Below are 48,648 nucleotides of genomic sequence, written 5' to 3' on the forward strand. Positions count from 1 at the left end.
TAAAAATAGAGTAGAGGAAATCTACTCTATTTTATTTTATGATATGATATAAAAGGAGGATAATATGACAAAAATACAAATAGAAAAACTAGTAATGGATATGGTAGATGAAAATTGTTATATAATTCATAGGCTGGGAAGGGCTATAATAGTTGATCCAGGAGCAGGATTTTATAAAATTAAAGATAAGGTAGAATCAAAATTTTTAAAAGTAGAGGCTATAATACTTACACATACACATTTTGATCATATAGTGAGTTTAGAGGAGACTAGGAGATATTTTGGAGTTCCAGTTTATGTTTCTAGCAAAGAAAATGAGTGGTTGAAATCACCAGAATTAAATTTATCTTCAAGTTTTGGGTTAAATAAAAGTATTCGAACTAACTTAGCAGAATTTGAATTTGAGAACTATAGAGAATATGAACTAGCAGGTATAAAATTTAAAGTATTACCAACACCTGGACATTCACCGGGAGGTTTGTCATTTGATTTTGGAGATTTTGTTATAGTTGGAGATGCTCTGTTTAGAAATGGTTATGGTAGATATGACTTACCAGGTTCTGATTTGAAAAAATTAAAAAATTCTCTGCATAATGTATTATTTAAGCTAAACGAAGAAAAAATTGTTTATCCTGGTCACGGAGATAAAACAACTATTGGAAGAGAAAAAGATTTAAATCTTATTTAGGTAGTATGTAAGTAGAATAGAGCATAGGAGACGCTAGTGCAGTACGAAATTAATTGTTATATTATTTTTTTAAAATTGATAAAACGAAATAAATATGATATTATTTAGTAATGAATTTTTATCTTGGAGGATAATATGTCAAAAATAACAAAAGAACAAGTTGAACACATTGCTCACCTATCTCGCCTTGAAGTTAAAGAAGAGGAGATGGAAGTATATACAGAACAATTAGAGAAAATTGTAACATTGGTAGAGAAGTTATCATCGGTGAATACTGATAATGTTGAACCAACATATCATGTTTTAGATTTAATGAATGTATTTAGAGAAGATATATCGCAAACAGGATTAGATAAAGAAAAAGTTTTGAAGAATGCTTATGAAAAAGAGGCAGGGCAATTTAAAGTACCTACAATTATTGAGTAATATTATAAAGGAGAATTTTAATGACTTTAATGTATGAATCAATTGAAAATTTAGAATTGAAATTAAAAAATAAAGAGATTAAGCCATCTGAACTAGCAATGGCTTCTTTTAAAAAGATTAAAACTACAGATGATAAGATAGGCTCTTTTATTTCTATAACTGAGGAAGTAGCTTTAGAAAAAGCAAAAGAACTTGATCTTAAACAAGAACAAGGGAAAAATACAGGGAAGCTTTTTGGTATCCCTATGGGAATAAAGGATAACATCATAACTAAAAATATAGATACAACGTGTGCATCAAAAATTTTAGAAGGATTTAATCCAATATATGATGCAACTGTTATGATAAAATTACATAAAGAAAATCCAATTATTGTTGGTAAATTAAATATGGATGAGTTTGCTATGGGTGGATCTACTGAAACATCTTATTATAAATTAACAAGAAACCCCCATGATTTAATTGCAGTTCCAGGAGGATCTTCTGGAGGGTCTGCTACCGCTGTTGCAGCCGGACAAGTTCCATTTACTTTAGGTAGTGATACTGGAGGATCTGTGAGGCAACCTGCTTCATATTGTGGAGTTATAGGTTTGAAACCAACTTATGGACGTGTATCACGATTTGGACTTGTTGCCTACGCATCTTCACTAGATCAAATAGGACCAATGACCAGAACAGTTAAAGATAATGCTAGAGTTTTAGAAATAATTTCGGGGCTAGACGAAAATGATATGACATCAGCACCAATAGATGTTCCAAAATTTAGCGAAATTATTACTGGAGATGTAGATGGTCTGCGCATAGCTCTTCCAAAAGAATATTTTGGTGATGGTATAGATGTAGAAGTTAAAGAATCGGTGAAAAAAGCAGTAAGATATTTAGAATCACAAGGAGCAATAGTAGAAGAAGTATCATTACCTAATACAATTAATACAATAGAAGCTTACTATATTATTGCATCAGCAGAGGCAAGTTCAAACCTTTCACGCTTTGATGGAATCAGATATGGGTACAGAAATGAAGAAGCATCAAATTTAGAAGAAGTTTATAAAAAAACTCGTGGAGAAGGGTTTGGATCAGAAGTAAAACGTCGTATTATGTTGGGAACTTATGTTTTATCATCAGGTTACTATGATGCATACTACAAGAAAGCCCAAAAAGTTCGTACATTAATTAAGAATGATTTCGATAAAGTATTTGAAAATTATGATGTGATTATCGGACCAACAACTCCAACAGTAGCATTTAATATAGGAGAAGAGATTTCTGATTCAGTAACTATGTTTGCTAATGATATTTTGACAACACCTATTAATATGGCTGGTCTGCCTGCTATAAGTATACCTTGTGGTTTTAAGGGTAAACGTCCAATAGGTATGCAAATCATAGGAAAACCGTTCGCAGAAACAACGATCTATGATGTAGCTTATAATTTTGAACAACATTACAACCTACATGATAAAAAAATAGAACTTTAATATCAGGAGAAAAAAATGCATTTTGAAACAGTAATTGGACTAGAAGTTCACGTAGAATTAAAAACACATTCAAAAATCTTTTCATCATCTCCGGCACATTTTGGTGCGGAACCCAATACAAACACAAGTGTAATCGATTTAGGTTATCCAGGGGTTTTGCCAGTAGTGAATAAACGTGCTGTGGAATGGGGAATGAAGACTGCTATGGCTCTTAATATGACTGTAGCTAAAGAATCAAAATTTGATAGAAAAAACTATTTTTATCCAGATAATCCAAAAGCATACCAAATTTCACAATTTGATCAACCGATTGGAGAAAATGGATGGATTGATATAGAAGTAGGCGGAAAAACTAAGAGAATAGGTATAACACGTGCCCATTTAGAAGAAGATGCTGGTAAATTAACTCATAAAAATGGATATTCATTAATTGACTTAAATAGACAAGGAACACCTTTAATTGAAATAGTATCTGAACCAGATATTCGTACTCCAGAAGAAGCATATGCATATTTAGAAAAACTACGTTCAATAATTCAATATATAGAAGTATCTGATGTTAAGATGGAAGAAGGCTCAATGCGATGTGACGCTAATATTTCTATTCGACCATATGGACAAGGTAAATTTGGAACTAAGACAGAGTTAAAAAATTTAAATTCATTTACTTTTGTAAAAAAGGGACTAGAATTTGAAAAAAAACGTCAAGAGCAAGTAATCTTATCAGGTGGTGAAATCAAACAGGAAACTCGTCGCTTTGATGAAACAACAGGGACTACTAAGCTAATGCGTGTTAAAGAAGGATCTGATGACTATAGATATTTCCCAGAACCAGATATAGTTCCTATGTTAATTTCTGATGATTGGATGGAAAAAGTAAGAGCAACAATACCAGAACTTCCAGATTCAAGAAGAAAGAGATATCAAGATGAATTAGGATTACCCGCTTATGATGCTCATGTTCTTACGTTAACAAAAGAAATGTCAGATATGTTTGAAGAAGCAGTAAGAAATGGAGCAGATGCTAAATTAGCATCTAATTATTTAATGGTTGATGTTAATGCATATTTAAATAAAGAACAAAAGGAATTGGCAGAAACAAAATTAACAGGTGAAAATTTAGCAGGGATGATAACGCTGATTACAGATGGAACTATTTCATCTAAAATAGCAAAAAAAGTATTTGCAGAGCTTATAGAAAATGGGGGTTCAGCAGAAGAAATAGTTAAGAGTAAAAATTTAGTACAGATTTCTGATATGGGGCAATTATTAATTTGGATAAATGAAGCTTTAAATGCTAATCCACAGTCAATTGAAGATTTCAAAAATGGAAAAGATAGAGCAATTGGATTTTTAGTAGGACAAATAATGAAAGCTTCGAAAGGTCAGGCAAATCCCCAGTTGATAAACAAAATGTTGCTAGAGGAAATAGCTAAAAGATAAAATATAATTTGGAAAAATTTAATTGTTTAGTGACTGTATATAGTAGTAATAATAAATCTAAGTAACAATATTAAAGTGAAAGTTTATTTGGAAAATTTGAATTTACATATGATTTATTGAATAAATAGACATTGTAAGTAGTTTTTAATTTTTATATTTTAAATTAAGAATTTTAAATACTTTTCTTGACATATATACTTATACATGTTAGAATATTCAAAGTGTAAAATAATAGCAGTGAAATATTTGTTATTGCCTCTATGTTATACGCTAATGCGTGGCAACTCGTAACCTATGCTGCTTGGTGAAGTTCCATTTTTATAACATATACAACAACAGTATTTATGCTTTTTGTTTTACCCAAAAACAAAAAGAAAAAGGAGGAGCATATAAATGGCTCGTTTTACAGGTTCAACTTGGAAGAAATCTCGTCGTTTAGGTATATCACTAAGCGGTACTGGTAAGGAGTTAGCAAAACGTCCTTACGCACCAGGACAGCATGGTCCAGGTCAAAGAAAAAAATTATCTGAATATGGATTACAATTACAAGAAAAACAAAAACTTCGTTACTTACACGGTATGAATGAAAAACAATTCCGCAAATTATTTGATAAAGCAGGAAAATTACAAGGTCTACACGGTACAAACTTTATGGCTCTATTAGCTACACGATTAGACTCAGTTGTTTATAGCTTAGGACTAGCTCGTACTAACAGACAGGCACGTCAATTAGTAAATCATGGTCATGTGTTAGTAGATGGTAAAAAAGTAGATATCGCATCTTATCAAGTAAAATCAGGTCAGGTTATATCTATTCGTGAAAAATCACGTGATTTAGAAATAATCAAAGAGGCAGTGGAAGTTAATAACTTCGTACCTGAATATTTAACTTTTGATGCAGATAAACTTGAAGGTTCATTAGTAAGACTTCCAGAAAGAAGTGAATTACATCAAGAAATTAATGAACAGTTAATAGTTGAGTACTATTCTCGTTAATAAAAAATCCACTATAAAACTAGTGTTTATAGTGGATTTTTTAACTATAAATATGGATCCTATATTTTAAAAATAATCTATGTACTATTACAATAATATACCATTTAAGATTAATATTTCAGTAATTGTGAATTTTATATGAATTTTTATAATCATTTGTTTTAAAAAAATATTTATTGTGTTAGAATAAGAATTGTAATAAAATGTTTTATTATTTTAAAATTTAATATTTATATAAAGGAGGTAGCGCAAAGTGGACTTATTATTACTTTCAAGGTTACAATTTGCTTCTACAACGATATTTCACTTTTTCTTTGTACCAATTACCATTGGAATGGTTTTTCTAGTAGCAGTTTTTGAGACAATGTATGTAAGAACTGGTGATGAGCACTACAAGAGAATTACGAAATTCTTTGGTCATTTATTTTTAATAAACTTTGCTGTAGGAGTTGTAACTGGTATATTACAAGAGTTTCAATTTGGTATGAACTGGTCGGAATATTCTTCTTTTGTTGGAGATGTTTTTGGACCTTCACTAGCAATTGAAGCCTTGTTAGCATTTTATCTTGAATCTACATTTATAGGTATTTGGATATTTTCATGGGATAAAATTAGTAAAAAACTACACGCAATGTGTATATGGTTAGTTTCAATAGGAACTATACTATCATCATTTTGGATTTTATCAGCAAATTCATTTATGCAAAGACCTGTAGGATATAAAATAGTTGAGAATCCAGTTATTGGCCAAAAGGCTGAAATGGTTGATTTCTTAGCAATTATTCAGAATCCATATCTATGGAATCAATTTCCACACGTAATGGCTGCATGTTTTGCTGTTGGTTCGTTTGTTATAGCGGGTATTTCTGCCTGGAAAATGGTTAGAGGACATGAAGTTGCTATGTTTAGAAAAGCATTTAGAATTTCTATAATCACAGCTTTAATATCATCGTTAGGTTTAGGAATTACGGGACATGCACAAATGCAGTATTTAGTCAGAGAATACCCTATGAAAGTTGCTGCCGCAGAAGCAATATATGAAGATACTCATGATCCGGCACCATTTACAGTTTTAGCAAAAATTGATGAAAAGCAACAGGTTGCTGAACCAATAATAGAAGTTCCTGGATTATTAAGCTTTTTAGCCTTTGATAAATTTGAAGGATCTTTAAAAGGAATGAAAACTCTGCAGGAAGAATTGGATGCTAAATATTATCCTATTTTAGGAGAGCATTTAAATTATATTCCAGATGTTACAATAATATTTTATGCATTCAGAGTAATGTCAGGTTCTTCGGTACTGTTAATTGGAGTGGCACTGCTAGGAACTATATTGTCATTTAGAAGAGAGGAACTTAAATATAAATGGTTTTTACACACAGTTCCTTGGATGATTTTGGTATCAGAATTGGCAACTGCAACAGGTTGGGTTTATGCTGAAATGGGAAGACAGCCTTTTATAATTTTTGGATTAATGCCAACATATAAAGGAGTTTCTCCAATATCAGCTGAATCAGTACTATTTTCACTTATAGTATTCTCTACATTGTATGCTATTTTAGGATTAGCCCAATTTATTATATTCAGATATATGATGAAGAAAAAAGAAGCGACAATAAGGGAGGTAGTTTAATATGGATACAGCTATTTTGTTATCAAATATATGGTATATATTAATCACGGTTTTATTCACTGGTTTTTTTATACTTGAAGGTTATGATTTTGGAGTAGGTGTTCTTTCCCAAATTTTAGGTAAAAATGATCTAGAAAAAAGAGTATACTTTAATACAATTGGCCCATTTTGGGATGCTAATGAAGTATGGTTATTAACTGGTGGTGGTGCTATGTTTGCTGCTTTTCCAATATGGTATGGAAAATTATTTAGTGGTTATTACATTGCATTTGTTTTAATGCTAGTAGCATTAATTCTTAGAGGGGTTTCATTTGAATTTCGCGGAAAATTAGGAAATAATAGAAAATGGATTACAACCTTTGATACAGCAATGCTAGTAGGAAGTTTTTTACCTCCTGTATTATGGGGAGTAGCCGTAGCGAATTTTATGACTGGTGCTAGATTAGATGAAAGTAAGAATATGGTGGATGGTTTTCTAGGACTATTATCACCATTCGCTTTATTAGGTGGACTAATGATGCTATTAATCATGTTGGTACACGGTGCACAATTTTTAGTTTTAAAAACTGTAGGTGATTTAAGAGAACGTGCACAAAAAGCATCTAGTTTATTATTCCCACTAGCAGCCATAGTCACACTGATATTTGCAGGCTGGGCCTTAGTTAAGACAGATATTTTAACTGGAAATTATTATATTGGTTTAATTTTTGCAATAATTGCCGTAATTTTCTTTGTAATATCATATATTCTAAATAAGAAAAATCAAGATTTAAAAGCTTTTCTTGCAACATCAGGAACTTTAGGATTTTTAACTTTGGCAGTATTTTCAGGTATGTTTCCTAGAGCCATAATTAATAGTGAAGATGTTTCTAAGTCGTTATTTATATATGATGCAGCGAGTAGTGAATACACTCTTAAATTAATGACAATAGTAGGGGTATTTATGATGCCGATAGTTATAGGGAACCAAGTCTGGGCCTATAAAATTTTCAAAAAACGTTTAAGAAAAGAAGATGAATTGGAGTATTAATGTATGTCAAAATATAGGAAGAGTAAAGTGAGTCTTCCTGTAAAAAAGAGCTTGTACATAATATTATTATTCTTATCAATAGTAGAGGCAGTTTGTATAATCTTACAGACTGCCTTTTTAGCTAAAACAATAGTTAGTTTATTTGAGAGCGAGTATAATATTTTTAATTATGTATTATTATTTTTTATAGGATATTTTTTCAGAACAGTATCTCTGCATTTACAACAATATTTTACAGAGAAAGAAGCAGAAAAGTTGGAGATTTCTTTACGTGAACAGTTAATATATTCATATTTTAAGAAAGGAGCAGAATTTACTAGCAAGGAAGGGACAGGGAAATTAATTACCTTATCAATTGAAGGTATAGCACAAGTAAAAAATTATTTTGAACTAAATGTATCCAAAAAATTACGTAGTGTTATAATACCTATATTAGTAGTATGGTTTACTTTTTACACAGATAAGGTTTCAGCTTTTATGATATCATCATTTATACCGGTAATAGTAATATTTATGATTCTTTTGGGTGTTACAGCAAGAGATATGGCAGACAGACAATATAAAAAATATAGAATTCTATCAAATAATTTTGTTGATACTATACGAGGTATTGAAAGTCTTAAATTTTTAGGAATAGCTAAAAATTATTTACCTATAATGGAAGAAAAGAATAGTGAGTATAGAAAAAGTACTATGCTCACACTAAGATATGCATTTTTAAATAGCTTTGCATTAGATATATTGACGACACTTGCGATTGCTTTTTTGGCTGTAAGGTTAGGAATACTTTTATTAGCAGGGGATACTAATTTATTACCAGCTTTAACAGTATTACTGATAGCTCCTGAATTTTTCTTACCCATGAAACAGGCTGCAACTGATTATCATGCGAGTCTAAACGGACAAGTAGCTTATGAAGAAATTATAAATATTATAAATACACAAGATAAGTCAAAAAATAATTATGAAAAAATTTGTAATTTTAAAAAATTAGAATTAAGAAATGTAAGTTTAATAAAAGAAGAAAAAGCTGTATTAGATAATATATCATTCACCATAAAAGAGGGAGATAGAATTTGTATTGTAGGTCAGAGTGGATCTGGAAAGACAAGTCTAATTTCTATTTTATCAGGGATATCAAATAACTCAAGTGGAGATATAAAAATAAATGAAAAAAATGTAGGGTTAAAAAACTCTAATTGGATTGAACACATTTCCTATATATCACAGTTTCCATATATTTTTCCAGCTTCAATCAGAAGTAATTTAGAGTTTTATTTAGATAAACCATCCAGTGCAGAAGAACTTGATAAAGTTACCGAACTTGTTGGTTTAGATACTTATGTTAAAGGTTTAGATAAAGGATATGATACTCTAATTGGTGAAGGTGGAAGAGAACTTAGTGGTGGACAAGCACAAAGGATAGCAATAGCAAGGGCACTTCTTAGTGATAGAAAAGTTGTAATATTAGATGAACCTACTAGTCATTTAGATATTGAAACTGAGTTTGAAATAAAAGAAAAATTACTGGCACTTTTTAAAGATAGAACAGTAATAATAGCAACACACAGATTACATTGGCTGAACGATATGGATTATGTTTTAAATATAGAATCAGGAAAAGTTAAGTATTTTGAAAAATTAGATAATTTTAGAGAAGACAATAAATATGAGGATCTAAAAAAGTCTTTAGTGGGAGAAAGATATGAATAAGACATCGATAATTAGAAATGAACTCAAAAATAATAAATTTAAAATTAATCTTATTGTTATCTTAGGTGTAATATCGGCTGTAAGTGGAATTGGTCTTATGTATATTTCAGGTTTTTTGATCAGTAAATCGGCATTAAAAATTGGAAATATTTTATTGCTACAGGTTCCTGCTGTTTTAACAAGAACTTTTTCGCTTACTCAATCTGTATTTTCATATCTACATAGGCTAATAGGCCATGATTTAGTTTTGAAATTGATAGAAAAAATGCGCAGTAAGGTCTATATTATTTTAGAACCTATGGCTTTAAGGTTAAAAAAAGAATATAAATCGGGAGATTTATTAGGTTTACTTTCGGAAGATATTGATCATTTACAAAATATATACTTGAAAACTATTTTTCCAGCTATCATATCATTAATTGTATATACAGTATTTATTGCTATAATGGTTCCGTTGGATTACTATTATTCATTATTGGCACTTACATTCGGTTTTTTTATAATATTTGTAGTTCCTTTTCTCTCATTATATTTAACAAAAAATAAACAAGTTATAGTAAAAAAAAGCAAACATAAATTATATACTAATCTTACGAGTGCAGTACTAGGAATAACGGATTTTATTTCGGCAAATAAGGTTGAAAATCTTGTACATGAGTACAAAACAAATGAAATTGAGATTATTAAGGCTGAAAAAAAAATAAAATCAATAGTTCACTTGAGAGAGATCACATTACAATTTTTAGCAACTTTAGTTGTAACCTTTATGATTTATTCTTGTATGAATATGTCAATTAATAATACTATTGAAAATGTATATATAGCATCTTTTTGTATGATAGCATTATCAGTTTTATCTGTAGTATTAATGACGGGAGAAGCTATATCGCATATACCAACATATAAAATCTCTATAGATAGAGTGAAAGAATTTTATTCTAATAAAGAAGAAGTGGACAATGTTGAGTATAATGAAACGAACTATAATAATATAATAGAAATTAAAAATTTAAAATTTGCTTATGATAATACTAAAATGATTTTAAATGACATATCTTTGAGTGTGAAAAAAGGCGAAAAAGTTGCTATACTTGGAAGAAGTGGAGTCGGTAAATCAACACTTATTAAATTAATAACGGGAACTTATAAAGATTATGAAGGTAGTATAAAAGTATTTGGAAACTTGCCAAGTGAGAATTTATTAGGTAAAAAAATATCTATGTTGAATCAAAAACCATATCTTTTCGATATGAGTATTAAAGATAATTTAGAATTATCTAATATAGATTCAAAAAATGTCATCTCTATCTCTCGGATAGAAGATAGTTTAGAGAAATCACAAATGAAACAAACAATAGATATGCTACCGGATGGTATATATACAAATGTATATGAATCTGGAACTAGATTTTCAGGGGGAGAGAGACAGCGTATTGCCTTGGCAAGAACTCTAATTCAAAATAATGAATTATTATTATTAGACGAACCTACTGTTGGATTAGATCCAAAAACGGAAACTGATTTACTTAACACTATTTTTAAAAATAATGATAATAAAACAATTATTTGGATAACACATCATTTAAACTCTATAGAATACATGGATAGAATAATATTCATTAATAATGGAAAAATAGAGATGGATGGCTCGCATGAAGAACTTTATGAAAGTAATTATAAATATAAGAATTTGTATGATATGGATAGAGGATATTAAAAATACAGGTATAGCAGGAATATTTCCTGCTATACCTGTATTTTTAATGTTAAATTGTTGATTTTTACCAAAATATAATATATAATAATTTAGGTTGAATTAGATTCAACTAAATAATACACACGATATTTGATTTAGTTATTTGGTGCTCATGTCTATAATTAATATGAAGATATCGGAGGAAAAACCAAGGAGGAAAATAACTATGCCAGTTATTTCAATGAAACAATTATTAGAAGCAGGAGTTCATTTCGGACATCAAACAAGAAGATGGAATCCTAAAATGGATAAATATATTTTCACAGAAAGAAATGGAATATATATTATCGACCTACAAAAAACTGTAAAAAAAGTAGATGAAGCATATGAATTTGTTAAATCAGTAGCTGATCAAGGTGGAAAGATGTTATTTGTAGGGACAAAGAAACAAGCACAAGATGCTATTAAAGAAGAAGCTGAGAGATCAGGTCAATACTACATTAACCATCGTTGGTTAGGTGGAACTTTAACTAACTATAAAACAATTAAAGGACGTATTGATAGGATTTCTGAAATTGAAAAAATGGAAGAAGATGGCCTATTTGAAGTTTTACCAAAAAAAGAAGTAATCGAATTGCGTAAAGAGTATGATAGATTAAATAAATTCTTAGGTGGAATTAGAGAAATGAAAAACATGCCAGATGCAATGTTCGTAGTTGATCCTAAAAAAGAACATAATGCCATAGCAGAAGCTAAAAAATTAGGAATTCCAGTAGTAGGTATTGTAGATACAAATTGTGATCCAGATGATGTCGATTATGTTATTCCAGCTAATGATGATGCAATTCGTGCTGTGAAATTATTAACGGCTAAAATGGCAGACGCCTTTGTTGCTTATAATGAAGGAAATGTTGAAGAAGTGGCTGCTGAAGAAGAATAATTTCTCGATAATGATTATAAATAGTGCGTCGAGTAATGCACTATTATAATCATCGTATTAACATTAAGGTTAAAGATATAATAATAAAAAATGGAGGAAATTAATTATGGCTATAACAGCTGCTCAAGTTAAAGAATTAAGAGAACGTACTGGTGCTGGTATGATGGATTGTAAAAAAGCGTTAATCGCTACTAATGGAGACATCGATGCAGCAATCGATTACTTAAGAGAAAATGGTATTGCGAAAGCTGCTAAAAAAGCAGATCGTATAGCTGCTGAGGGTATTACATATTTAGTGGAAGAAGGAAACAAAGCATTAGTTCTAGAAATTAACTCAGAAACTGATTTCGTTGCAAAAAATGAAAAATTTTTAGAATTAGTAAAAGAAGTAGGTAATGTAATTCTTAAAGCTGAACCAAAATCAATTGAAGAAGCACTAGCAGTATCTGTGGGTGATGAAACAATAGAAACACTTATAAATAATGGGATTGCAACAATTGGTGAAAAGTTATCATTAAGAAGATTTGAAGTAATAACTAAGACTGATGCAGACTCATTCGGAACATACTCTCATATGGGGGGGAGAATTGGTGTTCTTACATTAGTTGAAGGAACTACTGATGGAGAAGTTGCTAAAGATGTTGCGATGCACATTGCAGCTTTAAACCCTAAATATTTAGATGAGTCTCAAGTTCCTCAAGAAGAATTAGATCGTGAGAAAAAAGTTCTTTCTGAACAAGCATTAAACGAAGGTAAACCAGCAGCAATCGTTGAAAAAATGATTGTAGGTAGATTAAATAAATATTTAGAAGAAATCTGCGTTACAAAACAAAAATTTGTTAAAGATGACAGTATGACTGTTGAACAATTTGTAGCTTCTAAAGGTGGTAAGCTTACTAAGTTTGTTAGATATGAAGTTGGTGAAGGTATCGAGAAAAAAGAAGATAACTTTGCTGAAGAAGTAATGAACCAAGTAAGAGGTAACTAATATAAAAAGCATACACGATAGTAGTGTGTGCTTTTTTAAAAGAATGGAGGTATATAGTATGTCAAAAGCATATAAAAGAGTTCTTTTAAAACTAAGTGGAGAAGCATTAGCAGGAGATAAAGGTTTTGGAATAAATTCTGAAATTGTTAATAAGATGACAAATCAAATTGCTAAAGTTGTAAAACAAGGTGTAGAAGTAGCCATCGTAGTAGGTGGAGGTAATATTTGGAGAGGAAAAACTGGAGAAGAATTAGGTATGGAGCGAACAACAGCTGATTCAATGGGGATGCTTGCTACAGTCATGAATTCTTTAGCACTACAAGATTCATTAGAACAAAGAGGTGTAGATACTAGAGTATTAACATCTGTAGAAATGAAGGCTATGGCAGAACCCTATATTAGACGTAGAGCTATAAGACATTTAGAAAAAGGGAGAGTTGCAATTTTTGCAGCGGGAATAGGAAATCCATTCTTTTCAACAGATACCACTGCAGCTTTAAGAGCAAAAGAAATTGACGCAGATGTGATATTAATGGGTAAAAATGCAGTAGATGGTGTTTATTCAGCCGATCCTAAAGTAGAAAAAGACGCTACAAAATTCGATGATTTAACTCATATTGATGTGATTAGTAAAGGATTAGCAGTAATGGACTCTACAGCTATTTCATTCTGTATGGATAATAATTTACCGATAATAGTATTCTCTATTGATGAAGATGATAATATTATTAAAGTTATTAATGGAGAAAAAATGGGAACAATAATAACAAAATAATAGGAGAATAATAATGCCTGAACAAATAATTTCAATATTAGAAGAAAAAATGACTAAGGCTATTGCCAGTCTTACAAGAGAATTATCGTCGATTAGAGCAGGTAAAGCAAATGCTGCTATTCTTGATAGATTAAATGTAGAATATTATGGAGTAGCGACTCCTATTAATCAAGTTGCGGGAATTTCTGTACCTGAACCTAAAATGTTAGTTATTTCACCATATGAAAAATCATTATTAGGAGATATAGAAAAATCAATACAGGCGTCAGATTTAGGATTAAACCCCTCTAATGATGGTTCTGTAATAAGAATTGTATTTCCTTCTTTGACGGAAGAACGTAGAAAAGAACTTGCTAAACAGGTAGGGAAAGAATCAGAAAGCTCAAAAGTAGCAGTAAGAAATATTCGCCGTGATTCAATTGATTCTATGAAAAAATTAGAAAAATCATCTCAAATAACAGAAGATGATTTAAAATATTATTCAGACGAGATACAAAAAATTACAGATAAATTTATTACTGAAATAGATGTGGTAACAAAAGAAAAACAAAATGAATTAATGGGTGTGTAATTATGGAAATGTCTCAAATAATAGATAAGATTAATGAATTAAATGCAATAAAAAAAAAAGAGAATTAAGTTCAGCTGAAATAGAAGAACTTACTGAATTTAGAAAATTATATTTAAAAAATTTTAAAAGTAATATGCGTAATATCTTAGATAATACAAAAGTTATAAATAGCGATGGAGAAGATATAACTCCAAAGAAAGGAAATAAATAATGTCTACAGGAATAGTTATTTTAATAGCTACAGTAACTTTTTTACTAGGTTTAGTTGCTGGATTTTTTATAGCACGAAAAAACTTTATGAACTATATGGAAAATAATCCACAATTAAATGAAGATGTAATGATGAGTATGCTTTCTCAAATGGGACAAAAACCATCTAAGAAAAAAATTAATCAAATGATGAGTAATATGCAGAAAGCTCAAAAACAGGCTCTTAAAGGTAAAAAATAAGTAAAGTATGCACATCTAATAAAGATGTGCATTTTTTAAATATAATGGAGGGAATATGAAAAAAAAAATAATTCATTATCGAGAAAATAAGGATATTAGAATTGATAAATATTTAATGACAGAATTAACAGAAATATCTAGAACTGTAATTCAAAATTTAATAAACGAAAAATATATTTTAGTTAATAATCTACCAATAAAATCAAATTATAAGTTGAAAAAAAATGATGAAATAAATATAATCTTTAGACCAGAAGAAGAACTCGATATAAAAAAACAAGATATCCCTTTAAATATTGTGTATGAGGACGAGGATTTACTTATTGTAAATAAAGAAAAAGGAATGGTTGTGCATCCTGCAGTAGGTCATAGAGATGGAACGTTAGTAAACGCTTTAATGTTTCGTTCGGAAAAGTTATCAAGCATAAATGGAATTATTAGACCGGGGATAGTTCATAGAATAGATAAAGATACTTCTGGATTGCTAATAGTTGCCAAAAATGATAAAACACATGTGAAGCTATCAGAAATGATTTCAAAAAAAGAAATAAAAAGGAAATATTATGCTTTAGTTCATGGTGTTATCAAGCATGATTATGGAACTATAGATGCGCCAATAGCTAGAAACCCAAGAGAAAGAAAAGAAATGGCTATCATTGATGATGGAAAGTGCGCGATAACACATTTTAGAGTTATAAAAAGATATAATAAGTATACGTTAATTGAATGTGAATTAGAGACAGGGAGAACTCATCAAATTAGAGTACATATGAAATATATAAAATTTCCTTTAGTAGGCGATCTTGTATATGGACCAAAGAAAACATTAGATACATCTGGTCAGATGTTACATTCTAAATCATTGGAGTTTATGCACCCGATAAGTGGTAAAGCAATACATATTAATACAGAACTACCTAAATATTTTGAAGAAATATTGGATATACTTAGATAATATTTAATATTGATATTATTAAAATAGCGTGTTATAATATAGACATAAATGTTATTGATTAGGAGGATATTATAATGGCATTAGTATCTGCAAAAGATATGCTTGTAAAAGCAAAAACTGAAGGGTATGCGGTTGCACAATTTAATATTAACAACTTGGAGTGGACAAAAGCGGTCTTAGAAGCTTGTGAAGAAGCAAAAAGTCCTGTAATTTTAGGTGTTAGTGAGGGAGCTGCTAAATATATGACAGGATTTAAAACTGTTGCTGATATGGTTAAGGCAATGGTAGAATCATTAAATATTACAATTCCGGTGGCGTTACACTTAGACCATGGATCATATCAAGGAACGCAAGATGCTATTAAAGCTGGATTTTCTTCAGTAATGTTTGATGGTTCACATTATCCATTTGAAGAAAATGTTGCTAAATCTAAAGAAATGATTGAATTAGCTCATTCAAAAGGATTATCAATTGAATGTGAAGTTGGTTCAATTGGTGGAGAAGAAGATGGGGTTATCGGTTCTGGTGAGTTAGCTGATCCAAGAGAATGTCAAGCGATGGCTAACTTAGGTATTGATTTCTTAGCAGCAGGAATAGGAAATATTCATGGTAAATATCCAGAAAATTGGGCAGGACTAAGTTTTGAGACTTTAGAAGAAATCTCTAAAGTAACAAATGGATTACCATTAGTATTACACGGAGGTACAGGTATTCCTGCTGAACAAATTAAAAAAGCAATTTCTCTAGGAGTTTCAAAAATTAATGTAAATACTGAGTTACAATTAGTGTTTGCAGAAGCTACACGTAAATATATTGAAGATGGAAAAGATTTAGAGGGGAAAGGTTTTGACCCACGTAAATTATTAGCTCCAGGAGTCGCTGCTATTAAAGCAATGGTTAATGAAAAAATCGATATTTTTGGTTCAAGAAATAAAGCATAATAATAAAAAGAGATTAAGTATCACTTAATCTCTTTTTATTATTATATGTATTGAATTTGTTTACAATTAGTGAGATAATATAAATATATAATTTAAAATTTAAGGAGAATAGCTATGACAAAAATTTTAGCAATAAATTCAGGGAGTTCGTCATTAAAATTTCAATTATTTGAAATGCCTGAAGAAACAGTAATAGCAAAAGGGCTTGTAGAACGTATTGGTATTGGAAACGGAGTATTTACCATAGAATTTAATGGTGAAAAAATAAAAGATGAGTTGGATATTCCAAATCATAATTTTGCAATTGAAAGATTGTTAAATCAATTAACAGAATTAAAGATAGTGGAAAATGTTGAAGAGATAGAGGGAGTTGGACATAGAGTAGTTCATGGAGGAGAATTCTACGATTCGTCAGTATTAGTTACGCCTGAAGTCCTAGAAAAATTAGAATCTATTAAGGATTTAGCACCACTTCATAATCCAGCTAATATTATGGGAGTAGAAGCTTTTCAAAAAGTATTACCGAATGTACCGAATGTATTAACATTTGATACAGCTTTCCATCAAACTATGCCAGAATCTACATATATGTATGCTGTGCCGAGAAAGTTTTATGAAACACATGGTGTAAGAAAATATGGAGCTCACGGAACAAGTCATAGATATATTGCACAAATGACAGCGGAAGTTATGAATAGAAATATTAATGAATTAAAAATAATCTCATGTCATATAGGAAATGGGGCATCGATTTGTGCGATAAAAAATGGAAAATCATTTGATACATCTATGGGATTCACACCATTATCAGGATTAGTAATGGGAAGTAGAACTGGAGATATTGATCCAGCAACAATACCTTATATATCATTAAAAACAGGTTTAGATCTTAATGAAATCATTAGAATATTTAACAATGAATCAGGTTTAAAAGGATTATCTAATATATCGTCAGATTTACGTGATATTGAAGTTGTTAGATTTACTGACGCCAAGGCAGCTCAAGCAATAGATGTATACATTAATAGAATTAAGCAATACATTGGTTCTTACGCTGCTGCTATGAACGGAGTTGATGTTATTGTATTTACAGCTGGAGTTGGAGAAAATGCAACTTGGGTTCGACAAGAAGTATTAGAGGGATTAACTTTCTTAGGTATTGATTTTGACAATGAAGCAAATAATGTACGTGGAAAAGTTGCAGAAATTACTAAGGAAACATCAAAAGTAAAAGCATTTGTTATTCCTACAAATGAGGAACTTATAATTGCTAAAGATACTTTTGCAATAGCAAATAAATAGGTAAGTAAAAAGTAATTGAGAGTAGTTTCTCAGTTACTTTTTATGTACATTTTATGATATAATATAGTTGAAATATACATAAGGGGGAACAGTTGTGGCAAGAGAAAAAAAATCAAAAGAAAAAATAGAAATAAATAGTGATCGCCAATCTGCTTTAGAAAAGGCTATAAAGGATATTGAAAAAAGTTATGGTAAAGGAGCTATAATGGATTTAGATGGTGAAACCTCTGTTAAAGTAGAAGTAGTATCATCTGGTTCATTGGCAATTGATAAAGCACTTGGAGTAGGTGGTTATCCTAGAGGGAGAATAATTGAAGTTTATGGACCAGAATCTTCTGGAAAGACTACAGTTACACTTCATGCTATAGCAGAGGTTCAAAAGCAAGGTGGAGTTGCTGCATTTATAGATGCAGAGAATGCTTTAGATCCTGAATATGCCAAAGCGTTGGGTGTTGATTTTACAAAAGGGAGATTTTTCCTATCACAACCAGATACAGGTGAGCAAGCATTAGATATAACAGAAAAACTTGTACAATCTGGAGCAATTGATATAATTGTAATAGATTCAGTGGCAGCATTAGTTCCGAGAACTGAAATAGAGGGTGAGATGGGGGATTCCCATATAGGATTACAAGCTAGACTAATGTCACAAGCATTAAGGAAACTTACAGGTATTATTAATAGATCTAATGTTATAGCTATTTTTATTAACCAACTTCGTGAAAAAGTAGGAGTTATATATGGAAATCCAGAAGTTACAACTGGAGGACGTGCTCTAAAGTTTTATTCAACAATAAGGATGGAAGTGAGAAGAGGTGATCAGATAAAAGAAGGATCTGAAGTTTTAGGAAATAGAACAAAAATAAAAATAGTAAAAAATAAAGTCGCACCTCCATTTAAAGTTGCTGAAGTTGACATAATGTATGGAGAAGGTATATCTCCAGTTGGTGAAACCTTAGATATTGCAGCTGAATACGAGATTGTGAAGAAAGCTGGTGCTTGGTATTCGTATGAAGGTGAAAAATTAGGACAGGGAAGGGAAGCTGTAAAAAAACTTTTAAAAGAAAACCCAGATCTATATTGGGAAATATATGGTAAAGTTAGAAATGTATTTTTAAATAAAAATACATCTACTGAAAATGATATAAATGAGGATTTCGAAAAAATAGATGAATAAGAAAATATTTAAATTCATAATATGGTTAGTCATATTCGCGATAGTTATTAGTGGTATAGTAGCTAGTATGGCTCCATTTTTCATGTAAATATAAAAAGCCTAGATTAAATCTCTAGGCTTTGTTTTGTTATAAAGGAAAAAATATTAAAAATATGATAAAATAATACGAATCACATAATGGGAGTTAACAATGTTAGATATTATAAAAAATTTAAATGAACAACAAAAATTAGCAGTAGAAACAACAGAAGGACCTTTAATTGTTATTGCGGGAGCAGGGAGTGGAAAAACAAGTGTTTTGACAAGAAGAATAGCATATTTAATATCTGAAAAAAATATAAGTGAAAATAATATTTTAGCTATAACATTTACAAATAAGGCAGCTAAAGAAATGAAGGAAAGAATACACTCTTTGGTTGGTGAAACAGCAAAATATATATGGATTAGTACATTTCATTCAATGTGTGTAAGAATATTAAGGCAACATATAGAACTACTAAATTATAATAAAAATTTTACTATATTAGACCCTTCGGAACAAAAATTAATTATTAAAAATATTCTTAAGGAATTAAACTATTCAGAAGACGAGTATGAACCTAATGTAATACTAAATATAATATCCAAAAACAAAAATGAGAATGTCTCATCTACTAAATTATTACAAACTGTTAGATGGGGGTTCATGGAAAAAGTAGCGAATATTTATGATAGTTATCAAAAGTACTTAAAAAAATATTCAGTTTTAGATTTTGATGATCTATTAATTAAAGTAATTGAATTGTTTGAAAAGTACCCAGAAGTATTGGATAAGTATCAGAATAAATTTAAATATATTCATGTGGATGAATATCAAGATACTAACCTTATTCAATATAAATTAATTCAATTATTATCTAATAATAATAGAAACATATGTATTGTTGGAGATGATGATCAAAGTATCTATTCTTGGAGAGGTGCTAGAAGTGATAACCTTATAAATTTTGAAAGTGATTTTCCAGAATTTAAATTGATAGTGCTAGATCAAAATTATAGATCAAATAACGTTATTTTAGATGCTGCTAATAATGTAATAAAGAATAATAAAATAAGAAAAGAGAAGAATTTATGGTCAGCTAAAAAAGGTGGGAATAAAATTAATGTATATGCTGCTTTTAACGAAATCGATGAAGTAGAATATATTGCTAAAAAAATAAAAAATGCAATAAATGAAGGAATTGAGTATAAAGATATAGCTATTTTATATAGAGCTAACTATTTATCAAGAATTATAGAAAATACTTTATTAAGTAATTCTATACCTTATAAATTGGTAGGTTCTTTAAAATTCTTACAAAGACAAGAAATTAAAGATATTTTAGCTTATGTTAATGTAATTGTTAATCCCCAAGCAGAATTAAGTTTGAGAAGAATTATAAATGTTCCAAAGAGAGGAATTGGTCCTACTTCTATTGAAAAAATTGAAAAATATATGGAACAGCATAATATGACTTTTTATGATACTTTATCAAAAATAGAACAAGTAGGATTATCTAAAAAATCTACACAAGAAATAATTAAATTACAAAATATTTTTAAAAAATATTCTAATTTCAAAAAATTTACAATTGATGAAATAATAATGGGAATATATTTAGACAGTGGATATTCAAGTATGTTGAAAGAAGCTAATGATGAACACTCTAATGATAGAATTTCAAACATTTCAGAGCTTGTGTCATCAGCAAAACAGTACTCTGAAATGAATAATAGTATTATTGATTATGTAACAGAGATGTCATTAATGGCAGATTCTGATGATGAAAATTTTGAAAATTCTGTAACATTATCTACTATACACGCAGCAAAAGGATTAGAATATGGTATTGTATTTGTAGTTGGTTTAGAAGAAAATATTTTTCCCTCAATTAAAAACTCAGATGATTTTAATGATGAACAAACTAAAATGGAAGAAGAAAGAAGATTGGCATATGTTGCTATAACTAGAGCAAAAAATGAATTATACCTATCTTATTCTAATAGAAGAATGCAATTCGGAGCAGTAAAATATAATGAAGTTTCTAGATTCATTAAAGAAATACCTACGACCTTAGTGAATTTAGAAAAAAATACTCAATTAGAGAGTATACATAGTTTGGGGATAGAAGAAACTAAGAGAATATATATTAGTAAATTAACTCCTACGATAAAAGAAAAAATAGTTAATAAGGATAAATCTACCTATAATATAGGAGATAGGGTAGGACATAGAAAATTTGGAAGTGGAATTATTACGGCAATAACAGTAGATAGCATCACTATTAATTTTGATAATCTAGGGGATAAAATACTGTTAAAAGAATATGCAAATTTAAGTAAGGAGTAGTACAGTGGAAAAAATAATTAAAGAAAAAATAATAAATTTGATTAATCTTTTAAACAAACATTCTTATAAATATTATGTTGAAGATAAAGCAGAGATATCTGATACGGAGTACGACTTTCTATATAAAGAATTGGAGAAATTAGAAAGTGAATATCCAGAGTATATATTTAAGAATTCACCTACTCAAAGAGTAGGTGACATTGTACTAGATGAATTCGAAAAAGTAATTCACACAAAACCAATGTTGAGCCTGTCAAATACTTTTTCTAATACAGAATTAATAAATTTTGATAAAAGAATTAAAAAAAAATTAGAAATTAATGGAGATGTTGAATATATTTGTGAGTTAAAAATAGATGGATTGGCAGTTAATCTGGAATATCAGAATGGAATGTTACTAAAAGCTTCAACTAGAGGAGATGGAAACATTGGGGAAAATATTACTGAAAATATAAAGACAATTTTTTCATTACCTAAAGAATTAACAGAGACTGTAGATATTCAGGTCAGAGGAGAGGTATATCTTCCCAAAAAATCTTTTGAAGTTTTAAATTTAACTAGAAAAGAAAAAAATGAAGAACCCTTTGCTAATCCCAGAAATGCAGCAGCCGGATCAATAAGACAATTGGATTCTAGAATATCAGCTGAAAGGAAATTATCTATATTTATTTATGGAATAGTTTCTTCTGACAATGAAACTCAAGAGTTATCTCTATTAGAAGTAGAAAAATTAGGGATGCCCATTAATAAAAATTATAAAGTATGTGTGGGAATAGATAAAGTTTTAAAATATATTACTCACTGGGAAAAGAAAAAGGATACATTACCTTATGAAATTGATGGAATAGTAATAAAAGTGAATCATATTAAATATCAAAATATTCTAGGAGCTACTCAAAAAACTCCTAAGTGGGCAACTGCATTTAAATTTCCGGAAGAAGAAATCTCTACTAGAATATTGGATGTTGAATTTAGTGTTGGACGAACAGGTATTATTACACCAGTTGCATTATTAGAACCTGTGGAAATATCTGGTTCTGTAATTTCTAAGGCATCTTTACATAATAAGGATGTAATAAACGACTTGGACATTTATATAGGAGATATTGTTACTATTAAAAAAGCGGGAGAAATAATTCCTAAGGTAATAAGAACTATACCCGAGTTAAGAACAATATCTAATAAGAAATTTGAATTTCCTAAAAAATGTCCATCTTGTTCAAGTGAATTAATAAATAAGAAAGATGATACTTTTGTACGTTGTATTAATTTAAATTGTAAAGAGAAGAATATAAGAAAAATCTATCATTTTGCTAGAAGAGATGCTATGAACATTGATGGTTTGGGTGAAAAAATAGTGGTAAATTTAGTAGAAAATGATATTATATCCACGATTACTGATTTGTATAGTATAGATAAATCAAGATTATTAAAATTAGAAAGAATGGGGGAAAAATCAGCAAATAAATTATTAAAATCTATCGAAGATTCTAAAGATGTAACTTTAGATAGACTTATATATTCTTTAGGTATATTAAATGTAGGAAAAAGTACTGCTAAGATTTTGGCAAACAAATATCAAAATTTAGAGTCATTTAGTGAAGCAAAGTTAGAAGAATTACTTGAGTTGGAAGATATTGGATTTATTACTGCACAATCAATATTAGAATATTTAGGCGCAGATGAAAATAAAAATTTAATTAAGAATATTATAAGTTTTGGAATTAATCCTAAAACAAAAATAAATGAATTTAAACAAAAATCTATTTTTAATAATAAGATCGTAGTTTTAACTGGTAAGTTAGAAAACTTAACTAGAAATCAAGCGAAAGAATATTTAGAAAGCTATGGTGCCAAAATTTCTTCAAGTATAAGCGGACATACTGATTTTCTTATTTGTGGTTCTAAAGCAGGTTCTAAATTAAAGAAAGCTAGAGAACTGAATATAAAAATTATATATGAAGATGAATTACTAAATATAATGAAAATTAAATAAATATAGGGGATTATATATGGGAATACGTTATGATTGGAAATTACCTAATTTTGACGAAGAAAGTGTTAAAGAAATATCTAAAAATTATAATTTATCAGAAAATACTGCTAAAATACTCTATGCTAGAAACATCATAAAACATAATGATATACTTAATTATTTAGTAGGAGATTATGATGAAGGTTTTGATCCATTTCTTATGAATGATATGAAAAAAGCTGTCGATAGAGTTAATCAAGCTATAGAAAACGAAGAAAAAATACTTGTATATGGAGATTATGATGCAGATGGAATAACATCTACGGTTTTAATGCTTGAAACATTATCATCGTTAGGTGCGGATGTTTCATCATATATACCAAATAGATTTACAGAAGGCTATGGTCCAAATATCAAGGCATTTAATAGTATAATAGATTCTGGAGTTTCATTAATTATTACGGTTGATAATGGGATTGCTGCAATTGAAGAAATTGAATTTGCACAAGGAAGACAATGTGATGTAATATTGACAGATCATCATAAAATACAAGATGTAATACCAAATGCGTACGCTGTAATTCATCCTGAACACCCTAATTCTAATTATCCTTTTGGAAAACTAGCTGGTGTAGGGGTAGCATTTAAGTTTGCACATGCACTTTTAGATATATATCCAGATTTTTTATTAGATTTGGTAGCTATTGGAACAATAGCCGATATGGTTCCAATGATTTCTGAAAACAGGATTTTTGTAAAGCAAGGTATACAGTTATTAAATGAAGATACAAGATTAGGATTACAATATATTTTACAAAAAATAAATAACAAAAATTTAATTGATGAGCAAACTATAGGATTTGTTCTTGCACCAAGATTAAATTCCATAGGAAGAATGTCCTCTGCTACAGAAGGTGTGGACTTATTATCTATAGAAGATGACGAGCAAGCTATTAACATAGTCGATAAGATAGAAAGTTACAACACTGAACGGAAGTTAATTACAGAAAAAATTAGCAAAGATGCTATTTCTAAAATAGATGAAAGAGAAAAATTGTCAACTATTCTCATCTATAGCGAGAACTATCATGAAGGTGTATTAGGTATAGTGGCATCAAATTTAGTAGAAAAATATAAAAGACCTGTTTTAGTAGCAAAAAAAGTAGAGGGATATATAAAAGGATCTGCAAGAAGCTATGGTGAGTTTAATATATATGAAGCGATGAATAAAATAAAAGATAAATTTATTACATTCGGTGGACATACTTCAGCTGCGGGATTCTCTATTGAACTTCAAAATGTAAATGATGTATTTGACAAATTAAATAAACTTTACGATAGTTATTTAGATTCAACAGAAATAAAAATAAAAAAAAATATTGACCTGGTTGTCGATTTTGAAAATATAAGTTATCAATTACTAAATGAATTATCTACGCTAAAACCTTTTGGTAATTCCTTTGAAAATATAAGTATCCTTTCTAAGAATGTATTAATTTTATCTAAAGAAAATTTTGGCAGTGATAGACAATATTTGAAATTTCTGTTAGGTAAAAATAATAGCTCTATTGAAGCAATTTCTTTTAAGGATAATGAAATATTTAATGAAATCCAAAAAGATGACATAATAGATATTATGTTCATTTTATCTAAAAATAATTTTAACGGGAAACATAAATTACAGTTACAAATAATAGATGTTAATAAAAGTAAATTACTTTTTAAAGATCTACGAGGAACTTTTATAGATTTTAATAGTTTACCTAAAAATGAATTAAAAATTTCAAGGAAATATAGCGATATAAAGAACAATTATTACACATATAATGAATTATATAAGGTACAGGAGAAGTTTAATGTTATAAATCTACTAGAACCTCCTATTCACATCGATAATATGAACGATATTTTAAACTTAAATGCAGAGTCAATAAATATAAGGTGTAATAAAAATGATGCTATATATTTAAGATATAGGATAGATAAACCTAAACTTATAAAATTATTTAATATTATTTTAAAATATCAGTCATTAAAAATTGATGATAAAGACGTACTGTATAAAATTATTAATTCTCTAAATACTAATTTAGAAAGCCTAAAAATAATGTTATATATATTAAAAGAACTAAATTTATGTTCAATAAAACATAACATCGTAAGCTTTAATTCATCTTATAAAACAATGAATCTAGAATTATCCGATACATACACATCAATGAGTGCAAGATTTGATATAGAAAAGATATTATTAGAAAAAGATATTATAACGATTAACAAAATTTTTGAAGATATGAAATTAAGTAAATAGACAAGAAAAGATATTTATAGTATAATTTTAATGTTATAAAATATATATTAGGAGAAAAGGTATGAATTTAGAAAAATATGTTTCTATAGTAGAGAATTGGCCCAAAGATGGAATTAGCTTTAAAGATATAACAACTTTAATGGCTGATGGGGAAGCATACCAATATGCAACTGATAAAATTGTAAAATATGCAAAAGAAAAAGAGATAGATGTTGTCGTAGGTCCAGAAGCTCGAGGATTCATAATAGGGTGTCCGGTTGCATATTCCTTAGGAATTGGCTTTGTTCCTGTAAGAAAGCCCAATAAATTACCAAGACAAGTAATTTCTTATAAATATTCATTAGAATATGGTTCTAATACATTAACAATGCATAATGATGCTATTAAACCAGGACAAAGAGTATTAATTACAGATGATTTACTTGCAACAGGAGGAACAATAGAAGCAACAATTAAATTAGTAGAAGAATTGGGAGGAATAGTAGCAGGTATTGCATTTTTAATTGAACTAGACGGATTAAATGGATTAGATAAATTAAAAAATTATGATGTATTAACATTATTAAAAATGTAATTTCTACTCAAGCCATATGAAATTTAATTTATTAAATGAAGAATATTTAAAAGATATTGATACTAATGCCTACCTATACGAACATAAAAAGACAAAAGCAAAATTAATATTTTTTAAAAATAATGATGAGAATAAATCATTCAGTATATCCTTTAAAACTATTCCTAATAGTCATAACGGAGTATTTCATATTTTGGAGCATTCTGTGTTATGTGGTTCAGAAAAATATCCATTAAAAGAGCCTTTTGTAGAACTTATGAAAGGTTCTTTTAATACTTTTATTAATGCAATGACATTTCCAGATAAAACAATGTATCCTGTCTCTTCTAAAAACGATACGGACTTGAAATTATTAATGGATATATATTTAGATGCTGTCTTTAATCCTAAACTTTTAGAAAATGATAATATTTTAAAGCAAGAAGGATGGCACTATCATTTAGAAACAGAGACATCTAATTTAGAGTACAGAGGAGTTGTCTATAATGAAATGAAAGGAGTGTATTCTTCAATCGATGAAATAGTGGATATGCATTTATCTGAAACTTTATTTAAAGATACTCCTTACCAATATTCTTATGGAGGAAAACCAGAGGAAATAATAAATTTAACTCAGGAGGAGTTTGTTAAAACTCACAAGTATTGTTATCATCCTAGTAATTCATATATTTTTTTATATGGAAATTTAGAAATAACTGATTATCTTAATGATATTGATAAATATTTACAAAAATATGAATTTAAAAATTACGACGAATATTCTATAGTTAATCCAAAAAATTTTTCCGCAGATATAAATTATAGAAGTTATACTAATGATAATCCTGATAACAAACATTATCTTGCGATTAGCTATATTATAGGTTTTAACGATGAACTAAATTTACTAAATAGTCTTAATATTATTGATGAGTTACTATTAGGTAATTCAAATACAGAATTTAGAAAATTTTTCATAGAGAATTCCCTTTGTGAAGATGTATATAGTTATTTTCAAAGAGATAGGCAAGAAGTTGTATATACTATTGTTTTTAAAAATATAACCAATGAAAAATTAGATGAACTCCCTGATTTGTATGAAGCGAAACTTAAAGAGGAGATCAATAATGGTTTTGATAAAGAATACATACAAGCAATTATAAATAAATATATATTTACTATTAAAGAAGAAGTAAATAAAGTTGGCTCTCCTAAAGGAGTAAACTATGCTATTCGTTCTTTGAGAAATTGGCTATATGGAAAAAATCCATTTATTCAATTCAATTATAGTTCTATAATAGATTCTTTAAATGAAAATTTAAAGGGAGGAATTTTTGAAAAAATAGCAACAGATTATTTAATAACTAATAAGAAAAAATCTATAGTTAGTATTAAAGCAGTTTCGGAAAAAGTAAAAGAAGTAGTAAATCTTAGCGAATTACAAGCATCTTTAACTAATTCTCAAATAAAAGATATTGTAAAAGATACTGAAGAATTATTAAATTGGCAAACTAGCAAAGAAAATCCTGAATATTTGAAAAGAATAAAAAGTGTAGATGCTAAAACTGTAAATTTAAGTAACCCATACAAAGAAACTATATTTAGTAAAGACGATAATATACTCTATGCACACTATAATATAAATACAAATAATATTATATATTCTAGTTTATTTTTTGATATCTCTTCATTTGATAGTAAAGAGTTACAGTATGCGAGCTTATTATCATATTTATTATTCAATATAAATACAAAAAATAAAACAGAATTAGAAGTTCAAAAGGAAATAGATACTAATTTAGGAGATATTCATTCTAATATTAGTATATTTAAAAATGATAAAAATAAAAAAATAAAATTGAAATTTACTATAGTTTCTAAAAATTTATCAAATAAAATACAAGAACTTGTATCTATTTTAGAAGATAATACGCTAAATATGGATTTTTCCAACAGCAACTCTATTTTTAATATCTTACTAGAGCTTAAATTAAGTCTAGAAAGTAGAATTAAAGAAAGTGGTCATGCTTTTATAAATAGAAGACTACTTTCTTACAACTCTTTACATAACCATCTCCATGAATTAATAACAGGGTATGAATTTTATTTGTTCATATCTGCTATAGTAGATAATTATGAAAAAGAATTTATAAATTTAAATAATGAATTGACAGCCTTAGCTATTAAAATATTTAATAAATCAAATCTTATTATAAGTACAACTTGTAATAATGAGGAAAATATTGAATTTAAAAAACATATTAAAAATTATGTAACTAAATTACAATCTATAGATTGTAATTCTGAATATAGTAACATTATGTTTACTAAAAAAGAAAATTATTCAGAAGCATATTATTTTGATACAATGGTAAATTATGTTGGATCTGGTTTTAGTGATTTAAATAAGTATAATGGGTCTTTATTGGTACTTTGCCACATACTAAATTTAGATTATTTATGGAATAATGTCAGAGTTAAAGGTGGGGCTTATGGTGCAGGTATTATAGCAAATAAATTCGGGGATGTTGTTTTTTGGTCTTACAGAGATCCTAATATTGAAAAAACATTGGAAATTTATACAAAAGCAACAGAATATATTGATAATTTAAAAATTGATAGTGAAACTTTAAATAAATATATAATAGGTACTCTGAATAGTTTTGACCAATTATTATCACCGAAAGAAAAATCAAGGCTATCTTTAAATTATTATATTAACGAAACTGACCACAATAATTACGATCGATTAGTTAGAGAGATAAAGGAAACAACTTTAGAAAGTTTATTATCACTAGCAAAAGAATTTGATAATAATGATAATAATATTTGTTTATTAACATCAAAATCTTATGTCAAAAATAATATAGATAAATTTTCGAAAATAATAGAAATAAAATAAGAGGTTTACATTAAAATGAGAGTAAGATTTCGTTCAGATGCAAAAGATAGATTAGAAAAAAATTCTTTTGTATTTATAGATCCGGTCGAAAATAAAGGTAATTGGAACAATATTTTCAAAAATTCTAACCTTATTCATTTAGAAATAGGAACAGGGAAAGGACAATTTATATTTAATTTAGCAAAAAAAAATCCTAATATTAACTTCATAGGTTTAGAAACACAACCTACGATACTTAGTTATCTATTAGATAAAATAGAAGGCGAGAATGTTTCTAATTTGAGATTAATTCTTGCAGATGCCAACAATGTAGTTAATTACTTCGCTGAAGGTGAAATTAGTAAGCTTTATTTAAATTTTTCAGATCCATGGCCTAAAACTAGACACGAAAAAAGGCGTTTAACTTTTAAAAAATTTTTAAAACAGTATGAATATATATTAAATGGAGCTAAATTAATCGCTCAAAAAACAGATAATATGGAATTATTCGAGTATAGTTTATGGTCTTATTCTAATTATGGATTCAAAATAAATAATATTTCACTAGATTTAACTAACAGTAAATATGAAAAAGAAAATCTTCATACTGAATATGAGGATAAATTTATAAAAAAAGGAAATAATATCTATTATGTAGAAGTATATAAAAATTAGTTGATTTTTTTCTTTAATATATACTATAATTTAACAATAAACAAAATATAAGGAGATTTTTATATGATTTCAGTTAATGATTTTAAAACGGGAGTTACTATAGAAGTAGATGGTAATATTTGGAAAGTATTAGAATTCCAACACGTTAAACCTGGAAAAGGAGCTGCTTTTGTTCGTACAAAATTAAGAAACATGAGAACTGGTGCAGTTAACGATAAAACTTTTAGAGCAGGGGAAAAAGTTTCTAAAGCACTATTGACAAACGAAAAAATGTCATATCTGTATGCTTCTGGAGATGGTTATGTATTTATGAATAATGAAACATATGATCAAATTGAAATTCCTGAAAATACTATTAAATATGAATTAAATTTCTTAAAAGAAAATATGGAAGTTACTATTCTAATGTTTGGTAGTGAGATTTTAGGGGTTGATCTTCCGACAACTGTTGAATTAGCAGTTATCGAAACAGAACCCGGAGTTAAAGGAGATACTGCTACCGGAGCAACTAAGTCTGCGACCGTAGAAACTGGGTACACACTACAAGTTCCACTTTTTGTAAAAGAAGGGGATGTTTTAGTGATTAATACTTCTGAAGGATACTATGTATCTAGAGCATAATTTTAGTTATAAATTCTTGCAATATACTTAACATTGTGGTAGAATTTTAAATGTGTATGTAGTAAATGTTATGAATATACTATTTCCAAAAGGAGGATTAATTCATGGCAAAAGTTTGTTACGTTACTGGACGTAAAACTCGTTCAGGAAATGCTCGTTCACACGCGATGAACGCTACAAAAAGAAGATTTAAAGCTAACTTACAAAAAGTTACTATTTTAGTAGATGGAGAACCTAAAAAAGTTTGGGTTTCTGCCCGTGCTTTAAAATCTGGAAAAGTGCAACGTGTATAATTAATATGAAACATACTTTAAACTATCTAAGATTTTGCTCTTAGATAGTTTTTTACTTTATTTTTAGGAGGCAGTATGAATTACATAATAATTATAATATTTTTTTTAGTTTTATTAATATTCAGTACTTATATTTATAAAAAAGTCAATAACTTACTATTAGAATTATTTCCCAAAAGACGACTTAAATTATTTTCCTTTCTTATAGCAAGTATCCCTATTATAATGAGTTTTACTAGAAATTTTTCTAGTTTTTTAGTTTTTCTCTTGTATATTGTATTATTATCTATACCTATTGATATACTAAATATTTATTTTAAAAAATTTAACAATAATATTTGGAAAAAACTTCATAATTTATTAATAATTCCTATTATATTATCTACGATACTAACTTTTTATGGTTACTATAATGCTCATAATATACAAAAAATAAGCTACGATGTTATTAGCCATAAAGAAATAAAACAAGATTATAAAGTTGCTTTAATCAGTGATTTGCATTTTGGTACGAATTTCGATTTAAAAAGTCTGAAAAAACAAGTTGATATAATATCAAATGAAAATCCTGACATTGTTGTTCTTGCCGGAGATATTATTGATGAGCAAACTCCTGTAGATAGTTATGCCGATATATTTAATATTCTCTCAAATATAAAATCACAATATGGGATATATTATGTTTTAGGAAATCATGATGAAAATAGGTATATTGAGCCAAAAGATAATAGGAATATTGAATTAAATAATTCTATTTTAAAATCTAACATTAAAATACTTAAAGATTCATCTCACATCATAAATGATGATTTTATCATAAGCGGTCGTATAGATTATTCTTATAGACAATTAGGTCAAAGATCTTCTGCCAGTGAAATCATTAAAAATTTAGATAGAAATAAATTTTTAATGATTTTAGATCATCAACCAAGCCAATATAAAGAAAATAAAAATGTAGGTTATGATTTGCAATTATCTGGTCACACACATGCAGGACAAATTTGGCCATTTGGATTAATAACAAGAACAATTGGTTTCGATTATGGGTTATTAAATGAAGATAAGTTTAATTTAATAGTGAGTTCAGGTATGGGAGTATGGGGACCACCTGTGCGTACAGAAGAAAAATCAGAATACGTGATTATTAATATAAAAAAAGAAATATAATAAAATTAAGTAAATACTAAAATTATCTAGTATTTACTTAATTTTATTTATTTATTGACTCTGATTAAAAAATATAGTATAATTATATTTATTCGCATAATACATATTATATGTATAAATAAATTTATTAATGAGGGAAACATAATATGAATCAAAAAGATTATTATAGAAAGAAAATAAATAAGGATATAAAAAAATTTCCTACTTATATAGAAGATTTTTTTGACACCTATTATGATATTTTATCACCACTAACCTTGAATAGATATTTAGAAAGTTACAAGTCATTTCTTTCTTGGTTAATAGTAGAATCTATCTCTGAAGCGATAGATATTAAAAATATTCAGTTAACCACACTGGAAAATTTATCAAAAAAAGAAATGGAGTCATATTTTAAACATTTATCTAGAGAAGAAGTTAACGGTAAATTCAGAAGTCACACAACTATAAATAACTATAAAGCAGCTTTGCGTTCTTTATATAAATTTCTTACCGTAACTAGTGAAAATGAATTAGGAAAACCCTATTTTGAAAGAAATGTTATGCTAAAAATTCCAATCAATAGGATTAAGGAAACTTTATCTTCTAGATCTAAAAAAATATCAGAAAAAATATTTATAGACTCACAAGATGAAGACTTTTTAGATTATGTAGAATTTAAGTATGAAACGACTTTAACAAAACATCAAAAATCATTTTTTTTGAGAAACAAAAAACGAGATTTGGCTATACTTACTTTATTTTTAAGAAGTGGTATACGTGTTAATGAATTAGCAAGTTTAAAAATGAAAGATATAGATTTCATTAATACTGAAATAAATGTAGTGAGAAAAGGAAGTAAATTAGATACTGTCATAGTTACAGAGTTAGCTATGATAAAAATCAAAGATTATCTATCTTCCCTTCCTTACAAATTAGTAAGAGAAGATCCCTTATTCATAACCAAAAACAAAACCGCTATATCCATAAGAGCTATTCAGAAACTAGTAATGAAATATACCGATAGTTACAATATACCTATGTCTCCTCATAAATTAAGACATAGCTACGGTACAAAATTAGCAGAAAAGACTAATGGAAATATTCCTATAATAATGACTCAAATGGGACACTCAAATAGTGATACATCCATGTTGTACATTAATGAATCAAAAAGGTTAATAAAGGAATCTGTGGAAAAATTAGATAATTAAAAATAATATGACACTAAAGTTAACTTTAGTGTCATATTATTTTTTTATTATATGTGTAGCATTTTTAAAATATTCTATTCCAGATAAAATCGTTAAAATAATTGATATCCATAACAAAATTTGATCAAATGGAAAATTATAAAAATTAAATAAAGGATTCCCTAATAAAATTAAAATTATAGCTATTATTTGCGCAACGGTCTTTAACTTTCCTAAAAACCCTGCAGCTATAACTTCTCCTTGCTCTATAGCAAGCATTCTTAATCCTGTGACAGCAAACTCCCTAGCAATTACACAAACAACCATCCAACTCGATATTAAATCCAATTCTATCATAACTATGAATGCACTTCCGACTAATAATTTATCAGCTAATGGATCTAAAAATTTTCCCATATTTGAAACCAAATTATATTTTCTTGCTAAGTATCCATCAAAAAAATCTGTTATAGATGCCAAAATAAATATTAAGGTTGCTAAAAATACATTATATGATATATTTTTTCCATATAATATAGAAATATTTCCAGGTATTTCAAAAAGCAAGAAAAAAATAAACAAGGGAATCAATATAGTTCTTATTAAAGTTATTTTATTCGGTAAATTCTTATCCATCTTAATAATAAATCCTCATACAGTTCAAAGTTTACTAAAATGATTATAACATAAAAATTAGTTACTCTCAATGAGTAACTAATTTTTATTTATTATTTTCTGCAAATTCAGGTTCCAAAAATACTTTTCTTGGTTTACTAGAATCTGCTGGACCTATATATCCATCCTCCTCCAAAGTTTCTATAATTCTTGCTGCTCTATTATATCCAATTTTAAATCTCCTTTGTAATAAGGATGCTGAAGCTTTTTGTTGTTTTGCAATAAATAATAGTACCTCATGATATAATGGATCAACTTCATCAGCTTGAGAAGTTTTTTTTGAAGTATTTTCTGATGGTTGCATTGTGGGATCGTATTCTGTTTCAGACTGGTTTTTAATGAAATCTACTATATTCTCCACTTCTTGATCTGATAAAAATGCACCTTGAACACGAATTGGTTTACTAGAATCTGCAGGTTGAAATAACATATCTCCCTTTCCTAGTAAGGTTTCCGCTCCCGCTTTATCCAAAATAGTTCTTGAATCTATACTCGAACTAACAGCGAATGCTATTCTTGACGGTATATTTGATTTAATAACTCCTGTAATAACATCTACAGAAGGTCTCTGAGTAGCAATAATAAGATGAATTCCTGCTGCTCTAGCCATTTGAGTTATTCTAGCTATTGATTCTTCTACTTCTTTAGATGCAACTAACATTAAATCAGCTAATTCATCAATAATAACAACTATATAAGGCATTTTTTTATATTCTTGATCTTGCTTTGATATTTTATTAAATCCTTCTATATTTTTTACTCTTGCAATAGAGAATTCTCTATATCTCCTTTCCATTTCCAGTACAACTTTATGAAGTACATCTGCTGCTTTTATCGGATTTGTCACAACTGGCGTCATCAAATGTGGTATTCCATCATAGATTGATAATTCTACCATTTTAGGATCAATCATTATTAACTTAACTTCATCCGGTCTATTTTTTAATAAAATACTGGTTATTATTGTATTAACACATACAGATTTACCTGAACCTGTAGATCCTGCTATTAATAAATGCGGCATCTTATCTAGTCTTGCAAAAATTGATTCTCCTGAAACATCTTTTCCTAAAGAAACTGATAATGGGAAATCATCTTCACTATTGATAAATACTTCTTTCATAGTAACTAATTGATTAACAATATTGGGAATTTCTATACCAATTAAAGATTTCCCTGGAATTGGTGCCTCTATTCGAATATCTTTAGCTGCTAAATTAAGTGCAATATCACTACTTAAATTAGTTATTTTGCTAACTTTTGTACCTGGTGTAGGTAATATTTGAAATTGAGTAATTGATGGTCCCACTACTGCTTTGACAATTTTTACTTCTATTCCAAAGTTTTTAAAAGTAGATTGTAGTATTTTAGATTTATTTACTATATCATTTTTAGATACTATTTTATTTTTTTTAGGATCCGCTAATAAGTCTAAAGGTGGTAAATTATAATGATCATAACTTATGTCTAAATTTTCTTTTTTAACTTGAGTTTCTTTAATATCCTTAATTTCTATTTTATTAAATTCATCTATATTTATCTCTAATTCTTCATTTTCAATATTATTGTAATAATCATTAATTATATTCTCTTGATCTAAATCCATTAATGCTTCTGTCTCTTCATTAATTACATCTTTTTTAGGAATATATTTCTTAAATTTATCTTTTTTAATTTGTTCAATAAAATTTAATAGCCAATTTGGATATATTTTATAAATATAGGCTACTATACAAGCTACTAATAATACTAAAGTAAATAAGATTGTTCCAATGTAAGATATTAATACTATACTATATTGAACTAAAGTACGAATAATTATTCCAGATCCTAGTACCCCATCATAGTTATTTTTAACAAAAGTAAAATCAAAAAGTTCATAACTATTTGATTTTACATAAATTAATTCCCATAATATAGAGACTAGTATTAATATTCCTACTAGATACTTTTTATGATTTACAACCATTCCTAACAAATACAATATTCCTAATACAAATACTGCAATATATATTATGTATATACTATTTCCAAATAAATATTTAAATAAATTATCAAAAAATATACCTATAATTCCCATTCTAAATGAACAAATAAAAATTATAAAGAGGATAAACAATATACTTATAAAAGTGACTAACTCAGTGTTATTTTCTTTAAAAGATTTAAAATAATTTAATATTGAATTACTTTTATCTTTTTTATTATTTAACTTTGTCTTTTTCAAGGTCGCCTCCTTGAGAAAGAATTAAATAGTTTAATAATTTATCTAAGGCAATTTTTCTATGACTTATTTTGTTTTTTTCTTCAAAAGATATCTCTGCAAATGTTTTTTTTAAAGATTCTATAAAGAAAATTGGGTCATATCCAAACCCCCCTATCCCTTGCTTTTTAGTAATTATTTTTCCTGGACATTCTCCAGTAAAAGTATACTCTCTTTTTTCTAAATCAATTAAAGATATAACACATACATATTTTGCAGTTGACTCTTTCCCATTCAAGTTTTTCAAGACTTTTTGAAGATTATCTTCATCTGTTCCACTAGTTGAATATCTGGCAGAATATACGCCCGGAGCTCCATCTAACAAATCTATACATAGGCCGCTATCATCTGCAATAGTAATCTTTTTCGAAAATTCTGCAACACGTCTAGCCTTTATTAAAGAATTTTCTTTAAATGTGTCACCTGTCTCTTCTATTTCTTCCTTAAAACCGATATCTTCAAGACTTAAAATTATGTAATCTTTTAATATATTTTGTATTTCTTCAAGTTTATGTTTATTATTTGAAGCTAACACTAATTCTTTCATTATTTAAAATCCTCCACATCTATAACATTTACATCTATATCTAAATTTAGCCATTTTTCTGCTGTAGCTATGAATTTATCACTTTTTTGTGAAACAAAAAATTTATATTCTTTATCTAGTTTTGTAGTATGTAGCTCTAAAAATGTCAATATACTGCTAACTTCCCTAGCTGTTTCTTTTCCTGATGAAATAACCATTTTTTCATTGTTAAAATATTTTTCAATGTATTTTTGCAATAACGGATAATGTGTGCAACCTAAAATAATGGTGTCAACATCTATGTTTTTATATAACGACAATTCATTGTTTACTATGTTATACGCTGCATCTTCATTTTCATAATCCTTATTTTCGACAAAAGGAACAAACGATTTACATGCTTTATTGTGAACTATAATATCTTTATTAATTTTATGAATTTCTTTACTGTAGGCCTCTGATTTTGCCGTGAAATTGGTTCCTAATACTAAAACTTTTCCTATATTTGTTGTTTGTAAAGCTGTAACAGCACCAGATTTTATTACACCTATTATAGGAATAGTATATTTCTTTCTGAGAATCTCTAAAGATGCAGCTGTCGCAGTATTGCATGCTATTACAACAAGTTTAACACCTTTTTTAATAAGAAAATGTATTGCATCGTCTGTATACTTTAATATTTCATCACTATTTTTATCTCCGTAAGGACAATTTTTTATATCTCCATAAAAATAAATACTTTCATTAGGTAACTGTCTTATGATCTCTTTAGCTACAGTAATCCCCCCTACTCCACTATCAAAAACACCAATTGGTCTATTCATTATCCTTTTTCCTTTCAAAACTCTCTAACATACATTCAATTTCTTGTATCTTTTTATATGTCTTAGTCTCTATTCCTGTATATTCTTTTAATACTTTAACTAAAAAATCTAGTAATTGACTATATTCCACTTTATTTAATGTAATTTTCTCTAAAACATCAATATTATTAATTGACAAAATATGAATCAATTTAACAAGTTTATTAGTTAATGTATATATCATAGGTTGACTTAGTTCATTTGTAAAAATATTTTTCGAAAAATCATAACCAGTATAGTAATTTTTCACTTTTTTATATTTAAATTTAAAGCCCTCAGATGTTAATATTTTACATATAAAATATGCACTAGCTAATTCTACATCAATATTATTACGATCTATTTTATATAACAATTGTTCAAACGATGAATAAGATATAGATACACTTATTGTATTAACTATAATAAGCATTTCTAATATATTCCCTATATACATTTGTAATTTTAAGTCCGACATTATAGAATTATAGCTATCCTCTAATTCTATATTTATAATTTTATTTAACCCATTTCGTTCAATGTATATAATATTTACATGAGAAAGAATATTAATCTTTTTTTTGTTCCTAGCTCCATTTTCATAAAAGAAATTCGTTACAGTACCCGTCTCTAGTAAAATATATAATATTTCATGTTTGTCATTATACGGAAATTTTTTTATTACTATACCTTTTTTAATCGTAGATATCATCTCTATAACCCAATTCCTTTATCAGATTAGGTTTACTTCTCCAGCCATCAATAACTTTAACCCATAATTCTAAAAAAATCTTTTCTCCCAACAAGTCTTCTATATCTCGTCTTGCTAATTGTCCAATTTTTTTAATCATTTGACCTTGCTTACCAATAATCATTCCTTTTTGTGACTTCCTCTCAACTATTATTGAAGCTATAATTCGCTTTTTAGAATCTGTTTCTTTTGAAATTTTATCAATTACTATTGCTACAGAGTGAGGGATTTCTTGATTAGTTAATCTCAATACTTTTTCTCGAATATATTCCGAAATAATAAAATATTCTGGCGAATCTGTGATGACATCATCAGGATACATTTTATAACTTGTTTGTAAATATTTTTTAGTTACAGTCAGTAAACTATTTACATTTGTAGATTCTAGTGCTGAAATAGGTATTATTTCTTCAAACTTATGCAAAGTTCTATAGAAATCTATCATTTTTAAAATCTCTTCTGGTTTTACTAAATCAATTTTATTTAATAATAATAATGTTGGTACATTAATTTCTTTTATAATATCCAGTATTCTTTCATCTCCAGCACCAAATTTATCAGCTACATTTACTATTAAATACACTACCTCAGATTCAGTTATAGCACTATTAGTTATTTTCATCATATAATCACCCAGTCTATGTTTAGGCTTATGTATTCCTGGAGTATCTATAAATACAATTTGTGACTCACTATCTGTATAAACACCTTTAATAATATTTCTAGTGGTTTGTGGTTTATCAGACATAATAGCGATTTTTTGCTGTAATATATTGTTCAATAAAGTTGATTTCCCCGCATTCGGTCTACCAATTATTGTAATAAAACCTGTCTTAATTAAATTTTCCATTGCTTCTTCCTATCTAAATAAACCAAACTTTTCTAAAATTCGATCCTGTTTATTAAACATAATTTTTTCATCCTCTTCATTCATATGATCATAGCCTAATAAATGTAAAAAACCATGTACTGCTAAAAAACCAAGCTCACGTTCATAAGAATGCCCATATTCCTTAGATTGTTCTTTTGCTTTATCTGTACATACTACAATATCACCTATATAACTTGATTCTTCACCACCTATAATTTCTAATTCTCCTTCTACCTCATCGTTCAAAGCAAAGGTTATAACATCCGTTGGTTTATCAATTCCTCTGTATTCTTTATTTATATTTTGAATATCTTTTTCTTCAACAAAAGATAAGGAAAATTCAATACTACTTGTATCAATATTTTCTAGCTTTGCTGCTATTGCTAATAAATTTACCAACATATCCTTAGTTCTTTCTTCTATCAATGATTTATCATCAATTATCTCAACAAACTCCATGACAACCTCCATTAAGTTTAATTTTTATATCTTACTATTATAATATATTTGAAAAAAAAAATCTATGTACTCAATTTTATAAATTTTTCTTCAATTCATTAACAATAGATTGTGGAATACCTATCTTTTTAAATTCCTCATCACTGGCATTCTTTATATCTTCTATTTTTGAAAAATACTGAAGTATTCTTTTCTTTCTTTCGTTCCCTATTCCTTTAATTTTATCTAAAGGAGTATTAAACATATTGCTATTTCTTAATCTCTTATGATATGTTATAGCAAATCTATGTACTTCATCTTGCATTCTTTTAAAAAAATGGTATTCTTCGGAATCTTTTTTCAAATTTATAATTTCAAAATTATCTGTCACAATATATTCTGTTATATGTTTAGTGTTCTTAACTAAACCTATTATTTTAATATCTAAATTAAGATTACGATGAATAATATCTATTGCTGCTTTAACATGATTTTCTCCACCATCAACAATAATTAAATTTGTATAAAAATCTTTATCTTTGTAAGTTCTAAGCAGTACTTCTTTCATTGTTGCAATATCGTTTGCTCCTTGAACCGTTTTTACCTTGTATTTTCTATATCCATAGGTATTCTTCTTCCCGTTCAAAAAATTTACTTTTACAGAAACTGCATCTCTCCCCATGATATTAGAATTATCAAATATATCTATACTTTTCAAACTTTTTACCATTAATTTTTCAGATAGCGATTTTAATGTTTTTGCTACTTTTTCTTCTTTTCTTTCAATGATATTTATTTCATTTTCTAAATAATATTTTGCATTAGATTTTACTGTCTTTAAAATATGTGCATGCCTTCCTCTAGATGGATTGATTGCTTTTATATCCAAAAGATTAGATATCACATCTTCATCTATTCCATCTATATAAATTTCGTGCGGAGGTTTGTTTATTAAATAATACTGGTTCAAGTAGGTTAGAAGAATCTCTTTAAAATCTGTATATAAGTCAAAGTATTCCACCTTTCTTTCAATTATCGAACCAAATCTATGTAAAAACATTTGTATGCAAATATAATTTTCATTATAATAATAGCCAATATAATCAATATTTTTAACACCGTTACTATTAATAATTTGTTTTTCAATTGATTTTTTTATCGAATTAATATATTCATGTATTTGTTGAGCATTCTCAAAATCTAACACATTTATATATTCTTGCATAAGTAGAGATAAATCATTTACAACACTTTCTGTTTGACCAGATAAAAAATTTTTAATCTTTTTTATTCGATCGGTATATTCCTTTTTTTCTATATTCTTTGCACAAGGTCCGATACACTCTCCTACTTGATAATATGTGCATGGTCTTTTTTCAATAGGATTACACTTTCTTAATGGATATATTTTATCTACAATCTTTTTTAAATTATTAGCTGATTTAATATCAACATATGGTCCGAAATAAATATCTTTACTATTTTTGTTGAATTTTCTAACTAATAAAAGTCTAGGATGAGTTTCCCTAGTTATCATTAAATAGGGATAAGATTTATCATCTTTCAATTTAATATTATAATATGGTTTATATTTTTTTATTAAATTATTTTCTAATATTAAGGCTTCCTTTTCAGAATTTACTATAATAAAATCTAGATCGACTATATTTTTTACTAAGTTTTCAGTTTTCTTATTAAGTTTCCCTGAAAAATAACTTCTTACTCTATTCTTTAATATTTTAGCCTTACCGATATAAATTATTTCTCCATACTTATTTTTATAAATATAACAACCTGGAGACTCTGGCAATAATTTTAATTTTTTCTTTAACATATCATTCATTTTTTCACCATAAACAATAGGTAAGATATGCATACATATCTTACCTAAATTTTACTATTTTTTCGCAATTTACAGATAAAAAAACCATCACAATTATAGTCATCTGGAAGTATTTTTATCATTCCTGTTTGAATTTTCTCAAATTGATTTGATAATCTAATATTTTCTAAATTAAAATTAGGATTTTTTTCTAAAAAACGATTAATATTATACTCATTTTCTCTTTTATCTATAGTACATGTAGAATAAATTAAACATCCCTCTGGTTTAAGATATTTAATAGAATTTTCTAATATCTCTAATTGTAGATCTGTAAGTTTTCTTATGTATGAATCATCTACTTTATATTTAATCTCGGGTTTATTTTTTATAACACCCATTCCAGAGCAAGGAACATCACATATGATAACGTCAAATCTATTTAAAAACTCTATATTTAACTCTGTTGCATCTTGCTGTTGGATACAAATATTGGTTATACCTAATTTTTCTGCATTATCAGCAATTAGTTTTAATTTATGCTGATATTTATCACAGGATATTAAGCAAGAATTATTATAAAGACTTGCTATATGTAAACTTTTTCCTCCTGGCGCAGCACATACATCTAAAATATTTAAAGTCTTCTCTCTATTTTCTTCCAAAGCATGAGCTACTAGAGCACTAGCTTCATCTTGAATTATATAATAACCTTCTTGAAATTTTGGATCTGTTATATCTATACTACTTACTAGCAAACAATCTTCAGCAACACTACTTTCTTTAACACTTATACCCCTATCCTCAAAATAATTAATCAAATCCGATTTAGTGATTTTCAATAGATTTATTCGTATACTATTTTCACTCGTGGTATTAAATGATTTCACAATGGAAATGGCTTTTTCTTTACCATATTGTTCTTTTAGAATCATATATAAACTTCTAGGACAAGAATATTTTATTATTATTTCTTCATCCTCATCTTTAAAAACATAGTCTATTTTTTCAATATTCCTAATTATATTTCTTAATATTGCATTAACAAATTTACTAGTATGTAATCCAAAAATTTTTTTTGATAATTTAACTGCTTCATTAACAGCAGCAAAGTCAGGAGTTTTATCTAGCTTTAATATCTGATACAATGACATCAAAATTAATATTCTTACTTTAGGCTTTATCCTACCTTTAGAAAATCTTTTTATAATATGCTCTATATATAATTTATTCTTTATACTCCCATATACTAATTGGGTTATATATTTTTTATCTTTGGAAGAAATATTATTTTTAGAAAATACTTTATTAATACTTATGTTACTATACGCATCATCTAAAAAAACATTTATTAATATCGCATATGCATATTCTCTTGCTGTTTTATTCATGTATATCCCCTAATATTTGTCCTATATAATTTTTTTTATTTGATAAATAATTTTTAACAGACGTCCTTGTTTTTCCTGCAATTTGAACCTCAATTATTTTCAGAGTAGAATCTTCCCCACATTTTACATATAACGATTCTTTATCTTGGCCTATAATACTTCCTGGAGGTAAATTACTAGAGATATTTTCACATTCTTCTGTTTTCCAAATTTTAAATATTTGATTATTTAAATAAGTAAATGCCCCAGGACTTGGGTCAAAAGCTCTTACTTGATTGAATATTTGTCTAGCTGTTTTGGACCAATTTATTTTTTCATCATCTCGTGTAATATTACTAGCAAATGTTGCTAAACTTTCATCTTGCTGAACAGGGTTTATATTTTTAATAAAAATTTTAGGTAATGTTTTTTTTAGTAAATCCCTCCCTGCTAACGACATCCTATCGTGGACACTTTGAAAATTATCTGTTTCAAGTATATCAAATGCTACTTTGGAAATCATATCTCCTGCATCTAATTTATTAACCATGTACATAATAGTAACACCTGTTTGTTTATATCCTTTTAAAATTGCATAATGAATAGGAGCTCCTCCTCTTAACTTTGGAAGAAGCGATCCATGAACATTTATACATTTATATTTAGGTATTTTTAATATCTTTTCTGGTACTAATTGACCATATGCTGCTGTAATTATTATATCAGGGGAAATTTCTAATAATTTATTATAAGTACATTCATCATTTGAAATCTTTTCTGGTTGTAAAATGGGAATATTATACTTTTCAGCTACTACTTTCACAGGCGGAGATGTTAAAACTTTTTTTCTACCTATTCTTTTATCTGGTTGAGTTATTACTAATTCAACATTAAAATCTTTTATAAGCATCTCTAATATTGGAACTGCGAAAATAGGTGTCCCCATAAATACAATTTTTTTCTTATTCATACTATTACCTACCATTTCATTCTTTTATATCATTATAACATACTCTCCGTTGTCTAACTACCCAAACTATTATTGTCAACAAAAAACATTGACAAGTAGTACTTATTATTCTTGACATTGTCTATTATTAAATGTTAAAATTAATTTAGCTTAATTGACTAACTTTACTGACATATTCCTCAGCTTCGTTTAAGTTTTCTATTAACACACAACACTATAAATTTAAATAAGTTGAAAAAATATTAAAGGAGTATTAAAATGGCAGTAAAAATCCGTTTAAAAAGATTAGGTGCTAAAAAATCACCTTTCTATCGTATCGTTGTTGCTGATTCAAGATCACCTCGTGATGGTCGTTCAATCGAAACAATTGGAACTTATAATCCAATTAAAGAACCAGCAGAAGTTAAAATTGATGGAGAATTAGCATTAAAATGGTTAGGGAATGGAGCACAGCCTTCTGATACAGTAAGAAGTTTGCTATCTAAAGAAGGTATCCTGAAAAAATTCCATGATTCTAAATTAAGCAAATAATTTTAATTTAAGCTTTATAAAAAAAAGTTTGAATCATTTTTATAAAAAGAAGTTTGGGTAATATATTACCCAAACTTCTTTTTATAATTAATTTGTTGAAACATATCCAGGAATATACTTTCTCGCTAAAGCTTCATGTTCAGCATATGTTGTTGCAAAATAAGCTTTACCCTCTTTATCCGTCAAGAAATATAAGTAATCATGTTCTACTATATTATTTAATGCTTCATAAGATCTTATACTAGGTGCTGATATTGGTCCTGGCGTTAAGCCTGTATTAACATAAGTATTATATGGATCTTGATTTTTTAAATCTTGAAAACTCAACTCTACAGTTCTATTATTTAAACTATATGTAACTGATGGATCTGTCTGTAGGGGCATATTTATTTTTAATCTATTCATAAAAACCCCTGCTATAGATCCATTATCGGTTACTGCAGTAGATTCTTTCTCTAAAATACTAGCCATAGTTATATATTGATGGATAGATATAACCTCATCTTTATTATTTATATTCCATACCTTTGCATTTGAATTAAATAGTGGAACTACGTTACGATTTGTAGCTGATACCATTGATCTAATCAATATTTCTGGATCTTTTTTATTACTATCATCTATATCATATTTAGCAGGATATAAATATCCTTCTAATTTATATTTTAAATTAGAATTATCTAATTCATTTGTTATTAAAGAAGGAAACTCTATTTTTAGGTTATCTATAAAATTTTGATCATTTACTTTTGAAATGAATTGCTCTTCTGAAATTTCTGTAACTTCCGCAACTTTTTTCGCTATTTTTTGAACATTATCTCCATCTATTATAGAAATTGTAACCCCAGATTTTCCTTTAGATTTAGTAGTTAATATTTCTAAAATTTCCGATACCGACATAGACTTATTTATTTGATATTTCCCAACATAAAATTCATTTTTTGAACTAAGTTTAGAATACAATTTAAACATAGTTTCATTTTTTATTAAGCCCTGCTGTGCCAATACATCTGCTACTGCACTTGTTCCATAGCTTTCTTTAATTTCAACTGTTATTTGTTCTTTATCATTTTTATCTGCTGGAGTTGTAAGATAATATCCTAAAGATAAAGCAATTATTCCTATAACTATAAATAGTGAAATTATTATAGCAAATAAATCACTATTTTTTTTATTTTTCTTTCTAAGTTCATCTCTCCTTTTTTTTAGCTTTTCATTCATAAATTATTCACCTTCTTCCGAATCAAAGTATAAGATGTCTAATACTTCTTCTATCATTGAATATTCTTCATCTGTTTCTACAGGCTCAAAGCGAATATTATTTCCATCTTCTACACAAACCATTGGAAATATTTGTAATTCTTCTTCTTCCATCTTATCCTCTTCTGCAAAAATATAATATAAATTACTATTAGTTGGATTTGTAAATTCTAAAATTTTTCTATATTCTTTTTCTACACCATCTTCATTACTCAGTGTAAATACTTCTTCTTCCATACCTACTTTCATTTTATCTAAATCTTTTTCTACCATTTTTAATCTCCTTAATTTTTTATATCTAAGTACGTTTGTAATATTAATACCGAAGCTATTTTATCAACTACTTTCTTTCTTTTTTTTCTAGAAATATCTGCTTCCAACAAAACTCTCTCTGCAGCAATGGTTGTCATTCTTTCATCCTGTAAAACAATCTCTACACTTTTTATTTTATTTTTTAATATTTCTATAAAATTAAGTGTTGCTTCAGCTCTAAAGCCTAAACTATTGTCCATATTTTTTGGCATACCTACCACTATAGTGCCTACATTATATTCTTTAATTAGTTCTTTAATTTTTTTAATTTTAAAATCTTTAATTATTTCATTGATATTTAATGTTTCTATTCCTTGGGCTGTTATATTCAAAGGATCACTTATTGCAACACCAATAGTCTTACTACCATAATCTAGCCCCATAATTCTTTTTTTTATCATTTTAGACCAAACCTTATTTTCTTTTTAAGTGAATGAATTTATAGTTATATTCATTATCTTCATCACTATCATATTCCTCACAACTCACTACTATCCACTTCTCCATATCAATTTTTGGAAAAAAACTATCCCCAACTACGCAAGTTTGAATCTCACTAATATACATTTCTTCGACTTTATCAATATATTGTTCGTATATTTGACTTCCACCAAAAATAAAAAGTTTTTCCGTTTGTATATTCTTTATTGCCATATCAAAGTCATGATATATCTCTATTCCATTTGCAGTATAGTTTAATGATCTTGTTAGAACTCTATTTATTCTATTTGGTAGTGGTTTTCCTATACTTTCATAGGTTTTTCTTCCCATTAAAATTGTCTGATTTGTTGTTAATTCCTTTACTCTTAGCATATCCGCTTTTATTTTCCAAGGAATTGTATTTTTTTTTCCAATACATCTATTTTTATCGTAAGCTACAATCAATGAAATCATATATCCTCCCTAAACAGCTATTGGTGCTTTAATAAACGGATGAGATTGGTAACCCACCAATTCTACATCTTCAATAGTTAAATCAAATATACTTTTAAAATTATTAATTCTTATCTCCGGAAGTCTATATGGTGACCTAGTCATTTGTAATTTTACCTGTTCAAAATGATTACTGTAAATATGAGCATCCCCCAGTGTATGAACAAACTCCCCTAGACCTAAGCCACATTCCTTAGCGACCAAGATTGTCAATAAGGAATAGGATGCTATATTGAATGGTACACCTAAAAATACATCTCCGCTTCTCTGATATAATTGACATGATAGTTTATTATCAGTTACATAAAATTGAAACATAGTGTGACATGGAGGAAGTGCCATACTATCAATTTCCATAGGATTCCATGCTGATACAACTATTCTTCTAGAGTCTGGATCATTCTTAATAGTTTCAATTGCATTCTTCAACTGATCTACTCCATTAAAATTACGCCATTGTTTCCCATATACATTCCCTAAATCTCCATATTGAGTAGCAAATTTAACATTCTCAAGTATAGATTTTTTAAATATATCGACTTGCTCTTCATATTGTTTTTTAAATTCCGGATCTATTAAAACTCTATGTCCAAAATTTTCCATATTAGGGCCACGATAATCCTTACTTTCTACCCATCTTTTAAATGCCCACTCATTCCAAATGTTATTATTATTTTCCAAAAGAAACCTTATATTAGTATCCCCCTTAATAAACCATAATAATTCGGACCAAATTAAATTGAAATTTATTTTTTTAGTTGTTAAAAGTGGAAATCCTTGATTTAAATCAAATTTCATTTGATAACCAAAAACACTTTTAGTTCCTACTCCGGTTCTATCTTTTTTTATGAATCCCTCGTCCATTATATGATTACAAAGCTTTAAGTATTCTTTATCTGCAAACATTCGATTCACCTCCTTCTAAATCAACTCAAAAGGATCTCTTTCAGAGTTAGATAAAAGGATCTCATAATTTGGACTTATTTCTAAATTTTCTAAGTATTCTTTCAAAAGATTTTTACTTATTTTTTCTGCATAATGTCCTATGTCTAAAATGTTTATGTTACATTCTAAAGCATCTATTGCTTCATGATATCCAACATCCCCAGTTAGATAAATATCTATATCTTGTGGTAAATTATTTATAAATGAAGCACCACTTCCACCTAAAATAGCAACCTTTTTTATTTTTTTATTGTTTGATCTTACTAACCTTACAAAATTAATATTTAACCTTTCTTTTGTAAAATTAATAAAATCATCCAATAACATTCCCTCTCTTAGCATCCCAATTCTTCCTAATCCTTCGTCAGGATAAGATTTATTAGGAACAAGTACACTAAGATTTTCCAACAATAGATTTTTTGCTAAATAATAATTTAAACCTAACTTAGCAGAATCTAAATTAGTATGTACAGAAATTACAGCAATATCACTTTTTATCAAGTCTCTTATTATATCATTTTTAAAATATCCATATTCAAGATCTTTTATGGATTTAAATATTAGTGGATGGTGTGATACTATTAGATCTATATTATTTTCTATAGCTTCCTTAACTACACTCGTAGTTACATCTAGACAAAGCATTATTTTTTCTACATTTTTATTTCTATCTCCAAGTAATAACCCTACATTATCCCAAGATTCTGCCAAATTTTCATTTGCTAATTCTTTTATATATATATATATATCATCTACTTTTACCATAATTAGACCTCCTAATTTTGCTACTATCGTATTATATCAAATAATTATGCTTCATGTCTAATAGGAAACTTAACTAGTATTGTAATTAATATTCATTATAATAAAAATCAATTTATTTCTCTCCTCTAATCTAATCATATATAAATTAAATTAGAC

Annotated in this window: 46 protein-coding genes; 30 read left to right on the top strand and 16 right to left on the bottom strand. The window is 27.8% G+C overall.

The features are described 5' to 3' along the window. Nucleotides 1-64 precede the first annotated feature (64 nt). From HZY82_RS02650 to xerS, 29 genes are all read left to right on the top strand, one after another. Nucleotides 65-688 carry an MBL fold metallo-hydrolase gene (locus HZY82_RS02650; RefSeq protein WP_135155846.1) on the top strand — a complete coding sequence of 208 codons (624 nt, stop codon included), beginning with the start codon at nucleotides 65-67 and terminating at the stop codon, nucleotides 686-688. Nucleotides 689-823: 135 nt separating this feature from the next. Then, on the top strand, nucleotides 824-1,114 hold the full coding sequence (gene gatC / locus HZY82_RS02655) for an Asp-tRNA(Asn)/Glu-tRNA(Gln) amidotransferase subunit GatC (RefSeq protein WP_179938584.1): 291 nt from the start codon (nucleotides 824-826) through the stop codon (nucleotides 1,112-1,114). A gap of 20 nt (nucleotides 1,115-1,134) precedes the next feature. Then, complete coding sequence (gene gatA, locus HZY82_RS02660; protein WP_135155848.1) at nucleotides 1,135-2,592, top strand: Asp-tRNA(Asn)/Glu-tRNA(Gln) amidotransferase subunit GatA; 1,458 nt, start codon at nucleotides 1,135-1,137, stop codon at nucleotides 2,590-2,592. Between the two features lie 15 nt (nucleotides 2,593-2,607). Continuing rightward, nucleotides 2,608-4,035, top strand: coding sequence for an Asp-tRNA(Asn)/Glu-tRNA(Gln) amidotransferase subunit GatB (gene gatB, locus HZY82_RS02665; RefSeq protein ID WP_135155849.1), 1,428 nt, complete (start codon nucleotides 2,608-2,610; stop codon nucleotides 4,033-4,035). Between the two features lie 393 nt (nucleotides 4,036-4,428). Next, nucleotides 4,429-5,031 (top strand): 30S ribosomal protein S4, encoded by a 603-nt coding sequence (gene rpsD, locus HZY82_RS02670; protein ID WP_135155850.1) that lies wholly within the window; start codon nucleotides 4,429-4,431, stop codon nucleotides 5,029-5,031. Nucleotides 5,032-5,284: 253 nt separating this feature from the next. Beyond that, nucleotides 5,285-6,664 (top strand): cytochrome ubiquinol oxidase subunit I, encoded by a 1,380-nt coding sequence (locus HZY82_RS02675; RefSeq protein WP_135155851.1) that lies wholly within the window; start codon nucleotides 5,285-5,287, stop codon nucleotides 6,662-6,664. 1 nt (nucleotide 6,665) lies between these two features. Further along, entirely contained in the window at nucleotides 6,666-7,694 is a 1,029-nt protein-coding gene (gene cydB / locus HZY82_RS02680; RefSeq protein ID WP_135155852.1) for a cytochrome d ubiquinol oxidase subunit II, read from the top strand. Between the two features lie 3 nt (nucleotides 7,695-7,697). Further along, nucleotides 7,698-9,407: a thiol reductant ABC exporter subunit CydD gene (cydD, locus tag HZY82_RS02685; RefSeq protein ID WP_135155853.1), complete on the top strand. Its 1,710-nt coding sequence runs from the start codon at nucleotides 7,698-7,700 to the stop codon at nucleotides 9,405-9,407. Beyond that, the gene (gene cydC, locus HZY82_RS02690; RefSeq protein ID WP_179938585.1) at nucleotides 9,400-11,124 is read left to right on the top strand and encodes a thiol reductant ABC exporter subunit CydC; all 1,725 of its coding nucleotides are present in this window, start codon (nucleotides 9,400-9,402) and stop codon (nucleotides 11,122-11,124) included. The genes cydD and cydC overlap by 8 nt, the downstream gene beginning before the upstream one ends. A 205-nt stretch (nucleotides 11,125-11,329) precedes the next feature. Continuing rightward, complete coding sequence (gene rpsB / locus HZY82_RS02695; protein WP_135155855.1) at nucleotides 11,330-12,043, top strand: 30S ribosomal protein S2; 714 nt, start codon at nucleotides 11,330-11,332, stop codon at nucleotides 12,041-12,043. A 106-nt stretch (nucleotides 12,044-12,149) separates the two neighbouring features. Continuing rightward, nucleotides 12,150-13,031 (top strand): translation elongation factor Ts, encoded by an 882-nt coding sequence (gene tsf / locus HZY82_RS02700; RefSeq protein WP_179938587.1) that lies wholly within the window; start codon nucleotides 12,150-12,152, stop codon nucleotides 13,029-13,031. A 58-nt stretch (nucleotides 13,032-13,089) separates the two neighbouring features. After that, complete coding sequence (pyrH, locus tag HZY82_RS02705; RefSeq protein WP_179938589.1) at nucleotides 13,090-13,806, top strand: UMP kinase; 717 nt, start codon at nucleotides 13,090-13,092, stop codon at nucleotides 13,804-13,806. A gap of 13 nt (nucleotides 13,807-13,819) precedes the next feature. After that, nucleotides 13,820-14,377: a ribosome recycling factor gene (gene frr / locus HZY82_RS02710; RefSeq protein WP_135155858.1), complete on the top strand. Its 558-nt coding sequence runs from the start codon at nucleotides 13,820-13,822 to the stop codon at nucleotides 14,375-14,377. Nucleotides 14,378-14,456: 79 nt separating this feature from the next. Further along, entirely contained in the window at nucleotides 14,457-14,588 is a 132-nt protein-coding gene (locus HZY82_RS06720; RefSeq protein WP_245174663.1) for a DUF896 domain-containing protein, read from the top strand. Continuing rightward, entirely contained in the window at nucleotides 14,588-14,827 is a 240-nt protein-coding gene (locus HZY82_RS02720) for a YneF family protein (protein ID WP_135155859.1), read from the top strand. The genes HZY82_RS06720 and HZY82_RS02720 overlap by 1 nt, the downstream gene beginning before the upstream one ends. A 55-nt stretch (nucleotides 14,828-14,882) precedes the next feature. Beyond that, nucleotides 14,883-15,782 (top strand): RluA family pseudouridine synthase, encoded by a 900-nt coding sequence (locus tag HZY82_RS02725; protein WP_135155860.1) that lies wholly within the window; start codon nucleotides 14,883-14,885, stop codon nucleotides 15,780-15,782. 74 nt (nucleotides 15,783-15,856) lie between these two features. Beyond that, complete coding sequence (gene fba, locus HZY82_RS02730) at nucleotides 15,857-16,723, top strand: class II fructose-1,6-bisphosphate aldolase (protein WP_135155861.1); 867 nt, start codon at nucleotides 15,857-15,859, stop codon at nucleotides 16,721-16,723. Between the two features lie 114 nt (nucleotides 16,724-16,837). Continuing rightward, complete coding sequence (locus tag HZY82_RS02735; protein ID WP_135155862.1) at nucleotides 16,838-18,025, top strand: acetate/propionate family kinase; 1,188 nt, start codon at nucleotides 16,838-16,840, stop codon at nucleotides 18,023-18,025. Nucleotides 18,026-18,119: 94 nt separating this feature from the next. Continuing rightward, nucleotides 18,120-19,202 carry a recombinase RecA gene (gene recA, locus HZY82_RS02740; RefSeq protein WP_368667349.1) on the top strand — a complete coding sequence of 361 codons (1,083 nt, stop codon included), beginning with the start codon at nucleotides 18,120-18,122 and terminating at the stop codon, nucleotides 19,200-19,202. 190 nt (nucleotides 19,203-19,392) lie between these two features. Then, nucleotides 19,393-21,570, top strand: a complete 2,178-nt coding sequence (locus HZY82_RS02745; RefSeq protein WP_135155863.1) for an ATP-dependent helicase — start codon at nucleotides 19,393-19,395, stop codon at nucleotides 21,568-21,570. A gap of 4 nt (nucleotides 21,571-21,574) precedes the next feature. Continuing rightward, a complete protein-coding gene (gene ligA / locus HZY82_RS02750; protein WP_135155864.1) occupies nucleotides 21,575-23,566 on the top strand; it encodes an NAD-dependent DNA ligase LigA in 1,992 nt (663 codons plus the stop codon). A gap of 16 nt (nucleotides 23,567-23,582) precedes the next feature. Then, complete coding sequence (gene recJ, locus HZY82_RS02755; protein ID WP_135155865.1) at nucleotides 23,583-25,856, top strand: single-stranded-DNA-specific exonuclease RecJ; 2,274 nt, start codon at nucleotides 23,583-23,585, stop codon at nucleotides 25,854-25,856. Between the two features lie 61 nt (nucleotides 25,857-25,917). After that, on the top strand, nucleotides 25,918-26,430 hold the full coding sequence (locus tag HZY82_RS02760) for an adenine phosphoribosyltransferase (RefSeq protein WP_135155866.1): 513 nt from the start codon (nucleotides 25,918-25,920) through the stop codon (nucleotides 26,428-26,430). Nucleotides 26,431-26,446: 16 nt separating this feature from the next. Then, entirely contained in the window at nucleotides 26,447-29,311 is a 2,865-nt protein-coding gene (locus HZY82_RS02765) for an insulinase family protein (RefSeq protein ID WP_135155867.1), read from the top strand. 15 nt (nucleotides 29,312-29,326) lie between these two features. Then, nucleotides 29,327-29,965, top strand: a complete 639-nt coding sequence (gene trmB / locus HZY82_RS02770) for a tRNA (guanosine(46)-N7)-methyltransferase TrmB (RefSeq protein ID WP_135155868.1) — start codon at nucleotides 29,327-29,329, stop codon at nucleotides 29,963-29,965. A 63-nt stretch (nucleotides 29,966-30,028) separates the two neighbouring features. Continuing rightward, nucleotides 30,029-30,586, top strand: coding sequence for an elongation factor P (gene efp, locus HZY82_RS02775; protein WP_135155869.1), 558 nt, complete (start codon nucleotides 30,029-30,031; stop codon nucleotides 30,584-30,586). Between the two features lie 104 nt (nucleotides 30,587-30,690). Continuing rightward, complete coding sequence (rpmB, locus tag HZY82_RS02780; protein WP_135155870.1) at nucleotides 30,691-30,879, top strand: 50S ribosomal protein L28; 189 nt, start codon at nucleotides 30,691-30,693, stop codon at nucleotides 30,877-30,879. A 75-nt stretch (nucleotides 30,880-30,954) separates the two neighbouring features. After that, the gene (locus tag HZY82_RS02785) at nucleotides 30,955-32,046 is read left to right on the top strand and encodes a metallophosphoesterase (RefSeq protein WP_135155871.1); all 1,092 of its coding nucleotides are present in this window, start codon (nucleotides 30,955-30,957) and stop codon (nucleotides 32,044-32,046) included. Nucleotides 32,047-32,192: 146 nt separating this feature from the next. Continuing rightward, the gene (gene xerS, locus HZY82_RS02790; protein WP_135155872.1) at nucleotides 32,193-33,239 is read left to right on the top strand and encodes a tyrosine recombinase XerS; all 1,047 of its coding nucleotides are present in this window, start codon (nucleotides 32,193-32,195) and stop codon (nucleotides 33,237-33,239) included. 36 nt (nucleotides 33,240-33,275) lie between these two features. Here the strand turns inward: xerS and pgsA are convergent, their stop codons facing one another. The 10 genes from pgsA to fmt form a co-directional block, all read right to left on the bottom strand. Continuing rightward, nucleotides 33,276-33,854 (bottom strand): CDP-diacylglycerol--glycerol-3-phosphate 3-phosphatidyltransferase, encoded by a 579-nt coding sequence (gene pgsA / locus HZY82_RS02795; protein WP_135155873.1) that lies wholly within the window; start codon nucleotides 33,852-33,854, stop codon nucleotides 33,276-33,278. A gap of 85 nt (nucleotides 33,855-33,939) precedes the next feature. Beyond that, nucleotides 33,940-36,120: an FtsK/SpoIIIE family DNA translocase gene (locus HZY82_RS02800; protein ID WP_228098216.1), complete on the bottom strand. Its 2,181-nt coding sequence runs from the start codon at nucleotides 36,118-36,120 to the stop codon at nucleotides 33,940-33,942. Further along, the gene (rdgB, locus tag HZY82_RS02805; RefSeq protein WP_135155874.1) at nucleotides 36,098-36,703 is read right to left on the bottom strand and encodes an RdgB/HAM1 family non-canonical purine NTP pyrophosphatase; all 606 of its coding nucleotides are present in this window, start codon (nucleotides 36,701-36,703) and stop codon (nucleotides 36,098-36,100) included. Before rdgB ends, HZY82_RS02800 begins: the two co-directional genes overlap by 23 nt. Further along, entirely contained in the window at nucleotides 36,703-37,506 is an 804-nt protein-coding gene (gene murI / locus HZY82_RS02810) for a glutamate racemase (RefSeq protein ID WP_135155875.1), read from the bottom strand. The genes rdgB and murI overlap by 1 nt, the downstream gene beginning before the upstream one ends. Beyond that, nucleotides 37,499-38,236 (bottom strand): hypothetical protein, encoded by a 738-nt coding sequence (locus HZY82_RS02815; protein WP_167753204.1) that lies wholly within the window; start codon nucleotides 38,234-38,236, stop codon nucleotides 37,499-37,501. The genes murI and HZY82_RS02815 overlap by 8 nt, the downstream gene beginning before the upstream one ends. Continuing rightward, nucleotides 38,220-39,125 carry a GTPase Era gene (gene era / locus HZY82_RS02820; protein ID WP_135155877.1) on the bottom strand — a complete coding sequence of 302 codons (906 nt, stop codon included), beginning with the start codon at nucleotides 39,123-39,125 and terminating at the stop codon, nucleotides 38,220-38,222. The genes HZY82_RS02815 and era overlap by 17 nt, the downstream gene beginning before the upstream one ends. A gap of 9 nt (nucleotides 39,126-39,134) precedes the next feature. Further along, nucleotides 39,135-39,605: an rRNA maturation RNase YbeY gene (gene ybeY / locus HZY82_RS02825; RefSeq protein WP_135155878.1), complete on the bottom strand. Its 471-nt coding sequence runs from the start codon at nucleotides 39,603-39,605 to the stop codon at nucleotides 39,135-39,137. A gap of 76 nt (nucleotides 39,606-39,681) precedes the next feature. Beyond that, nucleotides 39,682-41,427, bottom strand: coding sequence for an excinuclease ABC subunit UvrC (uvrC, locus tag HZY82_RS02830; protein ID WP_135155879.1), 1,746 nt, complete (start codon nucleotides 41,425-41,427; stop codon nucleotides 39,682-39,684). Nucleotides 41,428-41,471: 44 nt separating this feature from the next. Then, the gene (rsmB, locus tag HZY82_RS02835; RefSeq protein ID WP_135155880.1) at nucleotides 41,472-42,797 is read right to left on the bottom strand and encodes a 16S rRNA (cytosine(967)-C(5))-methyltransferase RsmB; all 1,326 of its coding nucleotides are present in this window, start codon (nucleotides 42,795-42,797) and stop codon (nucleotides 41,472-41,474) included. Beyond that, nucleotides 42,790-43,746 (bottom strand): methionyl-tRNA formyltransferase, encoded by a 957-nt coding sequence (gene fmt, locus HZY82_RS02840; protein ID WP_135155881.1) that lies wholly within the window; start codon nucleotides 43,744-43,746, stop codon nucleotides 42,790-42,792. Before fmt ends, rsmB begins: the two co-directional genes overlap by 8 nt. 258 nt (nucleotides 43,747-44,004) lie before the next feature. On the opposite strand from fmt, the gene rpsP reads away from it, so the two are divergent. After that, nucleotides 44,005-44,277: a 30S ribosomal protein S16 gene (rpsP, locus tag HZY82_RS02845; protein ID WP_135155882.1), complete on the top strand. Its 273-nt coding sequence runs from the start codon at nucleotides 44,005-44,007 to the stop codon at nucleotides 44,275-44,277. An 87-nt stretch (nucleotides 44,278-44,364) separates the two neighbouring features. On the opposite strand, the gene mltG is transcribed toward rpsP, so the two are convergent. Genes mltG through HZY82_RS02875 form a run of 6 tightly spaced genes read right to left on the bottom strand, consistent with a single transcriptional unit; the run spans nucleotide 44,365 to nucleotide 48,492 of the window. After that, nucleotides 44,365-45,498, bottom strand: coding sequence for an endolytic transglycosylase MltG (mltG, locus tag HZY82_RS02850; protein ID WP_135155883.1), 1,134 nt, complete (start codon nucleotides 45,496-45,498; stop codon nucleotides 44,365-44,367). Between the two features lie 3 nt (nucleotides 45,499-45,501). Beyond that, nucleotides 45,502-45,810 carry a DUF1292 domain-containing protein gene (locus HZY82_RS02855; protein ID WP_135155884.1) on the bottom strand — a complete coding sequence of 103 codons (309 nt, stop codon included), beginning with the start codon at nucleotides 45,808-45,810 and terminating at the stop codon, nucleotides 45,502-45,504. A gap of 11 nt (nucleotides 45,811-45,821) precedes the next feature. After that, the gene (ruvX, locus tag HZY82_RS02860) at nucleotides 45,822-46,250 is read right to left on the bottom strand and encodes a Holliday junction resolvase RuvX (RefSeq protein ID WP_179938591.1); all 429 of its coding nucleotides are present in this window, start codon (nucleotides 46,248-46,250) and stop codon (nucleotides 45,822-45,824) included. Nucleotides 46,251-46,263: 13 nt separating this feature from the next. Next, nucleotides 46,264-46,743 (bottom strand): dihydrofolate reductase, encoded by a 480-nt coding sequence (locus HZY82_RS02865; protein WP_135155886.1) that lies wholly within the window; start codon nucleotides 46,741-46,743, stop codon nucleotides 46,264-46,266. Between the two features lie 9 nt (nucleotides 46,744-46,752). Then, nucleotides 46,753-47,688, bottom strand: coding sequence for a thymidylate synthase (locus tag HZY82_RS02870; RefSeq protein WP_135155887.1), 936 nt, complete (start codon nucleotides 47,686-47,688; stop codon nucleotides 46,753-46,755). Nucleotides 47,689-47,703: 15 nt separating this feature from the next. Beyond that, entirely contained in the window at nucleotides 47,704-48,492 is a 789-nt protein-coding gene (locus HZY82_RS02875; protein ID WP_135155888.1) for a Nif3-like dinuclear metal center hexameric protein, read from the bottom strand. Between the last annotated feature and the right edge of the window lie 156 nt (nucleotides 48,493-48,648).

The sequence above is a fragment of the Gemella sp. GL1 genome (assembly GCF_013415365.1).
GTDB lineage: Bacteria > Bacillota > Bacilli > Staphylococcales > Gemellaceae > Gemelliphila.

Bases quoted from the DNA above. Each gene is read 5' to 3' on its own strand.
- HZY82_RS02650 (WP_135155846.1), top strand. From the start codon at position 65: ATGACAAAAATACAAATAGAAAAACTAGTAATGGATATGGTAGATGAA.
- gatC (WP_179938584.1), top strand. From the start codon at position 824: ATGTCAAAAATAACAAAAGAACAAGTTGAACACATTGCTCACCTATCT.
- gatA (WP_135155848.1), top strand. From the start codon at position 1,135: ATGACTTTAATGTATGAATCAATTGAAAATTTAGAATTGAAATTAAAA.
- gatB (WP_135155849.1), top strand. From the start codon at position 2,608: ATGCATTTTGAAACAGTAATTGGACTAGAAGTTCACGTAGAATTAAAA.
- rpsD (WP_135155850.1), top strand. From the start codon at position 4,429: ATGGCTCGTTTTACAGGTTCAACTTGGAAGAAATCTCGTCGTTTAGGT.
- cydB (WP_135155852.1), top strand. From the start codon at position 6,666: ATGGATACAGCTATTTTGTTATCAAATATATGGTATATATTAATCACG.
- cydD (WP_135155853.1), top strand. From the start codon at position 7,698: ATGTCAAAATATAGGAAGAGTAAAGTGAGTCTTCCTGTAAAAAAGAGC.
- cydC (WP_179938585.1), top strand. From the start codon at position 9,400: ATGAATAAGACATCGATAATTAGAAATGAACTCAAAAATAATAAATTT.
- rpsB (WP_135155855.1), top strand. From the start codon at position 11,330: ATGCCAGTTATTTCAATGAAACAATTATTAGAAGCAGGAGTTCATTTC.
- tsf (WP_179938587.1), top strand. From the start codon at position 12,150: ATGGCTATAACAGCTGCTCAAGTTAAAGAATTAAGAGAACGTACTGGT.
- pyrH (WP_179938589.1), top strand. From the start codon at position 13,090: ATGTCAAAAGCATATAAAAGAGTTCTTTTAAAACTAAGTGGAGAAGCA.
- frr (WP_135155858.1), top strand. From the start codon at position 13,820: ATGCCTGAACAAATAATTTCAATATTAGAAGAAAAAATGACTAAGGCT.
- HZY82_RS02720 (WP_135155859.1), top strand. From the start codon at position 14,588: ATGTCTACAGGAATAGTTATTTTAATAGCTACAGTAACTTTTTTACTA.
- HZY82_RS02725 (WP_135155860.1), top strand. From the start codon at position 14,883: ATGAAAAAAAAAATAATTCATTATCGAGAAAATAAGGATATTAGAATT.
- fba (WP_135155861.1), top strand. From the start codon at position 15,857: ATGGCATTAGTATCTGCAAAAGATATGCTTGTAAAAGCAAAAACTGAA.
- HZY82_RS02735 (WP_135155862.1), top strand. From the start codon at position 16,838: ATGACAAAAATTTTAGCAATAAATTCAGGGAGTTCGTCATTAAAATTT.
- HZY82_RS02745 (WP_135155863.1), top strand. From the start codon at position 19,393: ATGTTAGATATTATAAAAAATTTAAATGAACAACAAAAATTAGCAGTA.
- recJ (WP_135155865.1), top strand. From the start codon at position 23,583: ATGGGAATACGTTATGATTGGAAATTACCTAATTTTGACGAAGAAAGT.
- HZY82_RS02760 (WP_135155866.1), top strand. From the start codon at position 25,918: ATGAATTTAGAAAAATATGTTTCTATAGTAGAGAATTGGCCCAAAGAT.
- HZY82_RS02765 (WP_135155867.1), top strand. From the start codon at position 26,447: ATGAAATTTAATTTATTAAATGAAGAATATTTAAAAGATATTGATACT.
- trmB (WP_135155868.1), top strand. From the start codon at position 29,327: ATGAGAGTAAGATTTCGTTCAGATGCAAAAGATAGATTAGAAAAAAAT.
- efp (WP_135155869.1), top strand. From the start codon at position 30,029: ATGATTTCAGTTAATGATTTTAAAACGGGAGTTACTATAGAAGTAGAT.
- rpmB (WP_135155870.1), top strand. From the start codon at position 30,691: ATGGCAAAAGTTTGTTACGTTACTGGACGTAAAACTCGTTCAGGAAAT.
- HZY82_RS02785 (WP_135155871.1), top strand. From the start codon at position 30,955: ATGAATTACATAATAATTATAATATTTTTTTTAGTTTTATTAATATTC.
- xerS (WP_135155872.1), top strand. From the start codon at position 32,193: ATGAATCAAAAAGATTATTATAGAAAGAAAATAAATAAGGATATAAAA.
- pgsA (WP_135155873.1), bottom strand. From the start codon at position 33,854: ATGGATAAGAATTTACCGAATAAAATAACTTTAATAAGAACTATATTG.
- rdgB (WP_135155874.1), bottom strand. From the start codon at position 36,703: ATGAAAGAATTAGTGTTAGCTTCAAATAATAAACATAAACTTGAAGAA.
- murI (WP_135155875.1), bottom strand. From the start codon at position 37,506: ATGAATAGACCAATTGGTGTTTTTGATAGTGGAGTAGGGGGGATTACT.
- HZY82_RS02815 (WP_167753204.1), bottom strand. From the start codon at position 38,236: ATGATATCTACGATTAAAAAAGGTATAGTAATAAAAAAATTTCCGTAT.
- era (WP_135155877.1), bottom strand. From the start codon at position 39,125: ATGGAAAATTTAATTAAGACAGGTTTTATTACAATAATTGGTAGACCG.
- ybeY (WP_135155878.1), bottom strand. From the start codon at position 39,605: ATGGAGTTTGTTGAGATAATTGATGATAAATCATTGATAGAAGAAAGA.
- uvrC (WP_135155879.1), bottom strand. From the start codon at position 41,427: ATGAATGATATGTTAAAGAAAAAATTAAAATTATTGCCAGAGTCTCCA.
- rsmB (WP_135155880.1), bottom strand. From the start codon at position 42,797: ATGAATAAAACAGCAAGAGAATATGCATATGCGATATTAATAAATGTT.
- fmt (WP_135155881.1), bottom strand. From the start codon at position 43,746: ATGAATAAGAAAAAAATTGTATTTATGGGGACACCTATTTTCGCAGTT.
- rpsP (WP_135155882.1), top strand. From the start codon at position 44,005: ATGGCAGTAAAAATCCGTTTAAAAAGATTAGGTGCTAAAAAATCACCT.
- mltG (WP_135155883.1), bottom strand. From the start codon at position 45,498: ATGAATGAAAAGCTAAAAAAAAGGAGAGATGAACTTAGAAAGAAAAAT.
- HZY82_RS02855 (WP_135155884.1), bottom strand. From the start codon at position 45,810: ATGGTAGAAAAAGATTTAGATAAAATGAAAGTAGGTATGGAAGAAGAA.
- ruvX (WP_179938591.1), bottom strand. From the start codon at position 46,250: ATGATAAAAAAAAGAATTATGGGGCTAGATTATGGTAGTAAGACTATT.
- HZY82_RS02865 (WP_135155886.1), bottom strand. From the start codon at position 46,743: ATGATTTCATTGATTGTAGCTTACGATAAAAATAGATGTATTGGAAAA.
- HZY82_RS02870 (WP_135155887.1), bottom strand. From the start codon at position 47,688: ATGTTTGCAGATAAAGAATACTTAAAGCTTTGTAATCATATAATGGAC.
- HZY82_RS02875 (WP_135155888.1), bottom strand. From the start codon at position 48,492: ATGGTAAAAGTAGATGATATATATATATATATAAAAGAATTAGCAAAT.